Source organism: Micromonospora sp. NPDC001898 (assembly GCF_042891255.1).
GTDB lineage: Bacteria > Actinomycetota > Actinomycetes > Mycobacteriales > Micromonosporaceae > Micromonospora.
In genome coordinates, this window is sequence record NZ_JBIATC010000003.1 from 597697 (window position 1) to 654007 (window position 56311).

The window sequence follows — 56311 nt, forward strand, 5'->3', positions numbered from 1 at the left end:
CCCGGGGCCCCCCCGGGGCGCGCGCCCCCCCCCCCCCCCGCGGGGGGGGGGGGCGCCGGCCCCCCCCCCCCCCCCCGCCCCCCCCCCCCCCCCCCCCCCCCCCCCCCCGACCGGGGTGGGCGGTCCGGCGAGCACGTGCCCGAGTCGATCACCGTTCATCGCCCGTCCGCCCTCCGCGTCGACCGCCGGCAGATCGCTCATCGTGCCGGGCGCGGGCGGGCTCGACGTCGACCGCAGCCATCGGCCCGACCCATCATCGAAGGAAAATTTCGCGGCGGTGGTGCCAGGACGTAGACAATATTCTTGCCGCCGCTTATCGTCACCGCATCGCACATAGAGACCGATCTATTGAGGAGTGTGTCGATGGGACAGTTGCGGCGGTGGGCCGGCGTTCCGATGGCTCTGTTGGCGGCGGGGATCCTGATCGGCGGTGACCCGGTGAGCGCCGGGGCGGCGCCGAAGCCGGTGCCCCCGACCGTCACCGAGGCCGTGACCAACAAGCTGCTCGGTCAGGCCGAGCGTTCCAGCACGGGAGATGTCGCGACACCGGAAACCCGCGTCACGATCAGCCGGCAGGACGGGCGGTGGGCGTTCGGCACCGCCGTCGCGGTCGCCCCCCGCAAGGAGGACGCCCACCCGACCGGCTCGGTGTTCATCGCGCGGGCCGACGGCGGACGCTGGCGGGTCGCGTTCGACGGCGAGGCCGACTTCAGCGAACTGGCCGGCGAGTCACCCCTCGTGTCGGAGCGGGAGCGGCAGGTCTTCAAGACCACGCCGGCCCCCACGTACGCCGGCGGCGACTACCGGACCGGGATGGCCCTGCCGTTCGCGGTCGGCCAGACCTGGACGCTCACCAGCGGCCCGCACGGCTGGGGCGGCAGTGAGTCGCCGTACAGTTCCGTGGACCTCGCCGGCGGCGACCAGGTCGTCCGCGCCGCCCGGGGCGGCACGGCGTACACGATGTGCCAGGGCTGGATCCGGGTGATCCACGACCGGGGCTACTCGACCGACTACTATCACCTGTGGAGCAGCATCTCGGTCAACGGGGCGGCGGTCGGCGCGGGCGCCTACCTGGGCTACACCGGCACCGACGTCACCTGCGGTGGGGCCGCCTACGGCCGGCATGTCCACTTCGGGCTGCGGCAGAACAGCGCGTACGTCCCCATCGCCGGTCACGGCATCGGCAAGTGGGCGTTCGAGAACGGCGCCGCGGCCTACCAGGGTGGCGCGCGGCACGGATCGGCCTGGGCCGGGGCCGGCAGCGCCGTCTACAACTACGGCGCGCTCGGCTTCAACCAGGGAGTGGTCGACGCCAACGGCGGCGGGAGCCTCACCCGGCGTGCCGGGCCCGGCACCGGCTACGCCGCGCTCGGATCGGTCGGCGACGGGGCCACCGTCACCATCTCCTGCTCCGCGAACGGAACCTCACACGCCGGGCGGTACGGCACCACGTCGCTCTGGAACCGGCTCAGCGACGGTAGCTGGGTCTCCGACGCGTACCTCTGGACCGGGGTGAACACCACGATCAACGGCTGGTGCTGATCGCCTGCCCGGCGCGGGGGTTCGCCGCCGCGCCGGGCACGGCATGCCGGTCAGAACCTCCCGGTAGGGCAGACGGGGGTGGACGGACAGTCGCGGTTCTCGGGCAACCGGCTGCGACCGGGAGTCGTCCGCCGGTGCGAGAAGGCGCCCTGCCCGGTCCGTAACCGGGCAGGGGAAGGCGTGTTTCACTACGACGGTGCGCAGCGCCAGTGACCGAGGTCGCCGGTACGCGACCAGACATCCCGCGCGGCCTTGGTGCTCCAGTCCGGGTCCAGCGCGGTCCGCCGGTCGACGCCGAGCCGGGACAACTCCATGCCGCTGACCGGCAGGCCAGCCAGCACCTGGAAGGCCATCACCCGGCCGGCGGTATCCGGGCCGAACCAGCCGTCCACCGGTACGCGCAGCCCGCAGGCCACCAGCCGCTCCTGGAGATCCAGCACGAAGGGGCCGTACATGCCCTGCCGCAGGACAAGCGGGCAGCCATCGGTCGCCGGTAGGTCAGGCCGGAACGCCGTCGCACCCTTCCGAGCAGTACGACGTACTCCCCCGCCGTGGCGGCCTGTGGCACCGGGTCCCGGGCAGCGTGATCCATCAGATCTCTCCGCGTCGTTGATGTGGTCGGACGACGCGGTGTCCGGGCAGCTCAAAGCGGCTCGTCCGAGTCTTCGTCCGACCATCCCGGACAGCCGATCCGGCCGACGTACTCGTTGAGACCGCCGCCCTGGGTGCCTACGGTTGACGAATGATCCTCTCCGACTTCGCCGGGTCCTGGGTCGGCACCAACGGGTTCCGGCTCATGCCCAGTCACCCTCTAGCCGTGTTGCCCGCCGCCGGGACCGTGACGATGGCCGCCGGCGGTCACCTGACCTCGGTCACCTACTCCTGGGAACACCCGGACGACGGACCCCAGGACGGCCTGCTCGTCATCGGCCCTGCCGGCGAGGACGGCTCGCTCGTAGCCGTATGGGGCGATTCCTGGCATCAGAAGCCAGCGCCGATGTCGTTGTCCGGAGGACCGGGAGCAGGCGGGACGTTCGCGATCAAGGGCGACTACGGCGGCGGTTGGGGCTGGGGGATCGTGTTCGACGCCACCGACACCGAGGCCCTGCGAATGCGGATGGACAATCTGATCCCCGCCGACCAAGCCACGGCCGAGATGCCCGCCGGGCCGTATCCGGTGATGGTCATGGACGTACGCCGCGCCTGACTGTCCCGCCGCGGGAGCGGCCAACGACAGGCCAGGACGGACGCGCTGCGTCCAGGCCGAACGGCGGCGACAACGGTCGGACTGGGACAATGACGGCATGCAGAAGATCTCGCTCGCAGCCCTCGCCCGCCAACAGGTCGATCGCGCAGCCGACGCCGGTGGCCGGCACACCGCCGATACCGTCTACGGCGGCCATGAGAAGGTGCTACGCCAGACGGTCATCGGCATGAGCGGGGGCGCACGCCTCGCCGAGCACGAGAACCCGGGCGAGGCCACGGTGCAGGTGCTCCACGGCCGGGTCCGCATGATCGCTGGTGAGCAGTCGTGGGAGGCGCGCACCGGAGACCTGCTCATCGTGCCCGACGCACGGCACAGTCTCGAGGCGTTGGAGGATTCGGCGATCCTGCTGACCGTTGCCAAGTTGCCCTGATCCGATGGTGCCGGACAGACCACCGGCAGGCCGGGCCGACGCCCCGCCGCCGGTGGCTGCCGGCCATCCAACCGGGGCTTCGCTGGCGGGAATGGATACCCCGGGGGGGTATGTTGTGGCGGTCGGGCCGGCCAGAAGCACCCGGGCCTCGCCTTCGGCAAGGGTCGAGACCGAGGCCGACCGGATACCCCCCGGGGTAGGTGTACGGTAGGAGCGGAGGTGGTTGAGATGAAATTGCGTCCCGAGATGACCGGCGAGGCGCTGACCCGCCTGAAGCGAGCGCGAGGACAGCTCAACGCGGTCATCGAGATGATGGAGAGCGGTCAGGACTGCCGTGAGGCGCTGACCCAGCTCGCCGCGGTGTCGAAGGCGATCGACCGGGCGGGTTACAAGATCATCGCCTCCGGCATGCGGCACTGCTCCGGTGCCCGCGATCGCGGCGAGCAGCCGGAGATGACCGAGGAGGAGCTGGAGAAGCTGTTCCTGGCCCTGGCGTGATCCGCCGGGGCTGACGCCGGCGCCCCGGCGGCGTGTTCCCAGCCGGGGCGGGTAAGCGCATGTTCGAGTTCGGCCAAGGGTGACGACTGTCCCCTACATACCCCCGGGGGTATGTAGGGTGGCGAAAGGAGTAGACGGATGACGGTGCAGGTGTCGGTCATCGCGACCTCGTCCCTGGGGGACCGCAGCTACCTGGCGACGGACGGCCGGGTGGCGGTGGTGGTGGACCCGCAGCGGGACATCGACCGGATCGTGTATCTCGCGGGTGAGAAGGGTGTGCGGATCACCCACGTGGTGGAGACGCACATCCACAACGACTACGTCTCCGGTGGCCTGCAACTGGCCCGGCTGACCGGCGCGGAGTACCTGGTCTCCGCCGCCGACGAGATGGGCTTCGACCGGATGCCGGTCACCGACGGCGACGAGGTGGCCGTGTCCGACCTGCTGCGGCTGCGGGTGGTCGGCACTCCCGGGCACACCTTCCACCATCTGTCGTACGTGCTGGACGAGGCCGGCGACGGCGGCTGGTCCCCGGTGGGGGTGTTCACCGGTGGGTCGCTGCTGTTCGGCACGACCGGGCGTACCGACCTGCTCGGTCAGCAGCACGCCCACACCCTGGCCCACCACCAGCACGACTCGGCGCGGAAGCTGGCCGACCTGCTTCCCGACGGCGCCCAGGTGTGGCCCACCCACGGCTTCGGCAGCTTCTGCTCGGCCAGCCAGGCCGACGCCCCGGAGTCGACCATCGGCCGGGAGAAGCAGGCCAACCCGGCGCTGCGGCTGGCCGCCGACCAGTTCGTCACCGAGACCCTCGCGGGGCTGGACGCCTACCCCGCGTACTACGCCCACATGGGAGTGGCCAACGCCGCCGGGCCCGCCCCGGTCGACCTCAGCCCGGTCACCCGGGCCGACGCCACGCAGTTGCGGGAGCGGATCGCCGCCGGGGAGTGGGTGGTCGACCTGCGCCACCGCAAGGCGTACGCGGGCTCGCACCTCGCCGGCACGGTCGGCCTCGGCCTCGACGGGCCCATGTCGACGTGGCTCGGCTGGCTGATCGCCTGGGGAGCGCCGATCACCCTCCTGGCGGAGACGCCGGAGCAGGTCGCCGACGCCCAGCGGGAACTGGTCCGCATCGGCATCGACCGCCCGGCCGCCCAGTCCACCGGAACCCCCGATCAGTGGGCGACCGGCCCGGCCGACCTGCGGCAGCTGACCGTCGCCGACTTCCCCGCCCTCGCGTCCGCGCAGGCCGGGAACACCCCCGAGGGTCTGCCCGCCCCGCAGGTCGTGCTCGACGTGCGGATGACCAACGAGTGGAAGTCCGGCCACGTCGACGGCGCGGTGCACGTGCCGCTGCCCGACCTGCCCGAGCGGCTCGGCGACGTGCCGGCCGGCACCGTTTGGGTGCACTGCGGCTCCGGCTACCGGGCCACCGCCGCCGCGTCGCTGCTGGCCAACGCCGGCCGCGAGGTCGTCCTGATCGACGACATGTTCGGCCACGCCGAGCAGGCCGGCGTCCGGATGGCCGCCACCGCCTGATGATCGCCGCCTCGTGGCGGGCCGGCCGATGCCGGCCCGGCACGAGAGCGCCCCCATGACCACGCAGGCCCTACCAGCGGCCCGCGGCTCGTACCGAAGCGACTTTCGACGGAGGAAGAAACATGACCACGACCCCGGCCACCCCCTCGACACTCGACGCGGCCACCCTGCGTGAGCTGATCGCCGCCGGGCGGACGCCCCGGCTGCTCGACGTGCGCACGCCCGGCGAGTTCGAGACCTCGCACATCCCCGGTTCCTACAACGTGCCGCTGGACCTGCTCAAGGAGCACCGCGAGGAGCTACGCCGTCACCTCGACGAGGACGTCGTGCTGATCTGCCGCTCCGGGGCCCGCGCCGCCCAGGCCGAGCAGGCCCTCGCCGGGGCCGGCCTGCCCAACCTGAAGGTCCTCGACGGCGGCATCATGGCCTGGCAGGCCACCCACGCGCCGATCGCCCACGGCAGGCCCCGGTGGGACCTGGAGCGCCAGGTCCGCCTGGTCGCCGGGTCCATCGTCCTGGCCAGCGTCCTCGGCTCGGTGTTCGTGCCGCAGCTGAAGTGGGTCGCCGGTTTCATCGGCGCCGGCCTCACCTTCGCCGCGGTGACCAACACCTGTGCGATGGGCATGCTGCTCGGCAAGCTCCCCTACAACCGGGGCGCCAGCTGCGACCTGGACACCATCGTCGGCCAGCTCCGTGGGGGGTCGACCACCGGGCGGCGGGCATGACCGGCGGCCTCGCGCTGACCGTCGGGCTGGCCGTGCTGATCGGGGTCAGCCTCGGCCTGCTCGGCGGTGGCGGCTCGATCCTCGCCGTGCCGCTGCTGGTCTACGTCGCCGGTCTGCCGGCAAAGGAGGCCATCGCCACCTCGCTGCTCGTCGTCGGGGTCACCAGCGCGGTCGGCGTGCTGCCGCACGCGCGGGCCGGACGCATCCGGTGGCGCACCGGGCTGATCTTCGGCATGGCCGGCATGACCGGCGCGTACGCCGGCGGTCGCCTGGCCGCGTTCATCCCGGCCGGGGTGCTGCTCACCGGGTTCGCCCTGATGATGCTCGCCACCGCCGGCGCGATGATCCGCGGCCGGCGCGGTGCCGCGCGTCGGCCCGTGCCGCACGAGCTTCCCGTCGGGCGGGTCGTCCTCGACGGTGTCGTGGTCGGCCTGGTCACCGGTCTGGTCGGCGCCGGCGGCGGCTTCCTGGTGGTCCCCGCCCTCGCCCTGCTCGGCGGCCTGCCGATGCCAGTCGCCGTGGGCACCTCGCTGGTCGTCATCGCGATGAAGTCCTTCGCCGGCCTGGCCGGCTACCTGTCCAGCGTCAGCATCAACTGGGGCCTGGCCGCCGCGGTGACCGCCGCGGCCGTCGCCGGCAGCCTGCTCGGCGGCCGGGTCGCCGGCCGGATACCCGAGGACGTGCTGCGCAAGGCGTTCGGCTGGTTCGTCGTGGTGATGGGCGTCTTCGTCCTCACCCAGCAGCTTCCCGACTCGGTGCGGACCAACCCGCTGCTGTGGATCGCGCTCGGCCTGGCCGCCGTGGTGACGGTCGGCGTCACCGTCCGGCAGAACCGACGGCGGGGCCGGCACGCCGTCCGCGAGGTCGTGGCGGCCGGACGGCTGTGACGCGCAGGCAGCGTGCCCGGCGGCCGATCGCCCGGGGTCAGCGGGCGCGCGGCCGGCGGGCCGGGCGCGTGGACGCCTCGGGGCGGACGGCGGCCGAGCGGGGCACGCCGCCGTCGCGCAGCAGCCGGGCCATCGGCAGGGTGGCCGCGCCCATCGCGACCGCGTCGGGCCCGAGCTGGCACAGCTCGATCGAGGCCTGGGCGTACGGCTGGCGCAGCGCGTGCCGTGCGGTGGCCTCCCGGATCCGGGGCAGGAACCGCTCGCCGAGGGCCAGCCCGGCCCACCCGCCGAGCACCACCCGCTCGGGGTTGAACAGGTTGATCAGGGTCGCCACCCCGGCGCCGAGGTAGCCCACGGTCTCGTCGAGCACCGCCTCGGCGGTATTCGTCGAGGAGCGCAGCAGCTCGCCCAGCGCGCTCTCCTCGTCGCCGCCGGTCGCCGGTCGGCCCCGGTTGGCCTGCCGGTAGCGGTCGAGGATGCCCTCCGCCCCGACGTACGCCTCCAGGCAGCCCAGGTTGCCGCAGCGGCACTGGCGACCGCCGTACGCGATGGTGGTGTGCCCCCACTCGCCGGCGCTGCTGTGCGCGCCCCGGTAGCTCACCCCGTCGGTGATCACGGCGGCGCCCACCCCGGAGCCGACCAGTGCGACGACGGCGTGCCGGGTGCCCCGGCCGGCACCGAACCACATTTCGGCCTGGCCGAGCGTCTTCGCCCCGTTGTCGACGTGCACCGGGATGTCGGTGCCGGCGCGGAGCATGGCGCCCAGCGGCACGCCCTCCCAGCCGAGCGTCTGGGCGTGCACGACGGCGTCGGCGGTGCGCTCCACCGTCCCGGAGACCGCCACCCCGAGCCCGAGCACCGCGGCGGGGTCGACGCCGGCCTGCTCGGTCACGGCGGTCAGCCCGTGCAGCAGGTGGGCCACCACCGCGCCGGGGTCGGGCTCGGCGGCGGCGATCGGGTACTCCGCCTTGGCCAGCGCGGTCATCGTCAGGTCGAACAGCTCGACCTGGATCCGGGTCTCCCCGACGTCCGCGCCGACCAGGTAGCCGTAGCTGGGGGTCACCCGTAGCAGCACCCGGGGACGGCCGCCGTCGGACTCGACCGAGCCGGCCTCCTCGACCAGTCCCTCGTCGATCACCTCGCCGACCAGGTTGCTCACGCTGGCCAGGCTCAGCGCGGTGGCCTGCCCCAGCTCGTGCCGACTCAGCGGGCCGTCCAGCCAGATCCGGGTGAGCAGCACCGCGCGATTGGCGCGACGCATGTCGCGCACGGTGGTGCGTCTGGCGTCCATCGGTCCGGTCCTCCCCCTGGGGCGCCCAACGACCGGCACCCCCACCAGCATGCATCAGCGCTACGATTAACGCCATGAACTAAGGTTTGAAGTATGCGGCGGACCGGCCGGCGCGCCGGCTCTGCCCGGCCGGCGCCCCGCCCGAGGCGCGCCGCCGCCGCGACCACCCCGTCCCACCCCCTCCTGCCGTCCCGCGCCACCCCAACCGGAACCCAAGGAGCACGCCCGTGGCCGACCTGACCGCCCTGCCCGCCCACTTCCGCTGGGGCGTGGCGACCTCCGCGTACCAGATCGAGGGCGCCGTCGACGCCGACGGCCGCGCACCCTCCATCTGGGACACCTTCTGCCAAGTGCCCGGCGCGATCGACAACGGCGACACCGGCGACGTCGCCTGCGACCACTACCGGCGCTGGCCCGAGGACGTCGCCCTCATGCGCGGGCTCGGCGTCGACGCCTACCGGTTCTCGGTGGCCTGGCCCCGGGTGCTGCCCGAGGGCACCGGCCGGGTCAACCAGGCCGGGCTGGCCTTCTACGACCAACTGGTCGACGCCCTGCTGGAGGCCGGCATCCGGCCGTTCGTCACGCTCTACCACTGGGACCTGCCGCAGGCCCTGCAGGACCGGGGCGGCTGGCCGGCCCGGGACACCGCGTACGCCCTGGCCGACTACGCGGCCGTGGTGGCCGGCGCGCTCGGTGACCGGGTCCGCGACTGGACGACGATCAACGAGCCGCTCTGCTCGGCCTGGATCGGCCACCTGGAGGGCCGGATGGCCCCCGGCGACGCCGACCTGGCGCTGGCCGTCCCCGCCGCCCACCATTTGCTGCTCGGACACGGCCTGGCAACCGCGGCGATCCGCGCGAACGCCACCGAGCCCGCCTCCGTCGGCGTGGTGTGCAACCTCAGCCCGATCGAACCGGCCAGCGACCGCCCCGAGGACGTCGCCGCCGCCGCCCGCGCCGACGGGCACGTCAACCGGTGGTGGCTGGACCCGCTCTTCGGCCGCGGTTACCCCGCCGACATGCTGGAGGTGTACCGCACCGCGCCGCCGGTCCGCCCCGGCGACCTGGAGACGATCGCCACCCCGCTGGAGTTCTTCGGGCTCAACTACTACTTCCGGCAGCGGGTCGTCGCAGACCCCGACGGTCCCCCGCCGTACGCCCGCCAGGTGCCGGTGCCCGGGGCGGTCGAGACGGCGATGGGCTGGGAGACCCACGCGGCGGGCCTGGAGCAGTTGCTGGTGCGTCTCGCCGAGGAGTACGGCGCCGGCCCGGTGCACGTCACCGAGAGCGGCTCCGCCTGGCCGGACCGGGTGAACCCGGACGGCACGGTCGACGACCCGGAGCGCACCCGCTACCTGGAGGAGCACCTCGCGGCGTGCGCCGCGGCGGCCCGGCGGGGCGTGGACGTGGCCGGCTACTTCGCCTGGTCGCTGCTGGACAACTTCGAGTGGGCGTACGGCTACGACAAGCGGTTCGGCCTGGTCCACGTCGACTACGCCACCCAGCGGCGCACCGTCAAGGCCAGCGGCCGCCGGTACGCCGACCTGATCCGCGCCCACCGCAGCGTGCTGGCCTGACCGCCGAGCCGGCCGGGACAACGGTGGCCCGCGGAGCACATCGCTCCGCGGGCCACCGTCACGATCGGCACACCGTCGGGGTCAGAGCAGGCCGAGCCCCTGCACGGCCGTGCGCTCCTCCTGGAGCTCGGCCACGGACGCGTCGATGCGCTGCCGGGAGAACTCGTCGACGTCCAGGCCCTGCACGATCTCGAACCGGCCGTCGCGGGCGACCACCGGGAACGACGAGATCAGGCCCGCCGGCACCCCGTAGGAGCCGTCGGAGACGATCGCGGCCGAGGTCCAGTCGCCCTCCGGCGTGCCGTTGATCCAGTCGTGCACGTGGTCGATCGCGGCGGACGCGGCCGACGCGGCCGACGACGCCCCCCGTACCTCGATGATCTCGGCACCGCGCTTGGCGACGCGGGGGATGAACTCGTCGGCCAGCCAGGACCGGTCGTCGATCAGCTCGGCCACCGGGCGGCCGTCGACCTCGGCGTGGAAGACGTCCGGGTACTGGGTCGCCGAGTGGTTGCCCCAGATCGTCAGCTTCTTCACCTGCCCGACGGTGACCTGAAGCTTCCGCGCGAGCTGCGCGATCGCCCGGTTGTGGTCCAGCCGGGTCATCGCGGTGAAGCGGTCCGCGGGCACGTCGGGGGCGTGCGCCTGGGCGATGAGGGCGTTGGTGTTGGCCGGGTTGCCCACCACGAGCACCTTGATGTCCGGTGCGGCGCCGGCGTTGATCGCCTCACCCTGGGGCTTGAAGATGCCGCCGTTGGCCGCCAGCAGGTCCCCGCGCTCCATCCCCTTGGTACGGGGCCGCGCGCCGACGAGCAGCGCCACGTTGGCCCCCTCGAACGCCCGCTTCGGGTCGTCGAAGACGTCCACGCCGGCCAGCAGCGGGAACGCGCAGTCGTCCAGCTCCAGGGCGGTGCCCTCGGCCGCGCGCACCGCGGCCGGGATCTCCAGCAGCCGGAGCTTCACCCGCCTCCCGCCACCGAGCAGTTGCCCGGACGCGATCCGGAACAGCAGCGCGTAGCCGATCTGTCCGGCTGCGCCGGTGACGGTAACGGTAACGGGCGTCTCTGCCATCAAAGCTTCTCCTGCCGAAGGGGCGATCGGTGCCGATCAGGGGGCGCAGTCACCATATCGCGAGTCCCGAAACGCGGGCCTAGCAGCGCCTGGTGGCCCCGGTCACCTCCCCACCGACCGGTTCCGAACAGGACGCGCCGGGCGGGCGCCCGCGCCGTGGCCCGGCGCGGACGCCCACGACGGTCAGCGGTCGGCCGCCACCGGCAGGCCGCTCTGGCGCGGCAGCAGCGCCACGGCGGTGAGCAGCACGGCCGAGCCGACGACCAGGTTCACCGTGAGCCGCTCACCGAGCAGCGCGACCGCCAGCACGGCGGCGGCCAGCGGCTCCAGCAGCACGACCACCGCGGCGGTCCCGGCCGGGACGGTGGCCAGGCCGGCGAAGTACCACCGGTACGCCAGCAGGGTGGGCACCACGCCGAGGAACACCAGCCAGCCGAGCACCGGCAGCGCCGCGCCGGTACGCGGCCAGACGCCCTCGGCCAGGGCGAGCGGCAACAGGACCAGCAGGCCGGCGGCGAACGAGACGGCGTCGGCCTGCCCACCGCCGACGGCCCTGGTGTACACGGTGACCCCGCTGTAGCCGAGCGCGGACAGCAGCGCCGCGCCGACGCCCCACGCCTGCCCCGGCCCGGTGTTCACCGGCCCACCGACGAGCAGGGCCAGCCCGGCGAGGGCGACGACGATCACGAGCACGCCGCGCCGGCCGGGCCGCTCACCGAGCAGCACCCGGGCGCCGACGGTGACGAACACCGGCCCGGCCCCGAGCGTGACCAGAGTGCCGAGCGCCAGCCCGGCGTGGTCCACGGCGGCGAAGTACGCGCCCTGGTAGCCGGCCATGCCGACCCCGAGCACCACCGCCGTCCGCCGGGGCGTGGTGGACCGGGCTGTGCCCGGGCGGCAGGCGCAGGCCAGGGCGAGCACGAGCGCGGCGACGGTGACCCGCCAGAAGGACACGGCCAGCGGGCCCAGCCCGCTGGTCCGGAACAGCACCGCCGCCGCGGCGCCGCCCGCGCCCCAGGCGACGGCGGCGGACGAGATGAGGACGAGGTCGCGCCGGTACGGCGCGACGGTACGTGTGGTCATGGGGGGACAACTCCGTGATGGAAGCCGGAAAGAGACGGTCCGCGGCTACGCGGGCGGCGTCCATCGACCGGGCGGGTGGGCCGTCCGGTGCGGAGTGCGTCAGATGGTGCCGCCCGCTAGCGGACGGGCGGCGGCAGGATCGTCATCGGCCTCATGGCTTCGCACCCTAATCGATTCCCAACGACGCGACGACGGGCCGCTCCCGGGGGGAGCGGCCCGTCGTCGCGGGTCCGGGCGGGTGTACGCCCGTCAGGTCATCTCGTCGTAGCGGCGGTCGATCGGCGTCGGGGCGGCGACCGGTTCCGGCGTGCCGATCGAGTCGGTGGCCTCGACCCGCTGGCCGGGGGCGACCGGATCGTCGTCGAGCTCCAACGGCGACACCTCGTCGTCGTCGATCCCGGCGTAGACCTCCTTGCCCCGCCCGCGCCGCCGGTCGTTGAGGAACGCCACGCCGACCGCGCCGAAGTACAGCGCGGTCAGGCAGAGGGCCAGGGCCGTCATGCCGAACGGGTCCGGCGTCGGGGTGACCACGGCGGAGAAGGCGAAGAACACGAAGACCGCGATCCGCCACCAGCTGAGCAGCCGCTTCGCGCTGGCCAGCCCGACGAAGTTGAGCATCAGCACGATGAGCGGGAACTCGAACGCCACCCCGAAGAGCAGGATCAGGTTGGTGACGAACGAGATGTACCGGGTCACCTCGAGGGTCGTCGCGATGTCGTCGCCGGAGATGTTGAGCAGGAACTCCAGCCCCTTCGTGGTGACGAAGAAGGCCAGCACCGCGCCGGCGGCGAACAGCGGCGCCGCGAGCGACGTGAAGATGTACGCGTACCGGCGTTCGTGCCGGTGCAGGCCCGGGGCGATGAACGCCCACAGCTGGTAGAGCCAGACCGGGGCGGCGATGATCAACCCGACCCAGAGGCCGATCTTCAGGTTGAGCAGGAAGACGTCGGCGACGCCGAGCTGCACGAAGTTGCACTTGCCCGTGACCGGGTCGATCGACGCCGGAAGGTCGCAGTACGGCTTCGACAGCAGCTTCCGCACCGGCTCCGCCAGCCAGATGCCGAAGCCGAAGCCGACGAGCAGGGCCAGGGACGCCCGGAACAGCCGGTTGCGCAGCTCACGGACGTGCTCGATGAGGGTCATCGAGCCGTCGGAGGCCCGTTCGAAGGTGCTCGGACCACGTTTACGCAGGGCGAAGGCCACGGTGGTGGGCCCTTCGGTCAGTTGTCGCGGACGCGCTGCACCGGGTCGATGACCGGCTGCTGCGGTGCCTGCGGCGGGGCGTAGGGCTGCTGCTGCGGCTGGACATGGGGCTGCTGCGCGTACGGCTGCTGCCCGGCTGCCTGCGGCGGCAGCGGCTGGTAGGCGGCCTGGGCGTCGGCCTTCTCCGCCAGGTCACGGTCGTCGTCGTGCAGGCTCTTCGTCTCGGCCTTGATGATCCGCAGCGAGCGGCCCAGCGAACGGGCCGCGTCCGGGAGCCGCTTCGCACCGAACAGCAGGATCAGCACGACCACGAGTACGGCGATGTGCCACGGCTTGAGGGCACCCATGGGAAGCTCCAGTCGCTCTGTGTCGTCTCTGAGGGGTGTACCGGAGCCCATCGTACGTGCGTGAGGGCCCGTTGCCACCCGCCGGGCCGCTGGTGGTCACGGCCGGTCGGTGAAGTCTTGACCAACCCCGCTCGTCCCGTCAACCACCGGCGGCCGACCGTTTCTGCGCGCTATCGCCCCAAACGCGCGGCGATCGCGCACAGGACCGACCACGAACGATCAGTGGCCGCGCTTGGCCTTGATCACCGCGACCCGCTGCTGGGTGACGGTGACCTGGCCCTGGAGGGCCTCCGCGCGCTCCTGGAGCGCCTCCGCGCTGACCTGCAAAGCCTCCGCCTCGGCCTGGCGCCTCTGCAACGCCACCGCAGCCCGCCGCAGCCGGGGCAGCCGCGCCACCACCGGCCGCACGGCCAACGCCAGCACCACGAGCGCGAACAGCACCACCGTTACCACGATCCACGTCACCACGGCGGCCAGCCTACCGGGAGCCCACGGACCCCGCCGGGGTGGCGTCGGGAGTGGCGTACGCCTCCAGGGCGGCGACCGCCTGGGCACGGACCTGCTCGGCCAGCTCCCCCGGGGCCACCACGGTGACGTCCGGGCCCAGCCCCAGCACGAACCGCCGGGCCCAGCCGAGGTCGGTCACCCGCAGCGACACCAGCCACTGCTCGCCGTCGCCGGCCTCGACCCGCTCGCACGGGTAGTACTCGGTGATCCACCGCTCGCCCCGACCGATCCGCAGGGTGATCAGCGGCAGGTCCGGCGAGGGTCGGAACACTCCCTCGGAGAGGTCGTACGGGCGGGCCTGCGGCGGCGCCGCCGCCGGCTCGTCCAGCTCGGTCACCGCGTCGATCCGGTCGACCCGGAACAGCCGCACCGCCTCCGCGCGGCGGCACCACGCCTCCGCGTACGCCCGGCCGCCCACCATCAGCATGCGCAGTGGGTCGATCACCCGCTCGGTGGTCTCGTCCCGGGCTGCGGTGTAGTAGGTGATCCGCAGCGCCCGGCCCCGCGCCACGGCGGCGCGCAGTTCCTCGACCCGCCGGCTGTCGACGGGGAGACGCACCTCGACCGGGGCGGCGACCAGGTCACCGGCCGCGTCCTCGATCTTGGCGAGGGCCCGCTCCACGGCCTCCCGGTTGGTCACCCCCGGGGTCTCCGCCAGCATCCGCAGCGCCACCACCAGGGCGAGGGCCTCGTCCGGGGTCAGCCGCAGCGGCCGGTCGATCCCGGCGTCGTACGTGATGGTCACCCGGTCGCCGTCGAAGGCCATGTCGATCAGGTCCCCCGGGCCGTACCCGGGCAGGCCGCACACCCACAGCAGCTCCAGGTCCTCCCGCAGCTGCCGCTCGGTGACCCCCAGGTCCCCGGCCGCCTCGGCGATCTCGATCCCCGGGCGGGCCAGCAGGTAGGGCACCAGGTTCAGCAGCCGGGCCAGCCGGTCCGCCGAGGCCCGGTTGCCGCCGGGGCGCGCAGCCGCCGAGCGGGCGGCGGGACGGGTCATCGGGCACCTCCGGTCACGGTCAGCTCCTCGTGCCGGGCGGCGATCTCCTTGAGCCGCTGGATGACCGCCTCGCGCACCTCCGGCGGATCCACCACCCGCACGTCCGGGCCGTACCCCACCAGCTGGCGGGCCAGGGACTCCGGATCGGCGTACGGCAGGACGAGCCGGTCGCCGGTCGGCCCGGACGCGGCCTCCACCGCCCAGCGGCGCAGCCCCGCCGCGCGCCCCGACGCGACCAGCACGGTCGCCCGCCCGGTGCGTTCCACCGGCCCCGACCAGCGGGCCACGTGGCTGATCAGGTCCACCCCCGCCGGCGGCCGGTAGCCGCCGGGCGCGCCGGCCACCCGGACGGTGCCGACGACCCGGGAGAGCCGGAAGCAGCGGGTCGCCGCCCGGTCCAGGTCGTGGCCCACCACGTACCACCGGCCGCGCCAGCAGACCACCCCCCACGGCTGCAACCGGCGGCGGGTCGGGGCGTCCCGGTCGGGCACCCGGTAGTCGAAGCTCACCTCGCGGCGGTCCCGGGCGGCGGCGGTCAGCGGCGCGAACGCCGGGTCGACCGTGACCATCGGCTCCAGGCCCAGAGTGGCCTGCGGGTCCACGTCCACCCCGGCGGCACGCAGCTTCGCCAGCCCGGACGACGCCGCGGCGGCCAGCCCGGCGTGCTGCCACAGCCGCGCGGCGATGCCCACCGCGGCGGCCTCGTCGGGCTCCAGTGGGATGTCCGGCAGCGCGTACTCCCGGTGGGCGATCCGGTAGCCGGGCTCGGCGTCGAAGACGCTCGCCGTGCCGGTCTCCAGCGGCACCCCGAGCTCCCGCAGCTCGGCCTTGTCCCGCTCGAACTTGCGCTGGAACGCTTCGTGGTCCTTCGCGTCGTCCGGATCGTGCTCGTAGCCGGGCACGGTCGCGGCGATCTGCGCGGCGGTCAGGAACCGTCGCGTCGACAACAGGCAGATCACCAAGTTGACCAGGCGTTCGGTGCGGGTCCGCGACACAGGGTGAACGCTAGCAGCCCGCGCGGCAGGCCCGTGCACCCGCGCGGGCGCGTCGCGCCTACGCCTCCGACGGTGACCCTCCGTATCCGGGCGGGGACCTCGACGCGGTCATATGGTGACCCCATGTCGGAAGCGGACGTCAGGGCCGAGAGCGTCGGCACCGTGGTGGTGGCGGGCGCGGCGAACCTCGCCATCGCCGTGGCGAAACTGGCGGCCGGCCTGATCTCCGGCTCCGCGGCCATGCTCTCCGAGGCCGCCCACTCGGTCGCCGACACCACCACCGAGGCGCTGCTCTACCTGGCGCTGCGCCGGGGAGCGCGCCCCGCCGACGTCCGGCACCCCTTCGGGTACGGCAAGGAGAGCTACGTCTGGGCCTTCCTCGCCGCGCTGTTCACCTTCGTCGCCGGCGCGGGCTTCGCCGTCACCCACGGCGTCACCACCATCCTGGTGCACGAGCACAGCGGCAACTACCTCGTCTCGTACGTCGTGCTGGCGGTCTCGTTCGCCATCGAGTCGGTCTCCCTGGCCCGGGCGGTGCGGCAGATCCGCCGCGAGTCCCGGCGCTGGCGCACCACCCCCCGGCGGTTCCTGCGGCTCACCGCCGACACCACCGTCAAGGCCGTCTTCCTGGAGGACAGCGCCGCCCTCGTCGGCCTGCTGCTGGCCGCGGCCGGCCTGACCCTGTCGCACTGGACCGGCGACGAGCTCTACGACGGCCTCGCCTCCATCGCCATCGGCGTGCTCCTGCTGGTCGTGGCCGGCACCCTCGCCAAGGCCAACATCTCCCTGCTGGTCGGCCGGGCCATCCCCGAACGGCTGCGCCTGGAGATCGAGCAGGAGCTCAACGGGCTGCCCGCCGTCGAGCGCATCGACACCCTGCTCACCATGCAGCTCGGCCCGGACGAGATCCTGGTCGCCGCTAAGGTCGACTTCCGGAACGAGGCCACCGGCGCCGTCATCGAGGCCGCCGCCGACGAGGCCGAGCGGCGCCTCACCGAGCGCTACCCCGAGATCGGCTACGTCTTCCTCGACCCCACCCCCTCCCGCCCCGAGGCCCGGCACCGCCGCGCCCGGCACACCCAGGAGGGCCCCTCCCACTGACCCCGCCGTGGCGGCACACACCCGGGGGTCGCTAGCGTGCCGGGCATGGTGCGATGGCGGGCGGGAGCGGTGACGGCGCTGCGGCGGGAGTGGACCGGCGCGGTGGAGCTGGACGTCGAGCTGGCCGACGGCGGCACCATGCGGGCCCTGGCCTACCCGGAGCTGGTCGGCCGGCCCGTACCCGGCGACCGGGTGCTGCTCAACGCGGGCGCGCTGCTGATGGGCCTCGGCACCGGCGGGTACGCGCTGGTCGTGGCGCTGCCGGACCGGCTGCCGGCGGATCCGGTCGAGGCGGGCGACACCCGCGACGCCGGGCACCTGGTCAAGGCCCGCTACACCCCGCTGCAACCGATCCTGCTCGGCGTCGACGAGGAGGCCAGCCCGCACCGGGCGGCGCTGGAGGCCGCCGAGGACGTCACCGGGCTGCCGGTGGTCACCGCCGACCTGCACTCCGCCCTGCCGGCGATCCTCGCCGGGGTCCGCGCCGACGCCCCCGACGCCCGGGTCGCGTACGTGCTCACCGACGGCGGGGCGCTGCCGGCGTGGTTCTCCCGGACCCTCGACGGGCTGCGCGACCAACTCGTCGGCACGGTCAGCGTCGGGCAGGCGTTCGGCGGCGACCTGGAGGCCACCACCGTGCACAGCGGCCTGCTCGCCGCCCGGCACGTGCTCGCCGCCGACGTGGTCATCCTCGCCCAGGGCCCCGGCAACCTCGGCACCGGCACCCGGTGGGGGTACTCGGGGGTGGCCGTCGGCGAGGCGGTCAACGCGATCGCCGCCCTCGGCGGGCGGCCGGTCGGCTCGCTGCGGATCTCCGACGCCGATCCCCGTCCCCGGCACCAGGGCGTGTCCCACCACAGCCTCACCGCGTACGGCAGGGTGGCGCTCGCCCCGGCGGACCTGGTCGTGCCCGACGGCCTGGCCCCGGACCTGGCCCGGGACGTGGATGCCGCGCTGGCCCCGCTCGCCGGTCGGCACCGGATCGTCCGGGTGCCCACCGACGGACTCGACGCCGCGCTGCGCGCCAGCGCCGTGCCACTGTCCACGATGGGCCGCGGCCTGGACGCCGACCACGCCTACTTCCTGGCCGCCGCCGCCGCCGGACGGCACGCCGCCGCGCTCGCCCGCTGAGCCCGTCAGGGCTGCGGCCGGTCAGGGCTGCGGCCTGTCAGGTTAGGAAGATCAGCGCCAGCCAGCCGCCGACGATCACCGCCAGCGCGACCGCCAGCACCCAGGTCGGCACCTTGTAATCGCCGCGCCGGTTGCGCTCGACCTCGGCCCGGATCTTCTCGCGCCGGCGCTCGACCCAGTTCAGCTTCTCGGCGCCGCGATCGCGCTCGGGAGGTTCAGACATCGTCATGGCCGGGCCAGCCTACCCGGCGGGTCTCCGCCCGCCACGGCCAGCGCCGCGGACGGAGGCCCGGCCGGTCACATGCTGGCGATCAGGCGTTCCACCCGCTCGTCGTACGCCCGGAACGGGTCCTTGCACAGCACGGTGCGTTGCGCCTGGTCGTTGAGCTTCAGGTGCACCCAGTCGACGGTGAAGTCCCGCCGCTTCTCCTGCGCGTGCCGGATGAACTCGCCCCGCAGCCGGGCCCGGGTGGTCTGCGGAGGCGTCTCCTTGGCCTCGAAGATCTCCGGGTCCGTGGCCACTCGGTCCACCTCCCCGCGCCGTTCCAGCAGCCCGTACAGGCCCCGCCCGCGCCGCACGTCGTGGTACGCGAGATCCATCTGCGCCACCCGGGCGTGCGACAGCGGCAGGTCGTGCTTGCGCTGGTACCGCTCGATCAGCCGCAGCTTCGACACCCAGTCGATCTCCCGGGACACCGGCTCCAGGTCACCGGTCTCCACCGCGCTCAGCACCCGGCCCCACAGCTCCACCACCCGCTTGGCCGTCTGGTCCCCGCCGCGTCGCTCCACGAACTCGGTCGCCTTCGCCAGGTACTCCTGCTGGATCTCCAGGGCGCTGACCTCCTTGCCGGAGGACAGCCGCACCTTACGCCGGCCGGTGATGTCGTGCGACACCTCGCGGATCGCCCGGATCGGGTTCTCCAGCGTCAGGTCCCGCATCACCACCCCCGCCTCGATCATCCGCAGCACGATGTCCGCGGAGCCGACCTTCAGCAGGGTGGTGACCTCGTTCATGTTCGAGTCGCCGACGATGACGTGCAGCCGCCGGTACCGCTCCGCGTCCGCGTGCGGCTCGTCGCGGGTGTTGATGATCGGCCGGCTCCGGGTGGTCGCCGACGACACGCCCTCCCAGATGTGCTCGGCGCGCTGGGACAGGCAGTACACCGCGCCGCGGGGCGTCTGTAGCACCTTGCCCGCGCCGCAGATCAACTGCCGGGTGACCAGGAACGGGATCAGCACGTCCGCCAGCCGGCCGAACTCGCCGTGCCGGGAGACCAGGTAGTTCTCGTGGCAGCCGTAGGAGTTCCCGGCCGAGTCGGTGTTGTTCTTGAACAGGTAGATCTCGCCGGCGATGCCCTCGTCGTGCAGCCGCTTCTCCGCGTCGATGAGCAACCCCTCCAGGATCCGCTCCCCCGCCCGGTCGTGGGCCACCAGGTCCACCACCGAGTCGCACTCCGGGGTCGCGTACTCCGGGTGGGAGCCGACGTCCAGGTAGAGGCGGGCGCCGTTGCGCAGGAACACGTTGCTCGACCTGCCCCACGACACCACCCGACGGAACAGGTATCGCGCGACCTCGTCAGGGGACAGCCGCCGCTGCCCGCGGTAGGTACAGGTGACGCCGTACTCGGTCTCGAGGCCGAAGATTCGCCGCTCCATGATGTGACATTAGCCCTCTCAGGCCCCGAATGGGCAGGGCTGACCGCCCCGGAGCCCGACCGACCGGCGGGTACGGCGCCGGCCCGCCCGCCACCCGCCGGGGCGTCGGTGGGGGCGGCCCGGTCCCCGCCGACACGTCCGGGCCGCTGGGGTGGTGTCCGGACACACGCGACCGGCCGCCCCCTGAGGGGACGGCCGGTCGCGTGACGGTGCCGTCGGCCGGAACGGGCGGGCTACGCCTCGGGCGTGTCGTCCGCCCGCTGACCCTCCAGGTCCGCCGAGCCGGCCGAGGTGGTCGGCTTCTTCGCCTCCTCGGTCGGCGTGGCCGGATGCTCCGGGCGCTCCTCGGTCGACACCGAGTCGTTCGCCGCGTCGGCGTCCGCGTCCAGCAGGGTGGTCAGGGCCGCCCCGGTTATCCGCCGGAACGTCCGACCCACCCGGCCCCGGTCCAGGACCGCCACCTCGAGCTGGTTGGCCGCGATCGTGCGGGCCGCGCCGCCCTCCCCGCCGACGCTGCTCAGCGCCGCCAGGGCCAGCCGGACCGCCTCGCCGAGCGACATGTCCGGACGGTGCTTCGACTTCAGCGAACCGGAAATCGCGTCGGCCTGGCCGCCCATCGCCATCCGGCCCGGCTCGTCGTTGACCGAACCGTCGTAGGTCAGCCGGTAGAGCGCGTCGTCCTGCGGCGTCGCGCCCACCTCGGCCACGCAGATCTCCACCTCGAACGGCTTCGACTGCTCGGTGAAGATGGCGCCGAGGGTCTGCGCGTACGCGTTGGCCAGCGCCAGGCCGGTGACGTCGCGCCGGTCGTAGCTCAGGCCGTTGAGGTCGGCCATCCGGACCCCGGCACGGCGCAGGTTCTCGAACTCGTTGTACCGGCCGACGGCGGCGAAGCCGATCCGGTCGTAGATCTCGCTGACCTTGTGCAGGGTGCTGGAGAGGTTCTCCGCGACGAAGAGCACCCCGCCGGAGTAGCTCAGCACGACCGCGCTGCGGCCCCTGGCGATGCCCTTGCGGGCCAGCTCGGAGCGGTCGCGCATGATCTGCTCGGGCGAGGCGTAGAACTGCATGGCCACGGCGGCGGTTCTCCTTCTGGGCGCTGTGCTGACGACTGCTGACTGGGCGGGGGCGGGCTCAGCCGCCCGGGTTCTCCATCCGGCCGGCGACCACGGCCTCGGCGACGGCGGCCGTCTCGGCGTCGGTGAGCCGGTGGGTGCCCTCCGCCGTCGCGGTCATCACCACCGGGTAGATCCGACGGGTCAGGTCCGGCCCGCCGGTCGCCGTGTCGTCGTCGGCCGCGTCGTAGAGCGCCTCGACCGCGAGCCGCGCCGCGTCGTCGATCGACAGGCCGGCGCGGAAGCGCTTCTTCAGCGCGGACCGGGCGAAGATCGAGCCGGAGCCGATCGCGTCGTAGCCGGTCTCCTCGTAGGGGCCACCGGTGACGTCGAAGCTGAAGATCCGGCCGGCCCGCGCCGGGTCGCTCGCGGCCAGGTCGAAGCCGGCGAACAACGGGATGACCGCGAGTCCTTGCATGGCCGCGCCCAGGTTGCCGCGGATCATGGAGGCCAGCCGGTTGGCCTTGCCATCGAGCGAGAGCATCGCGCCCTCGATCTTCTCGTAGTGCTCGAGCTCCACCTGGAACAATCGCATCAGCTCGATGCCGATGCCCGCGGTGCCCGCGATGCCGACCAGCGAGTAGGCGTCGGCCGGGTGCACCTTCTCGATGTCGCGCTGGGCGATCAGGTTGCCCATGGTGGCCCGGCGGTCGCCCGCCAGCACCACGCCGCCGGCGGCCGAGATGGCCACGATGGTGGTCGCGTGCGGCGCCAGGTCGGCGGCCATGCCCGGGGGCAGCGGCCGGCGGCCGGGCAGCATCTCGGGAGCGGCCCTGCTCAGGAATGTGGTGAAGGAGGACGTCCCCGCGTTGGTGAACACATCTGGTAGACGCCCGGATGGATCAAAGCCCGCTGCCACGTGGTTCCTCTCAGGTACGTGATCGCCCTGGCCAGCCTCGTGGGACTGTCACGGAACTGGCCAAGACCACCGTTGCAGTTGAAGCAGAGTATCCCGCGCGATGATCCCGCGCGATGATCGTGGTCCAGATGTTCCGTATCGGGATCGCCACGCAGGGGCACGGCCGCCGCCGCTCATCGACCGCTCGGGTGGGTGCCCCCGCCCGACGCTGCCGACCGCCGCCCGGACGCCCCGCGCGCGGTCAGCGGTCGGCGCCCACGACCCTCGCGCGACGCGACCAGTTCAGGCGAAGCGGACATCAATCCTATTGCCCGCCCTTCTGGACATATCCCCTCACGAACTCCTCGGCGTTCTCCTCCAGGACGGAGTCGATCTCGTCGAGCAGGTCGTCGACGTCCTCGGTGATCTCGGCGTGCCGCTCGGCGACCTCCGGGTTCGCCTCGGTGGTGACGTCCTCGATCTCCTCGCCCTGCCGGGCCTTGCCCGACTGCGACTGCCCGCCGCTGTCATGAGTGGCCATTGCCGCCTCCTCCACGATCGTCTCCGATGAACTTACCTCGCGGGAATGACGAAAAGCCCGTCGCGCGCCGGCTTCTCCGGCGTGCGACGGGCTTTTGTCCCGGCGGGTCAGCCGCCGGTCAGCGTCTCCAGCAGGTCCTTGGCGCTGACGCACCGGTCGAACAACGCGCCCACGTGCGCGCGGGTGCCCCGCTCCGGCTCCATCATCGGCACCCGCACCAGCGACTCCCGGCCCACGTCGAAGATGACCGAGTCCCAGCTCGCGGCCACCACCTCCGAGGCGTACTGCGCCAGGCACCGCCCCCGGAAGTAGGCCCGGGTGTCCTCCGGCGGCTCGGTCATCGCGGTACGGGTCTGCTCGTCGGTCAGCAGCGTCTTCATCGAGCCGCGCTGCACCAGCCGGTGGTAGAGCCCCTTCTCCGGCCGCACGTCGGAGTACTGCAGATCGACCAGCTGAAGCTTGTGCGCACCCCAGCCGAGCTTCTCCCGCTCCCGGTAGCCCTCCAGCAGCCGCAGCTTCGCCACCCAGTCCAGCTCGTCGGCGCACAGGAACGCGTCGCGGCCGAGCCGGTCCAACACGCTCTCCCAACGGTCGAGCATGTCGTTGGTCTGCGCGTCGGCGTCCGCGCCGTACCGGTCGTCCACGAAGGACCGCGCCCGCTCGAAGTACGCCCACTGCACGTCCAGGGCGGTCAGCCGACGCCCGTCGCGCAGCCGCATCCGGTGATTCAGCGACGGGTCGTGGCTGACCGCGCGCAGCTCCGAGACCGGGTCGGCGATGCCCAGGTCCGGCCCGAGCGCCTTCTCCTCGATCATGGTGAGGATCAGGGCCGTGGTGCCGACCTTCAGGTACGTGGAGATCTCCGACAGGTTCGCGTCGCCGATGATGACGTGCAGCCGGCGGTACTTGTCGGCGTCGGCGTGCGGCTCGTCCCGGGTGTTGATGATCGGCCGCTTGAGGGTGGTCTCCAGCCCGACCTCGACCTCGAAGAAGTCGGCGCGCTGGGAGATCTGGAAGCCACTGGCGCCGCCGTCCTGGCCGATGCCGACCCGCCCCGCACCGCAGACGATCTGCCGGGTGACGAAGAACGGCGTCAGGTACGCCACGATGTCGGAGAACGGCGTCTGCCGGCGCATCAGGTAGTTCTCGTGGGTGCCGTAGCTGGCGCCCTTGTTGTCGGTGTTGTTCTTGTACAGGTGGATGGGCTGGGTGCCCGGGATGGTGGCCGCCCGGCGGGACGCCTCGGCCATCACCCGCTCCCCGGCCTTGTCCCACCGCACCACGTCCAGGGGGTTGGTCACCTCCGGAGTGGAGTACTCCGGGTGGGCGTGGTCGACGTAGAGCCGGGCGCCGTTGGTCAGTATCACGTTGGCCAGTCCCAGGTCCTCGTCGGCGAGGGCCTCGGCGGGGTCGTACGCGGTGCCGGAGTAGGTGAAGCCCCGGGCGTCGCGCAGCGGCGACTCCTCCTCGTAGTCCCAGCGCGCCCGGCCACCACGGTTGAGTTCGGGGCGTGCCCCGTAGGCGTTGACCACCTGGGACGAGGTGATCATCGGGTTGGCGCCTGCCTGGCCGGGCACGGAGATGCCGTACTCGACCTCGGTGCCCATGATCCGTCTTACGCTCATCGACCTACCCGCTCCACTCGCCGACCCGGTCCCCCGTCATGTCGAGCGTAGTCCGCGCCACGCGGTACGGGGGTGTGGCGGGCGGGCCACGTCGGGTGTCGCCCGAGGACGGTCCCGGGCGGTGGGACGCGACAGGGCCCGCGACAGAGCTGTCGCGGGCCCCGCAGCGTGCTGGTCGGCCTACAGGTACTGACCGGTGTTGCTGGCGGTCTCGATCGCCCGGCCGGCCTCCGTGCCCTTGCCGCCGGAGACGAGCGTGCGGATGTAGACGATCCGCTCGCCCTTCTTGCCGGAGATCCGGGCCCAGTCGTCCGGGTTGGTGGTGTTGGGCAGGTCCTCGTTCTCCCGGAACTCGTCGACGCAGGCGTCGAGGAGGTGCTGCAGGCGCAGGCCCTTGCGACCGGAGCTGAGGAACTCCTTGATGGCCATCTTCTTGCCCCGGTCGACGATGTTCTGGATCATCGCGCCGGAGTTGAAGTCCTTGAAGTAGAGGACTTCCTTGTCACCGTTGGCGTAGGTCACCTCGAGGAAGCGGTTGTCCTCGGTTTCGGAGTACATCCGCAGCACGACCGCGTCGATCATCGCCGCGACGGTGGCCTGGGGGTCGCCGCCGTGCTCGGCCAGGTCGTCGCCGTGCAGCGGCAGCCCGGTGAGGATGTACTTCGAGAAGATGTCCTTGGCCGCCTCGGCGTCCGGCCGCTCGATCTTGATCTTCACGTCGAGCCGGCCGGGGCGCAGGATGGCCGGGTCGATCATGTCCTCCCGGTTGGAGGCGCCGATGACGATGACGTTCTCCAGGCCCTCCACGCCGTCGATCTCGCTGAGCAGCTGGGGGACGATGGTGTTCTCCACGTCCGAGGAGACGCCGGAGCCACGGGTCCGGAAGATCGAGTCCATCTCGTCGAAGAACACGATCACCGGGGTGCCCTCGCCGGCCTTCTCCCGGGCGCGCTGGAAGATCAGCCGGATGTGCCGCTCGGTCTCGCCGACGTACTTGTTGAGCAGCTCCGGGCCCTTGATGTTCAGGAAGAAGCTGGTGTGCCTCTCCTTACCCAGTCGCTCGGCGATCTTCTTGGCCAGGGAGTTCGCCACCGCCTTGGCGATGAGCGTCTTGCCGCAGCCTGGCGGCCCGTAGAGCAGGATCCCCTTGGGCGGGCGGAGCTGGTGCTCGCGGAACAGGTCGGCGTGCAGGAAGGGCAGCTCCACCGCGTCGCGGATCTGCTCGATCTGTGACTGGAGGCCGCCGATGTCGGTGTAGTCGACGTCGGGCACCTCCTCCAGGACCAGCTCCTCGACCTCGCTCTTCGGGATCCGCTCGTACGCGTACGCCGAGCGGGGCTCGATCATGAGCGAGTCACCGGCCCGGATCGGCGAACCGATCAGGGTGTCGGCGAGGTGCACGATCCGCTCCTCGTCGGAGTGGGACACCACCAGCGCCCGGTCGCCCGGTGCGCCGTCGGGACCCACGAGGATCTCCTTGAGCATCACCACCTCGCCGACCCGCTCGAAGCCGAACGCGTCGACGATGTTGAGCGCGTCGTTGAGCAGGACCTCCTGGCCACGCCGCAATTCCGCGACGTCCAGCGAGGGTGAGACGGCGACCCGGAGCTTGCGCCCCCCGGTGAACACGTCCACCGTGCCGTCCTCGTGCGCCGCCAGGAAGACACCGTAGCCACTCGGCGGTTGCGCGAGGCGGTCGATCTCCTCCTTGAGCGTCACGATCTGCGCCCGGGCCTCCTTGAGAGTGCCGACGAGCCGTTCGTTGTTCTCGGTCAGCCGCGCCAACTGTGCCTGGGTGGCCGCCAGCCGCTCTTCGAGCTGCCGGACGTGTCGGGGGCTTTCGGTCAACTTGCGCCGCACCAGAGCGAGTTCCTCTTGAAGGAACGCGACCTGCGTGGAGAGATCGTGGGCCTCCTTCTCCCACCGTGCGGCGCGCGAGTCCGCGTCGTCGCTGCGTGCCACGTCCCACCTCCCCGGGGGCTTGAACGTTCTGCTCTAACACTAGCCGCTATGAGGCCGATTCGGTCCCACGCAACGCCCTCGTCACCGAACCTTGATCGCCAGGGTGGCCGCCGGGACAGGTCCGGGCGTTCGGGTACCGTCGTGACGTGGGACGGGAGAACATGGGGGGTGCACCGATGGCCGAGGTCTCGACCGACACGTTGCAGGTCTGGGTGGATCAGGACCTCTGCACGGGTGACGGGCTGTGCGTGCAGTACGCGCCGGAGGTCTTCGAGTTCGACGTCGACGGCCTGGCGTACGTCAAGGGCCCCGACGGCGAGCTCCAGCTGGCCCCGGCCAGCCGGGTGGACGTGCCCGCACACCTGCGCCTGGAAGTGATCGACTCGGCGAAGGAGTGCCCGGGCGAGTGCATCCATGTGGTGCGCGGCAGCGACGGCGTCGAGGTCGCCGGCCCGGAGGCCGAGGACGACTGACCGCGCCGGGTCGCCCCGGCCGGGGCGACCCGGGTCTTCAGAGCACCGGGCGGCCGACCACAGAGGCGACCAGCCGGGAGAACTCCTCCAACCGGGCGATCTGCCCCGCCCCGCCGTCGTCGAGAGTCTTGCCGAACCGCAGCGCGTCGTGCCGGGGCGCCCCGGCTACCTCGTCGCCCGGCGGTGCCTCGTCCAGCGAGGTGAGCAGCAGGTAGACGTCGATGCTGTCGACCCGGATCCCGCCGTCGTCGGCCCGGGTGAGCCGCCGCCGGCAGCCCACCTCGGTGACGGTGGACACCGGCACCACCCGCAGCGACGAGGTCATCGCCCCGGGCGGCCCCTCGCCCGGCGGCACGTCCTCGCCGTGCCACAGCACGAGGCGGCTGCCGTCGCAGACCACCACCTCCTGCCACACCCCGTTGACCTCGTTGACGAAGCGTTCCAGGGTGAAGCCGAGCACGGACGCGCCGCGCAGCACCCCGCCGAGGGCCTCCAGGGCGACGTCCGGATCCCGCAGGTAGGCCCGGGCCGCCGATTCCAGGTCGGTGTAGGGCGACCAGTCGGGGAAGACCGCCGGCACGTCCTGACCGCCGAAGCCGGGCTGACTCACGACGCCTCCCCCCGTTCGCCGCCGTCGCCGCACCGGCCCGCGCCGGGCCGGACCGTCCGCTCGCCCATGCCACCTCCCGCCGGCCGGGCCGGGCCGGCGGATCGCGCCCCGCCCGGCCCGGTCGCCCGTCCGCTCACGCCCGACCGTTTCGCTGGCTGGTCACGGCGTGTCCCGCTCCTCCGTGGCCTCGGGAGACGCCCCGACGGCCGCCTCCGTGGCCTCGGGAGGTGCTTCGGCGGCCGAGGCCACGGCGGCCTGCCGGGCCGTTTCGGCCTCCCGCAGCACCTGCCGCCGCTCGGCGTACGCCTCGGCTCCCTTGCTGGGTTTGCGCCGTCGGGGCGGGGCGGTCACCCCCGGGGCGAGCTTGCGGGCGGAGACCAGGAACGCGGTGTGCGCGATCATCCGGTGGTCTGGGCGCACGGCCAGGCCCTCGGCGTGCCAGTCGCGCACCAGCGACTCCCAGGCCCGCGGCTCGGTCCAGCCGCCGCGCTCGCGCAGCGCCTCCACCAGCTCGGACAGCTGCGGGGTGGTGGCCACGTACCCGATGAACACGCCGCCGGGCAGCAGCGCCCGCTCGACCATGTCGAGGTTCTCCCACGGCGTCAGCATGTCCAGGATGATCCGGTCGAAGCCCGTCTCGGCGCAGCCGGCCACCTCGCCGACGTGCAGGTGCCACGCCGGGTGCGGGCCGTCGAAGAACGCCTCGACGTTGCGCCGGGCGATCTGGGCGAAGTCGTCGCGTACCTCATAGGAGTGCAGCTCGCCGGTGGTGCCGACGGCCCGCAGCAGCGAGCAGCTCAGCGCCCCGGAGCCGGCGCCGGCCTCCAGCACCTTCGCGCCGGGGAAGACGTCGCCCATAGCGACGATCTGCGCCGAGTCCTTCGGGTAGATCACCTGGGCGCCGCGCGGCATGGACAACACGTAGTCCGACAGCAGCGGGCGTAGGGCGAGGAACGCGGTCCCGCCGCCGGAGGTGGTCACGACGCTGCCGTCGGGCAGCCCGATCAGGGTGTCGTGGTCCAGGATGCCCCGGTGGGTGTGGAACGCCTTGCCGTGCTCCAGGGTGACCGTGTGCATCCGCCCCTTCGGGTCGGTCAGCTGCACCCGGTCGCCGGGGCGGAACGGCCCCCTGCGATGGCCCCTGTCCGGCACGTCTGATGCCGCGCCGCGATCTGGGGTCGTCGGCACGGGCGGCGGCGCCGGGGGGTCGGCGGGCACCGGTGCGCCGGGGTCGGCCGGCAGGGCGGAGGGATGTGCGGTCACGTGTTCATCTTCCGTTTGGGTTCCAGGAGCTGCGCCAGATCCGCGATGTGCAGAACGCCGACGACATCTTCGCCTGCCGTCACGACGTACTGCGCGCCCGGGTGGGTCTGCACGATCTCCATCACCGCTTCGCCGTCCAGGCCGACCGGCAGGACGGGCAGGGCGGCCAGGGAGCGGGACACCTCGTCGACGGTGATCCACGGCCGCCGCTCCGGCGGCACCGCGGCGGTGGCGACCGGGTCGAGCAGGGCCACCGGCCGGCCGGTGGTGTCGGTGACGACGAGGGCCGCGTCCGGCCGGGGGCCCTCGGCGCAGCGGCGCTGCGCCTCGGCCAGCGGGGTGCCGGTGGACACCGGGAAGACCGGGCGGGCCAGCCGGCGCAGGTCGATCAGCGAGAACCGGCGGCTGATCCGGGCCAGTCGCACGGACTGCCCCGCGCCGCGCCACAGGGTGAACGCGACCAGCAGCATCAGCGGCAGCGCGAGCGGCACCAGCAGCCGGTTCACCGCGAGGACGACGACCAGCGCGGCGGTGCCGACGGCGACGGCCCGGCCGACCCAGCCGGCGACCTCGGTGCCGGTGTGCCGGTCCCGGGTCAGCGCCCACACGGCGGCGCGCAGCGCCCGGCCGCCGTCCAGCGGCAGCCCGGGCAGCAGGTTGAACACGGCGACGATGACGTTGCTCACCGCGAGTTGGAAGGCGAGCTGGTCGGCCAGGGTGCCGTCGGGCAGGGCCAGGGTGGCGACCACGGCGACGGCGCCGAGCACCGCGGAGACCGCCGGGCCGGCCAGCGACACCAGCAGGTCCACCCGGGGGCTGGGGGCGTCGCGGTCCATCTCGGTGTACCCGCCGAGCAGCTCCAGGGTGATCCCCCGCACACCGATGCCGTGACGGCGGGCGGTCAGGGCGTGGCCCAGCTCGTGCAGCAGCACCGAGCCGAGCAGCGACACGACGAACCCGAAGCCGATCAGGTAGCCGCCGAGCTGGGACAGGTCGAGCTGGCTGCGGGCGAACTCGGCGTACATGACGGTGACGAGCAGGGTCAGCAGCAGCATCGACCCGTTGAGGTGCAGCGGCACCCCGAACACCCGGCCGACGGTGAATCCGGCGGACCGCTGTGGCCGCCGCCGCGGCCGGGTCGTCTGCTGCTCCATCGTCCCGATGCTACGTACCCGCCGCCGACGCCCACCGCTCGGAGCGGCGGGGACGGGCTTGTCGGACCGGTGGCCTAACCTTCCGGGCATGACGGCGGAACCGGTGATCGAGCAGCAGCAGGCGCGGGCCACGGCGGGGATGCCGGCCACGGCGGAGGTGCCGGCCACGGTCCGGGCGTCGCTGTCGCCGTCGCGGGCGGCCGACTTCAAGACCTGCCCGCTGCTCTACCGGTTCCGCAGCATCGACCGGCTGCCCGAACGGCCCAGCGTGGAGCAGGCCCGGGGCACGCTGGTGCACGCGGTGCTGGAGCGGCTGTTCGACCTGCCGGCGGCCGGGCGCACGCCGGAGGCGGCCGGCGACCTGGTGGGCCCGCAGTGGGACCGGCTGGTCACCGAGCAGCCGGAGCTGGCCGGCCTGTTCGACGCCGACGACCCGGCCGGCACGGCCGAGTTCCTGCGCGCGGCGGCGGGGCTGCTGGAGGGCTACTTCGCGGTGGAGGACCCGCGCCGGTTGGAGCCGGCTGAGCGGGAGGCGCTGATCTCCGCGGTGGTCGACGACGAGCTGCTGATCCGGGGCTACCTCGACCGGCTGGACGTGGCCCCGGACGGGGCGCTGCGGGTGGTCGACTACAAGACCGGCGGTGCCCCCCGGGAGGCGTTCGAGGCCCGGGCGCTGTTCCAGCTCAAGTTCTACGCGCTGGTGCTGTGGCGCACCCGCGGCGTGGTCCCCCGGGTGCTGCGGCTGCTCTACCTCAAGGACGCCGAGGTCTGCGACTACGCCCCCGACGCCGACGAGTTGCTGCGCTTCGAGCGGACCGTGGTGGCGCTGTGGCAGGCGATCGAGGCGGCCACCGCCCGGCAGGACTTCCGGCCCCGCCCGAGCCGGCTCTGCGACTGGTGCAACCACCAGGCGCTGTGCCCGAGCTTCGGCGGCACCCCACCGCCGTTCCCGACCGCCGCCGGCAGCGCGAATCCGCTGGTCGACGCCCGGTCCCGGCCTGCCCCGCCCGGGGCGGACGAGTGAGCCTCCTCCCTGAGGAGGAGACGGGGTTCACCGCTGGCGACGATCGATCGCGCGTGGTGGCGGCTAGCGTTCCGGTATGACCGGAGGGCCGAGGGCGTTGCTGCGCCGCCACCCGCTCGCCGCCGACGCGCTGTCCGCCGTCGCCGTGGTGCTGGTGGACGTCGTGTTCGTCCTGCTCTCCCCGCAGGAGTTCCAGCTCGGCCCGTTGCCCGTCGCGGCCGGCTGGAGTGTGCTGTGCGCCGCTCCGGTGGCGCTGCGCCGGGTCGCCCCGTGGCCGGCGGTGGTCGCCGCCATGGCCACCCTCGCCCTGCCGGTGCTGCTCGGGCCCGCCCCCACCGCGCAGAGCCTCACCTTCGTGGTGCTCACCTACACGATGGCGGCGCACCGGCCGGTGCGGACCGCCGCGGCGGCCACGGTCGTGCTGTGGCTGCCGGTGGCGGCGGTCAACGTCCTCACCCCCGCCGACGACACGGTGCTCGGGGTCGGCCCGGCGTACCTGGTGCTCAACAACCTGCTCACCGCCGTGGTGGCGTACGCGGTGGGGCGGGCGGTGCGCGCCCGGCGCACCTCGACGGAGGCGCTGCGGGAGCGGGCCCGCTCCGCCGAGCAGAACCAGCGGTCCCTGGCCGAGCAGGCCGTCGCCGACGAGCGGCGCCGCATCGCCCGGGAACTGCACGACGTGGTGGCGCACCACGTGAGCGTGATGGGCGTGCTGGCCACCGGCGCCCGGCGGGTGCTGCGCCGGGACCCGGACGCCGCCGACGAGGCGATCGCCACGATCGAGGACACCAGCCGGGCGACCCTGCGGGAGATGCGCCGGCTGCTCGACGTGCTGCGCACCGACGCCGAACCGGCCGCCGACCTGGCCCCGCAGCCCAGCCTGGCCGGCATCGCGGCCCTGGTGGAGCAGGTGCGCGAGGCCGGCCTGCCGGTGACGCTGCGCATCGAGGGCACCCCCGGGCCCCTGGAGGAGGGGGTGGCGCTGACCGTCTACCGGATCGTGCAGGAGGCGCTGACCAACGCGCTCAAGCATGCCGGGAACGCCACCGCAGTGGTCCGGCTGACCTTCGGCGCGGCGTTCCTGGCCGTCGAGGTGACCGACACCGGCCGAGGTCCGGGGCCGGCCCCGGACCGGATCGGGCACGGCGTGGTGGGCATGCGGGAGCGGGTCGGCCTCTACGGTGGGACGCTGCGCACCGGGGCCCGCCCGGGCGGTGGCTACCGGGTGTACGCGAGGATTCCCGTGGAGCGGTTCGGGGCGGTGCCGGCGTGACCGGGGCCGTGCCACGATCAGCGGGGCCGCGACGGGCCCGGCGCGACGGGAGGACAGGCCATGAGTGACGGCGTGACGGCGGCGCGGCCGGTGCGGATCCTGCTCGCCGACGACCAGCCGCTGCTGCGCACCGGCTTCCGGATGGTGCTGGGCACCGAGGACGACCTGGACATCGTTGCCGAGGCCGGCGACGGCCTGGAGGCGGTGGAGCTGTCCCGCCGGCTGCTGCCCGACGTGGTGCTGATGGACATCCGGATGCCCCGGATGGACGGGGTCGCCGCGACCCGGGCCATCGTCGACGCCCGGCTGCCGGTGCGGGTGCTGATCCTGACCACGTTCGACCTCGACGAGTACGTGGTGGGGGCGCTGCGCGCCGGGGCCAGCGGGTTCCTCGCCAAGGACGTGCCGGCGGAGGACCTGGTGACGGCGATCCGCACGGTCGCCGCTGGGGAGGCGGTGGTGGCGCCGCGGATCCTCAAGCGGCTGCTGGACCTCTTCGCGGACGTGTTGCCCGATCCGGCCGCCGCCCCGCCGAAGGCGCTCAACGCCCTCACCGAGCGCGAACGGGAGGTCCTCGTGCAGGTGGCCCGGGGGCTGTCCAACGCGGAGATCGCCCGGGCGTTGTCGGTCAGCGAGACCACCATCAAGACGCACGTCGGGCACGTGCTGACCAAGCTGGGGCTGCGCGACCGGGTGCAGGCCGTGGTGCTGGCGTACGAGTCGGGTCTGGTGCGCCCCCGGGCGTAGCCGTGGCGGCACCGGGCCCGCCGACACCCGTACCGAAGTGTTGCGATCGTCACCTATCGTGACCGACGGTGAGCTGGTGGGGTTGACCCTGGGTGGTGCCAGGTCCTGGCGTCCGAGTCCGGGGAACACCGCCAACGTGGTCGGAAACGGTCAGGGTGAACCCTGAGTCGCTCTCCGGGCCGACCCGCAGCGGGAAATCCGCCACCGCTCCCCCCGGAGTCGGACGGATCGGCGGCACCGGTCGCCGAGGATGGGGACATGCCGCACCGGCCAGCGGGGGCGGTGCGGAAGCAGCCAGACGGAAGAGGTAGATGACGTGACCGCCACGGTAGGCCGCCAGGCGCGGGCCGCAGCCCGGGCAAGCGACGTGTGGAAGGTGTACGGCAGCGGCGAGGCGCAAGTCTCCGCGCTGCGGGGGGTGAGCGCCGAGTTCGAGCGGGGCCGGTTCACCGCGATCATGGGCCCGTCCGGGTCGGGCAAGTCGACGCTGATGCACTGCCTGGCCGGCCTCGACTCGGTCACCCGGGGCACGGTGTCGATCGGCGAGACCACGGTGACCGGCCTCGGCGACGCCGGGCTGACGAAGCTGCGCCGGGACAAGGTGGGCTTCATCTTCCAGCAGTTCAACCTGCTGCCCACGCTGACGGCGAAGGAGAACATCCTGCTGCCGATGTCGATCGCCGGCCGCCGGCCGGACCCGGCCTGGTACGACACCGTGATCGACACGGTCGGGCTGCGCGACCGGCTCGACCACCGCCCGGCGCAGCTCTCCGGTGGTCAGCAGCAGCGGGTGGCGTGCGCCCGGGCGCTGGTGGCCCGCCCCGAGGTGATCTTCGCCGACGAGCCGACCGGCAACCTCGACTCCCGCTCCGGCGCGGAGGTGCTGAACTTCCTGCGCAACTCGGTGCGCGAGCACGGCCAGACCATCGTCATGGTGACCCACGACCCGACCGCCGCCGCGTACGCCGACCGGGTGGTGTTCCTCGCCGACGGGGAGATCGTCTCGGAGCTGATCGAGCCGACCGCCGACACGGTGCTGGACACCATGAAGAAGCTCGACGCCCCCGTCATCACCGAGGTGGGGAACGCGTGAGCGCGAGGAATGAGCGCAGCGAGTCCCGCAGTCGCGAACAGAGGGAGCACTGATGTTTCGGGCCACCCTCAAGAGCCTGCTGGCGCGCAAGGTGCGGCTGATCCTCTCCGGCCTGGCCGTGGTGCTCGGCGTCATGTTCGTCTCCGGCGCCTTCGTGCTCACCGACACCCTCGGCCGGTCCTTCGACGCGGTCTTCGCCGACGCGTACGCCGGCGTCGACGTCAACGTCGCCGCCAAGCCGAAGATCGCGGTGGGCGAGGCGGAGGGCGAGCAGGTCTCCCCCGCGTTCCCGGCCGACGTGGTGGGCCGGGTCCGGGCGGTGCCCGGCGTGGCCGAGGCCACCGGCATGGTCAACGCCGACGGCGCGCGGCTGATCGGCAGCAACGGCAAGGTGGTCACCTCGTTCGGGCCGCCCCAGCTCGGGCAGAACTGGATCGGCGAGAGCGACCTGGTGAAGCTGCGGGAGGGGCGCGCGCCGCAGGCCGACGACGAGATCGTGGTCAACGTGGCCCTCGCGACGGCCGCGAAGGTCAAGGTGGGCGACCGGGTCGGCGCGCTGACCGCGTTCGAATCCAAGCGCCGCGACTTCACCCTGGTCGGCGTGTTCGGCTACAGCGGCGGCCGGGACTCCATCGGCGGGGCGAACGAGATCGCGTTCACCACCCCGGCCGCGCAGCGGCTGATGCTCGGCAAGCCCGACACGTTCAACAGCGTGACGGTGCGGGCCGCCGGCGGGGTGACCCCGGAGGCGCTGCGCGACGACCTGACCCGGGCGCTCGGCGCGCAGTACGAGGTCAAGACCGGCGAGCAGCTCTCCGCCGACGCCGCGGCCGGCCTCAAGGAGGGGCTGTCCTTCTTCAACAAGGTGCTGCTCGGCTTCGCCGCGGTGGCGCTGCTGGTCGGCACGTTCCTGATCCTCAACACGTTCTCGATCATCGTGGCGCAGCGGACCCGGGAGCTGGCCCTGATGCGGGCCATCGGGGCCAGCGGGCGGCAGATCATCGGCTCGGTGGTGCTGGAGGCCCTCGCGGTCGGGCTGATCGCCTCGATCCTCGGCCTCGGCGCGGGCATCGGGGTGGGCGCGCTGCTGGCCTGGGCGTTCGGCACGTTCGCCGGCGGGCTGACCCTGGCCGGGCTGGGCGTGCCGCCGGCCGCCGTGGTCAGCGCCTTCGCGGTCGGCATGCTGATCACCGTGGTGGCGGCGCTGCTGCCGGCGTTGCGGGCCGCCCGCATCCCGCCGATCGCGGCGATGCAGGACGTGGCCACCCCGGACCGGCCGCTGACCCGGATCACCGTCTCCGGCGCGGTGGTCACCGCCGTCGGCGGCGCGCTGCTGGCGGTGGGGCTGACCGGCAACGCCGGCGGCGCCACGCTGCAGGTGATCCTGGCCGGGGTGCTGTTCACGTTCATCGGGGTGGCGCTGCTGACCCCGCTGCTCAGCCGGCCGGTGGTGTCCCTGCTCGGCGGGCTGTTCGCCTGGTCGGTGCCGGGCCGGCTGGGGCGGCTCAACTCGGGGCGCAACCCGCGCCGAACGGCGATCACCGCCGCCGCCCTGATGGTCGGCATCGCCCTGGTCACCGGGGTGACGGTGATCCTCGACTCGGCCAAGTCCAGCATCGCCGGTACGGCGGAGAGCACCATCGACGCGCAGTTGGTGATCGCCGGGGCGCAGTCGGGGCCCCGGCCGCCGGTGTTCGACCCCGCGGTGGTCGACCGGGCCGCCGCGGTGCCGGGGGTGAACGCGGTGGTGGGCATCTACAACGACAACGCGGTCGTCGACGGCGACCGGACGTACGTGGTCGCGCTGACCGACCTGGCCGCGATGGGGCAGATCTACCACACCACCGCGCAGGCGGGCACGATCGCCACGCTACGGCCCGACCAGGTGGCGCTGAGCGTCTCCGGCGCGAAGGAGCTGGGCAAGTCTGTGGGTGACGGGCTGACCGCCCAGTTCGCCCGGGGCGAGGGCCCGCACACGTACACGGTGACGGCGGTCCTGCCCGACGACCGGGCCATCGGGTCGATCATGCTGCCGAGGGAGGCCGGGGCGGAGTTCACCAGCCCGCAGCCGTTCACGGCGCTGGTGCAGCTCACCCCGGGCACGGCCGTGTCGCAGGTGCAGCCGCAGTTGGAGGCGCTGGTCGCGGACAGCCCCGAGGTGTCGGTGGCCGACCGGGCCAGCTTCATCGAGCAGCAGACCAGCGGCTTCGACACGTTGCTCACGATGATCCAGATCCTGCTGGCGCTGGCCATCGTGATCGCCGTGTTGGGCATCATCAACACCCTGGCCCTGTCGGTGCTGGAGCGGACCCGGGAGTTGGGCCTGCTGCGGGCGATCGGGCTGCGTCGGGCGCAGACCATGCGGATGATCACCGTGGAGGCGGTGGTGATCTCCGTCTTCGGCGCGCTGCTCGGCGTCGTCGTCGGCAGCGGCCTCGGCGCGGCGGTGGTCCGGGCGCTCCAGGACGAGGGGATCACCGACCTGGTGCTGCCCTGGTCCCAGATCGGGATCTTCCTCGGCCTGGCCGCGCTGATCGGGGTGGTCGCGGCGGCGCTGCCGGCGATCCGCGCCGCCCGGCTCAACATCCTGGGAGCGATCGCCCACGAATGAACCGCGGGCGCCCCTGCCACTGTGGATGGTGGCAGGGGCCCCGGCCCCCTGACAGCCCCGGCCGGGGGTCAGGCCGGCGGGTCGCCGAGCAGGGCGGCCAGCAGCTCCAGGTCCGCCCCGGTCAGGCTCTCCAACTGGTGTACGCCGTCGGCCGGCGCGATCGGCACCTCCGCCGGCACGGCCAGCACCGCCGCGCCGGCGGCCAGGGCGCTGGCCACCCCGGTCGGGGAATCCTCGATCGCCACACACCGGGCGATCGGCACGCCGAGCAGCCGGGCGGCGGTCAGGTACGGCTCCGGGTGCGGCTTGGTCGCGTCCACCTCGTCGCCGCAGACCACCACGTCGAAGCTGTCCCGCCCCAGGGTGTCCAGCGCCACCTCCACCAGGGGCCGGACGCTGGAGGTGACCAGGGCCGTCGGAACGCCCGCCGCGCGGACCGCGCCCAGCAGCGCCAGCGCGCCGGGCCGCCAGCGCAGCCCGGTGCGGAACAGCTCCAGGATCCGCACGTCGATCCACGCCGCGCTGACCAGCGCGTCCCGGTGCGGCTGACCGAGGTCCTCGTGCAGGATGCGCATCGAGTCGGCCATGCTGGTGCCGACCATCGACCTGCGGGCGGCGGCGGACAGGACGCCCCCGTACTCGGCCGCCAGTTCGCGCAGTGCGACGTCCCACAGCTTCTCACTGTCGACCAGGGTGCCGTCCATGTCGAAGAGCACGGCGGCGGGATGATGGCTGCTCAGCGGGTCCTCCAGTAGTCGCACGGTTCACGCGATCCTCTCAGCCGGCCCGGCCCTCCGACGCCGGACCCGCTCGGGGGTGACCTCGGCGACCCTTCCGGTGGCGGCGTCAGCCCAGGTTGCAGGTCGAAAGGCCGGACTCGTAGCCGCGGAAGAAGGAGTCGGTGCGCTGCTCGGCGGTGCCGTGCGCACCCTCGGCGAACCATGGCTGGTCGGGGTCGTCGCCGACGGCGAGCAGCCCCTCCCGGAACTCCTCCAGGTCGCCCTCCTCCAGCGTCAGCTGCTTGGCCCGGATCGAGCCGCCGACGTACGCCCCGGCCATGCAGTCGGCCTGCAACTCCTGCTGGATCGTGAAGTCGTAGCGGATGCCCAGCCGTACCTGCACGCCGTGGGCGTACTCGTGGCCGAGCAGGTAGTACAGGAACGCGTCGCCGACCTGCCGAAACGCCGAGACCGACCAGTTGACGTCGTAGGCGATGAAGTCGCCCGCCGAGCAGTACACGGCGTTGTTGCGCGGCAGCGCCTGCCCGCCGCAGGACACCTCGCCCTCCCGCTGGTACGCCACCACCCGCCGGATCGGCTCGAACCGCCGGCCGGACTCCCGGAACTGCGCGGTCCAGTACACCTCGGCCTGGTCCACCGCGGCGGCGAGGTCCTCCTTGAACTCGGCGACGCTGGTGGTGCCGTCGGCGCGGGTGCGCTCCGCGCCCGGTGCCGCGGACTGCCGGGGCCGCTCCGGGCCGGGCTGCTGCGGCGTACCCTCGTCCACCCCGCCGACCGCGCAGCCGCCGGCCACCACCAACGCGACCAGCAGACCTGCCAGCGACCCTCGCGGCCGACGTCCCGCGCGTGCTGTCACAGCGCCTCCCCGGTTCGCTCTCACCGGTGCAGTACCCCGGCCCCCCTTCGATCATGCCGTCGACCAGGGCTCCCGGTGACCCTCCGATCGGCTCGCGTCAGGGGCTGGCGGCGAGGAAGACGAACGCGGCCAGCAGGACCAGGTGCACGCCGCCCTGGAGCATGGTCGCCCGGCCCGGCACCACGGTGAGCACGCCGGTGACGACGGTCAACGCCAGCAGGGCCAGCTGAGTGCCGCCCAGCCCGAGCAGCAGCGGCCCGTCGAGCCAGATCGAGGCGATGGCGATCGCCGGGATGGTCAGGCCGATGCTGGCCATGGCCGAGCCGAGGGCCAGATTGAGGCTGATCTGCACCCGATCGCGGCGGGCGGCGCGGGCCGCGGCCAGGGTCTCCGGCGCCAGCACCAGCAGCGCGATGACCACGCCGACGAACGCCTGCGGCAGGTTGGCGGCGGACACCCCGGCCTCGATGGCCGGTGACACCATCTTCGCCAGTCCCACCACGGCGATCAGCGCCACCACCAGCAGGGCGAGGCTGGCCAGCGCGGCCCGAGGCGACGGCGGGTCGGCGTGTCCGTCCCCGTCGGCGTCGACCACGGCCCCGTCGGCGCCCACCGGCAGGAAGTAGTCGCGGTGCCGGCCGGTCTGCACCAGCACGAACAGCCCGTACAGGGCCAGCGAGGCCACGGCGGCGAAGGCGAGCTGGGCCGGGGAGAACTCCGGGCCGGGCCGGCTCGTGGTGAAGGTCGGCACCACCAGGCTCAGGGTCGCCAGGGTGGCCACGGTGGCCAGCGCCCCACCGGTGCCCTCGGGGTTGAACACCGCCACCCGGCGGCGCAGCGCGCCGAGCAGCAGGGACAGGCCCAGTATGCCGTTGCAGGTGATCATGACAGCGGCGAAGACGGTGTCCCGGGCCAGCGCCTGCGTCTTGTCTCCACCGCTGATCATCAGGGTGACGATGAGGGCCACCTCGATGACCGTGACCGCGACGGCGAGCACCAGCGAGCCGAAGGGCTCACCCACCCGGTGGGCGACCACCTCCGCGTGGTGCACGGCCGCCAGCACCGCCCCGGCCAGGAACACCGCCACGATCACCACGACCGCCGGAGGTAACTCCCTGCCCCAGGTCAGGACCAGGACCACGACGGCGAGCAGAGGAACGACGACGGTCCAGTCGGTGACACGGGAACGCAGGTGGGCGGGCATGGCGCCAACCCTGCCAGAAATCGTGATCATCGCCCACCCGAACTACGGCACGCCCCCGCAGGTGGGAGGGGTCCGACCGCGACGACGCCGGGGGGTTGTCTCAGTCACGCCCGACGATGCCGGGATCGGGAACCCGCCAGAGCACCAGCTCCGTGTCCGGCACCCGCTCCGCGAACCACCCGTCCCGGGCCGCCGCCGCGAGCAGGCCCCGCAGGTCGTCGTCGAACTCCGCAAGCCGCGGCCCGAACAGGGGCGGCACCCCGTCCGACCGCGAGTGCACCCACGCCACCACGTCGTCGACCGACCGCCGCACCACCGCCCCGGACGGCACCCGCAACCGCTGCGGGCCGACAAAACCCGCCGCGGCCAGCACCGCGGCCTCTCCGCCCGGCGTCCCGTGCGGCAGGAACCCCCGGCCGGCCCGCCGTACCGGGCCCAGATAGCCCCGCACCAGCTCGGCCACCGCCGCGTACGGGGGCACCGGACAGGGCAGCCCGATCGTCGACAATGGCTCCTTGGCGTCGCTGATGTGCACGAACGCCCCGCCCGGCAGCAGCATCCGGCGCACCGTCGCCGCGACCCGGTCCTGCTCCATCCAGTGGAAGGACTGCCCGAACACCGCCACCCGGAAGACGCCCAGCCCGGCCGGCAGATCCTCCGCCCGCGCCCGCACCCACCGGACGTCGCCCACGCCCGCAGCGGCGGCCCGCTGCCGCGCCCGCGCCAACATCCCGGGGTCCGGGTCGATCCCCACCGCCTCCGCGAACCACCCGGCCAGCGGCAGCGTCACCGTCCCCGGGCCGCAACCCACGTCCAGCAACCGACCCGACCCGTCCAGGCCGAGGGCCTGCGCCAGCGCCGCCACGAAACCCTCCGCGTACGGCAGCCGCCCCCGCTCGTAGTGCACGGCGGCACCCTCGAACAGGGACTCGTCCCAGACCCAGCCCTCCGGCACGCCCCACTCCCCTCACCCGACGCGGTCGGCACCGACCCGCCGCCCAGAGCTGCGTGCACGGCAAGCATCGCCGGAGCTGCCACGATAGTCTGCCGATCATGCACGGGTTCACGGATGTCGACCGGCATCCAGACCCGAACTCGTGGGTGGCGGTCCTGGACCGTCTCACGGAGGAGCCGTTCTACCAGGCATACCAGCAGCGGGTACGCGAGCTGCTCCATCCGGCACCTGGTCGTCGCTACCTCGAAGTCGGCGCTGGCACAGGGGCAAGCGCGGCCAAGCTGAACGATGACCACGATGTCAGCGTGGCAACCCTCGACCACGCGCAGACCATGTCCGCCGCAATGCGAGCGCGCGGCTTAACTCAGTGCGCGGTCGCCGACGCCCATCACCTGCCATTCCTCAGCTCCTCCTTCGACGGGGTGTGGGCCGATCGCACCGTGCGACACCTCGCCGACCCCCACGCCGCGATCAAAGAGATCATCACCGCCAACGGCGTCCTCCTGCGCAGCCTGCCCAAGGTCCGCAAGCCCGAGCCCGCACGCGGGGACCGCACAAGCAGCGCAGGGGGTGAAGCATGAAGGGAGCATCTCTACTGCCTGACCTCGCCGATCGCGGGCAGCAGGCACCCCTTGGACCGGGTCCGCTGTCCTTGACGCCTTACGGCGCGATTCCTAGCTTTGTCGCTCATGAGCTGGAGCAAGGAAACTGGCAGATCAGACCATGGATAGCCTCAGGTTGACGGAAGCGCTCGGCTACACCCTCGGTGACCTGCTCATGATCTCAGCCGAGGCGTTCGACGCCCGGGTCGTCAGGACCACACCCCAGCGCCTGCTCATTGACTGGCCATGGTGGGAGGCCGACCCCGACTCAGCCAACTCATGGGACGGCACCGTGGGCTTCCCTCGTGACCCTGACGCTCACGGCTGGCAAAACACACCCTGGCGACTGGAACCCGACCCCTCCGAACTCCGAGCCGGTGACCCCTGCTTCGTGGGCATCCCACCAACGGAAGTGCGGGTTACCTCCATCGAAAGATTCGACCCTCCCGCCGACTTCGGATTCCTACCCCGCCCGGACTACATGCTTGGGGTAGTTCCTGTCGATGCGATCGAGGACCAAGAAGCGGGGTATGTCCTCTACCTCAACAGCCAAGAGCCGATCGACATCGAAGTTCTTGCAAACCCCGACCAACCAGGGGACGCACAAGCACTACTCTGAAACCAAAGATCGTCTAGCCGGACGTGTCACCCACGTCCCGAGACTGATCTGTCACGGACGTCCTGAGACCCGACATCGCCGGCAGCCGGCCTGTCCTCCGTCACTGATGTACGACAGGCGTCCGCCAACTGACCTGCGACACCTCGGCGCTGATCGCGGCATGAGCGAGCATGCCGCCGTTGACCGGGATTGCCGTCCCCTGCCTGCAGTGCAGGGTCTGGTCACCGTACCGGCGTGGTGGGCATCGGCGTCGGGCCCCAGCCGGTCAGGAGAGGGTGGACGCCCGGCCGTCAGACGTCGGATTCGAGGGCGAAGGTGTTGCCGTCCGGATCCTGGAACCACGCGATACGTCCACCGCCGGCCCGAGCGGTGATTCCCTTCGCGTCATGTTCGAACTGGTCGTATCGGATGAACTCGACGCCGGACGAGACGAGCTCGTCAACGATCTGGTCGATGTCGTCGACGTACCATGTCGCCAGTGTCGCCGGGCTCTTTCCAGCAGTAACCGACTGGTACACGTTCAGTGCCGCCACACCGCCAGAACCATAGACGCGGCTGCCATCGGCGATGTTGGCGCTGGGGCCCGACTGCAGCGCCTGTAGGCCCAATTGGCCTTCATAGAACGCGACCGCCCGTTGTATGTCGGACACGGCGACCGAAGTCCTGAGGTGATACGTGCTCAACGGCATGAACCACTGTCGCACACGCAGCGCACTGGAGCGCCGCGCTCGGCGACCAGCCGGACCAGCCTGCGGAACTGGGCGGGTTGCAACCCCGTGAACGGGAACATCCACTCCGGGCGAGCCCGCCGAAATCACCTGTATCCCGCAATGATCCGCCATGGACCCGCTACCGAGTTACGAGGCGTCCCTTATTGAGGGCGCCTCTCGAAGGCCCCGGCGAGTCCCCTGGGACCACCCCAAACTTCGGGTTCTGGAGGTCGACCCTCACGGCAGGCAGGCTAAAGGCGTGATGGCACCGCCTGGGGCGGCGCACGGACGGCGGCAGATGCGGACGCGCGGCGGCATCTCGCGCTGTACGTGGCGGGTTGTGCCGCTCGTGCTCGGCACCACCCCGCGCACCGTTGACAGCAACCTCATCGAGGGTGTGGTACGCAAAATGGGCCGGCACGGTCCTCGACGTCGACGTCGAGGCTCTGCGCCAGGAGGTGGCCGTCTCTCATGACTGAATCATGGCTGCGGCGGACACTGCGGCGGGCCGGGCTTGGCCCTCCCAACGGGGTCGCTTCAAAAGCGGAAACTCCGGTATAACGAGCATGCTGTTTCCGCTGGCCGGCATCGTCCCCCTCGGAGTGCCCATGACGACGCGGTTGCGTGACCGTCTCGACGAGATACTTCGAGCTGGCCAGGTCGGCGGTCTGCACACCGTCGCGGCGGCTCGCGGCGGTCAACCCGTGCTTGAGTACTACGGGGCCGGTGAGGACTTCGCCTGGGGCGACTCGCTGGGCGTCGTCGAGTTCGGGCCCGGGGTCCTACACGACATCCGGTCCGTCACCAAGAGCGTGACCGTCCTGTTGTACGGCATCGCGCTCGGCGAAGGGCTGGTCCCGCCGCCGGCGGAGCCGCTCCTGCAGCGGTTCCCGCAGTACCCCGACCTGGCGGCCGACCCCTGGCGTGCCCGGCTCACCGTCGAGCACGCACTGACGATGTCGTTGGGCGTGGAATGGTGCGAAGATCTCCCGTACACCAGCCCGGCCAACGCCGAGATCGCGATGGAGCTGGCGCCGGACCGGTACCGGTACATCCTGGAGCGGCCGATCCTCGAGCCGCCCGGCACCCGGTGGACCTACTGCGGCGGTGCCACGGCTCTGCTCGGCCGACTGATCGCCGACGGCACCGGGCAGTCGCTGCCGCAGTACGCGCAGGCCGTGCTGTTCGCGCCGCTGGGCATCGGCAGCTTCGAGTGGATGACCGGCGCGGACGCAGTGGCCTCCGCCGCGTCCGGGCTGCGACTCGCGCCCCGCGACCTGGCCCGGCTCGGCGAGCTGGTGCTGGCCGAGGGAACCTGGGACGGTCAGCGGATCGTCCCCGCCGACTGGATCCACACGATGCTCCAGCCACGCCTGCAGACCAGCTGGGGCGCGCAGTACGGTTACCAGTGGTACATCGAATCCATCGAGGGCCATCGGCTGGTGGCCGGCATGGGCAACGGCGGCCAACGCCTGTTCGTCCTGCCCGACCTGGACCTCACCGTGGCCATCACCGCCGGCAACTACGACGACCCCGACCAGTGGCGGACCCCGCTCACGGTGCTGGAACGGGTCATCCTTCCCGCAATGGCTTGACGGCACCGCGCCCGCCGGTCAGCCCATCGGCAGGGCACACATCTGGGCCGGACGTCATCAGCTGTCGGAGTGCCGCCGTCGAAGACGAAGAGCATCTTGTCGCCCTCGTCTGGCCTCGGAGCCCACTGCCCGGAAGCCGCTGACGGCCTGGCGACGGCATGATCATGGTCCAGCGACCCTCCGGACAACCTAAACCGCAGCTCAGGGCACCTATGCCCGTCACTTGGCGTTGAAGTAGTTCGCCTCCGGGTGGTGCACCACGATCGCGTCGGTCGCCTGCTCCGGCACCAGCTGGAACTCCTCCGAGAGCTGCACCCCGATCCGATCCGCACCCAGCAGGTCCACGATCTTCGCGCGGTCCTCCAGGTCCGGGCAGGCCGGGTAGCCGAACGCGTACCGGCAGCCCCGGTAGTCGTTGCCCAGCAGGCCCGCCAGGTCCGCCGGGTCGTCGTCGGCCACCGTACGACCGCCCGGCAGCGTCAGCTCGGCCCGGACCCGCCGGTGCCAGTACTCCGCCAGCGCCTCCGTGAGCTGCACCGACAGTCCGTGCACCTCCAGGTAGTCGCGGTACTCGTTGCCGGCGAACATCTTCGCCGTGTACTCGCTGACCGGCTGCCCCACGGTCACCAGCTGCAACGCCACCACGTCGAGCTGGTCGCACTTGGGCCGGAAGAAGTCCGCCAGGCACAGCCGCCGCTCCTGGCGCTGCCTCGGGAACGAGAACCGGGCCCGCTCGGCGTGCCCGTTCTCGTCCAGCACCACCAGGTCGTTGCCCTCCGAGTACGCCGGGAAGTACCCGTACACCACCGCCGCCTCAAGGACCTTGTCGGCGGTCAGCCGGTCCAGCCAGTACCGCAGCCTGGGCCGGCCCTCGGTCTCCACCAGTTCCTCGTACGACGGGCCCTTGCCGCCCCGGGCGCCCTTCAGCCCCCACTGCCCCAGGAACGTCGCCCGCTCGTCCAGCAGCGCCGAGTACTCCGCCAGCGGCAGGCCCTTCACCACCCGGGTGCCCAGGAACGGCGGGGTCGGCACCTCCGCGTCGCGGGCCACGTCGGAACGCACCGACGCGTCGTCCAACTCCGGCAGCGCCTCGGTCACCATCGCCCGCTGCCGCTCCCGACGCGCCCGACGCGCCGCCAGGGTCGCCTCCCGCTCCGGGTCCACCACCGGCGCCCCGCCCCGCTTCGCCGTCATCACCCGGTCCATCAGGGACAATCCCTCGAACGCGTCCCGGGCGTAGTGCACCTGGCCCGGGAACAACGCCTGCAGGTCGTCCTCCACGTACGCCCGGGTCAGCGCCGCACCGCCGAGCAGCACCGGCCACCGCTCGGCGACCCCGCGCGTGGCCATCTCGGCCAGGTTCTCCTTCATGATCACCGTGCTCTTCACCAGCAGCCCGGACATCCCGATCGCGTCGGCCCGGTGCTGCTCCGCCGCGTCCAAGATCGCGGTGATCGGCTGCTTGATCCCGATGTTGACGACCTCGTAGCCGTTGTTGGACAGGATGATGTCGACCAGGTTCTTGCCGATGTCGTGCACGTCGCCCTTGACCGTGGCCAGCACGATCCGGCCCTTGCCGCCGTCGTCGGCCTTCTCCATGTGCGGCTCCAGGTACGCCACCGCGGTCTTCATCACCTCGGCCGACTGGAGCACGAACGGCAGCTGCATCTGGCCCGAGCCGAACAGCTCGCCGACCACCTTCATCCCGTCCAGCAACAGCTCGTTGATGATCGACAACGGGGACCGGCCCTTGGCCATCGCCGTGTCGAGGTCGGCCTCCAGGCCGTTGCGCTCGCCGTCGATGATCCGCCGCTTGAGCCGCTCCTCCAGCGGCAGCGCCGCCAGTTCCTCCGCCCGGGTGGCCCGTGCCGAGGAGGCGTCCACCCCCTCGAAGATCTCGATGAAACGATGAACCGGGTCGTGCCCCTCCCGACGCCGGTCGTAGATAAGGTCCAGCGCGATCTCGCGCTGCTCGTCCACGATCTTCGACATCGGCAGGATCTTGCTGGCGTGCACGATCGCCGAGGTCAACCCGGCCTGCACGCACTCGTTCAGGAACACGGAGTTGAGCACCTGCCGGGCCGCCGGGTTCAGCCCGAACGACACGTTGGAGATGCCCAGGGTGAAGTTCACCCCCGGCCAGCGGCGGGCGATCTCCCGGATCGCCTCGATGGTCTCGATGCCGTCGCGCCGGGTCTCCTCCTGGCCGGTGGCGATCGGGAAGGTCAGCGCGTCGATCAGGATGTCGGCCCGGCGCAGCCCCCACCGTCCGGTCAGGTCCTCGATCAGCCGCCCCGCGACCCGCACCTTCCACTCGGCGGTGCGGGCCTGCCCCTCCTCGTCGATGAGCAGCGCCACCACCGCCGCGCCGTGCTCGGCGATGATGGGCATCACCCGGGCGTACCGGGAGCCCGGCCCGTCGCCGTCCTCGAAGTTGACCGAGTTGACCACGCACCGGCCGCCGAGCATCTCCAGCCCGGCCTCGATCACCTGCGGCTCCGTCGAGTCGAGCATGATCGGCAGCGTGGACGCGGTCGCGAACCGGCCGGCCAGCTCCCGCATGTCCGCCGTGCCGTCGCGGCCCACGTAGTCCACGCACAGGTCGAGCAGGTGCGAACCGTCCCGGGCCTGGCTGCGGGCGATCTCCACACACGCCTGCCAGTCGGCGGCGAGCATCGCCTCCCGGAACGCCTTCGACCCGTTGGCGTTGGTCCGCTCCCCCACCATCAGCACGCTGGCGTCCTGGGCGAACGGCACGTGGTGGTAGATCGAGGAGACGCCGGCGTCGGCCTGCGGCCGCCGCGGGCCCGGCCGCGTGTCGCGCAGCCGCTCGGCGACCACCCGGATGTGCTCCGGGGTCGTCCCGCAGCAGCCGCCGATCAGCGAGACTCCGTACTCGGCGACGAACCGTTCCAGCGCGTCGGCCAACTCCACCGGGGTCAGCGGGTAGACCGCCCCGTCGGCGGTGAGCTGCGGCAGCCCGGCGTTCGGCATCACCGACAGCGGCACCCGGGCGTGCTGGGAAAGGTAGCGCAGGTGCTCACTCATCTCCGCCGGCCCGGTGGCGCAGTTCAGCCCGATCAGGTCGATGCCGAGCGGCTCCAGCGCGGTCAGCGCCGCGCCGATCTCACTGCCCAGCAGCATCGTGCCGGTGGTCTCCACCGTCACGTGGCAGATCAGCGGCACCGTCCGCCCCGCCGCGGCCATCGCCCGGCGCGACCCGACCACCACCGCCTTCACCTGGAGCAGATCCTGGCAGGTCTCCACGATCAACGCGTCCACGCCGCCGTCGATCAGCCCGGCCGCGTTCTCCTGGTACGCGTCGCGCAGCGTCGCGTACGCGGTGTGCCCGAGCGTGGGCAGCTTCGTGCCCGGGCCGATCGAGCCGAGCACGAACCGGGGTCGATCCGGGGTGCTCCACGCGTCGGCGGCCTCCCGGGCGATCCGCGCGCCGGCCTCGGCCAGCTCCCAGATCCGGTGCGAGATGTCGTACTCGCCCAGGTTGCTGAGGTTGGCGCCGAAGGTGTTCGTCTCGACGCAGTCCGCCCCGGCAGCCAGGTACGCCTCGTGCACCCCCCGGATCACGTCCGGGCGGGTCACGTTGAGGATCTCGTTGCAGCCCTCGTGGCCCTCGAAGTCGTCCAGGGTCAGGTCGGCCGCTTGGAGCATCGTCCCCATCGCGCCGTCGGCGACGAGGATCCGGTCTGACAGCACATCCAGCAACGAAGTCCGCACGGTTTCAGGGTAATGCGAGGACGCGTGAATGGGTTGCCGCCCGCGCGCGCTCCCACATTCTGTCGGCCGGATCACCCTGGGCGGCGGGGCGGGAAGCACCTGCCTCGTTCCGGCTCGGCTCGGGCGGGGTGACCCGGCCGCCCGGCGGCCGGAACGGCGCGGCCGACGGGCCGCATCCCGCGCCGACCCGTAGGCTGACAGACGTGAAGGACAACAGGGACGCCACCGTGCACGGCGGGCGGGCGACAGGGCCGTCGCCCGTGGCCGCCCCCGACGAGCAGGGTGAGGTGACGGCGTGACCGAGTTCGACGGACTGCCGGTACTGCGGTCCCCCGTGGCCATCGCCGCCTTCGAGGGCTGGAACGACGCCGCCGACGCGTCGACCGCCGCGGTCGAGCACCTGGAGCAGGTCTGGGAGTCGCGGCAGATCACCGAACTGGACCCGGAGGACTTCTACGACTTCCAGGTCAGCCGGCCGACGGTCACGATGGCCGACGGCGAGACCCGCCGCGTCGAGTGGCCCACCACCCGATTCATGGTGGCCAGCCCCGAGGGCACCGAACGGGACGTGGTGCTGATCCGGGGCATCGAGCCGAGCATGCGCTGGCGCACGTTCTGCGAGCAGGTGCTGGAGATCTGCCACAGCCTTGAGGTCGAGCGGGTGGTGCTGCTCGGCGCACTGCTGGCCGACGTGCCGTACACCCGGCCGCTGCCGATCACCGGCAGCGCCTCCGACGCGGAGGCCGCCCAGCGCTACCAGCTCACCCCCACCCGCTACGACGGCCCGACCGGGATCGTCGGCGTGTTGCAGGACGCCTGCACCCGGGCCGAGGTGGACGCGGTCTCGTTCTGGGTGCACGTGCCGCACTACGCCAACAACCCGCCCTGCCCGAAGGCCACCCTGGCCCTGCTGCACCGGGTCGAGGAGGTGCTCGACCTGCCGGTGCCGATGGCCGACCTGGCCGAGGAGGCCGCCGAGTGGGAGCAGCGGGTGCGCGGTGCCGCCGAGCAGGACGCCGAGCTCGGCGAGTACGTGCGCGAGCTGGAGGAACGCGTCGGCGACGCGGGCATCACCCCGTTGACCGGTGACGAGATCGCCCAGGAGTTCGAGAAGTACCTGCGCCGGAGAGGCGGCTCGGCCGGCCCCACCGCCGGCTCCTGGTAGCCGCCCCCACCGCGCATCAAGGGCCCCGGATCGCCATGATCCGGGGCCCTTGCGCGTGTCCGGGGTGGCGAGGTCACGTCCCGTACGGCATCCTAGGAACCTAGCTGTCATTCGAGGAGGCGGGCATGCAGATCAACCCCGGCGCGGCCGAGTTCCCGCACCGGCAGATCGCCGCGCAGCTCAAGGCCCAGGTGCGTCGCGGCGACTGGGGGCCCGGCGAGCGGCTGCCGTCCATCCCGGCCATCGCCGAGATGTTCGGGGTCGCCAAGCAGACCGTGCAGCGCGCCGTCGACCAGCTGCGGGTCGAGGGCATCCTGATCACCAAGCCCGGCTCCGGTACGTACGTCCGGGGCACCCGGCGCCGGCTCAACCGCCTCGCCCGGGGCCGGTACGGCGGCTTCCGCGGCTACCACACCGACCTGGCCGCCCGGTACCGCCAGCAGCTCGTCTCGGTCGGCCGGACGCCCGCCCCACCCGAGGTGGCCGACGCGTTCGGCGTCGCCGACGGCACCGAACTGCTGTGCCGCCGGCACCTCGTCCGCACCGAGGACTCCCCCGTCGAGGTGGGCGCCTCCTGGTTCCTACCGGCGGACACCGCCGGCACCTCCCTGGAGCGGGGCGAGGCGTTCGGCCGCCCCCTCTACCAGGAGGCGGAGGAGGCCACCGGCCGGCGGTACGTCACCGCCACCGACACCATCACCGCCCGCCAGCCCAGCCGGGAGGAGTCGGAGACACTCCAGATCCGCCCCGACACCCCCGTGCTGCACCTGCTGCACGTCGCCTACGACGACCGGCGCAAGCCCATCGAGGTCGCCCAGGCCACCTGGCCGGGACCGATGACCACGCTCACCGAGGAGTACCGGATCCCCGCCCCCGCGCCGGATCCCGACCCGGACCCCGGTCTCGTCCTGGGCTGAGCCGCCAAGGGGCGGGTCAGTCAGAGGCGGAGACCCAGGAGGGCGTCGAGGGTGTCGGCGAACAGGGGCGGGGCGGCCCGGTCGGCGCCCTCACCGGCGAGGGTCCGCTCGGCCCAGGCGTCGGCGACCGCGATCGCGCCGGGGGTGTCGAGGTCGTCGGCGAGCCGGTCGCGCACCGCGGCCAGCAGCTCGACCCCGGACGGGCCGGCGGTGGCGGCGGCGGCCCGGCGCCACCGGGCCAGGCGCTCGTGGGCGGCGGTGAGCACGTCGTCGGTCCAGGTGCGGTCGGCGCGGTAGTGCTCGGCCATCAGCCCGAGCCGGACCGCCACCGGGTCCACCCGGTCGGCGCGCAGCCGGGAGACGAAGACCAGGTTCCCCTTGGACTTCGACATCTTCTCGCCGTTCAGGCCGATCATGCCGGCGTGCACGTAGTGGGTGGCGAACGGCGACCGCCCGGTCAGCCGCTCCGCGTGCGCGGCGGAACACTCGTGGTGCGGGAAGATCAGGTCATTCCCGCCGCCCTGCACGTCGATGGTCTCGCCCAACAGGTTCAGGGCGATCACCGCGCACTCGATGTGCCAGCCCGGCCGGCCCGGGCCGAGGTCGCCACCGGGCCAGGACGGCTCGCCCTCGCGAGCCCCCCGCCACAACAACGGGTCCAGCGGGTCCCGCTTGCCCGCCCGGTCCGGATCGCCACCGCGCTCGGGGAAGAGTTCCAGCATCTCCGGCCGGGACAGGTTCGACTCGTAGCCGAACGCCGGTACGGCGGTGATGTCGAAGTAGACGTCGCCGGTGCCGTCGTCGAGCCGGTACGCCGCGCCGTCCGTGAGCAGGAGCAGGACCTTGTCGGCGATGTCCGGGATCGACTCCACCGCGCCGACGTAGTGCGCCGGCGGGATGATCCGCAGCGCCTCCATGTCCTCCCGGAACAACGCGGTCTCCCGCATCGCCAGGACCTTCCAGTCCTCGCCGTCGCGCTCGGCCCGCTCCAGCAGCGGGTCGTCGATGTCGGTGACGTTCTGCACGTACCGCACCGTCAGACCGGAGTCCCGCCACACCCGCTGCACCAGATCGAAGGTGATCATGGTGGCGGCGTGGCCGAGGTGGGTGGCGTCGTACGGGGTGATGCCGCAGACGTACATGGTGGCGGTGCCGTCGGGCCGACTGGGTTCGACCCCGCGCCGCGCCGAGTCGAACAACGTCAGCGGGCCACCTCTGCCGGGCAGCCGTGGCACCTCATGCCCCACCCAAGACTCCATGCCCGTCAGCCTAACGAGCCACCCGGCGCACCGAAGCCACCCCATGGGTGATCAACACGACAAACTCTCGCGTCGGAACGGCTTGCCCGCCCACCGTCACATGGGTGGCCAGGGCATCGCCGGCCAGTCCTCCGGCGGCTGCGGGAAGCGGCCGGCGTCACGCAGCCGGCCCACCCGCGCGGCGACCTCCGCGACCTCGCGGATCGTCAGGTGCTCGCCGAGCTCCTCGCCGAGCGCGCCGGCGAGCTGGCCGGCGAGGTCGGCGAGCATCTCCAGCGCGTCCGGCGGCAACTCCCGACCGGCCCAGCCCCACAGCACGGTGCGCAGCTTCTCCTCGACGTGGAAGCTCACCCCGTGGTCGACGCCGTAGATCCGGTCGTCCGGGGCGACCAGCACGTGACCGCCCTTGCGGTCGGCATTGTTGATCACCGCGTCGAGCACGGCCAGCCGGGCCAGGCGCGGGTCGTCGGCGTGCGCCAGGGCGTACGGGGTGCCGTCGTCGTCCCGGGCCGCCGCGATCGGGAGCCAGCGCGGCGGCACCGTTTCGGCGGGCACGAACCCGACCAGCGGCTCGGCGTCGGACGGCTCGTCGATCCACAGCTGGCAGGAACCCGGGCCGAACGGGCCGTCCCGCAGCACCGTCGGCGGCACCAGGTCCCAGCCGCTGGCCCGGGAGACCAGGTACGCCGAGACCTCCCGCCCGGCGAGGGTGCCGTCGGGGAAGTCCCACAACGGTCGCTCGCCCCGCACCGGCTTGTAGACGCAGCGTGCGCTCAGCCCGTCAAGGGTGAGCGCGCCGAGCAGCGTGGCGTTCGACGCGTCGACCAGCCGACCTTCGACGGTCAGCTCACCGTCGCGCAGCAACCGCAGCGTCGCCGCGCCGTCCTGGCAGGGTTGGAGTTCGGACGACGTCACCGGTGGTAACCGTTGTGCCGCGGGCACAGGTGCCCGGCGGGGTCCAGCGGCTGCCCGCAGAGCGGACAGGGCGGGCGACCGGCGTTGACCACCCGGCGGGCCCGCTCGATGAACTCACGGGTCGCCTCGGGGGTCAACCGGACGCGCAGCCGGTCGAGGGTCTCGTCCGGCTCCTCGTCGTCGGGATCCTCGTCGTCGTCCTCGGAGTCGTCGGGTTCGACCTCGGCCTCCCCCTCACCGGTGGCGATCGCCTCGATCACCACCGTGGCGGTGTCGACGTCGAAGGCCAACCCGAGGGTGCCGACCCGGAACTCCTCGTCGACCGGCGTGTCCAGCGGCTCGTTGTCACCCACGGAGACCGTCGGCTCGGGCAGCTGCACACCGAAGCGACGCTGCGCCTCGGTCAGCAGCTCCTCCAGCTTCTCGGCGAGCAGCGACACCTGGACCTTCTCCAGCGCGACGCTGACCAGCCGACCACCGCCGCGCGCCTGCAGGAAGAACGTGCGCTCCCCGGGCGCCCCGACCGTCCCGGCGACGAACCGCTCCGGCGGCTCGAAGGCGTGCACCTGGTGGCTCATACCCACGACCCTATCCGGCCCGCCACGGCGTCGCGCACCCCACCGACCGCGAATCGCGCACCCGCGTACCCGTGGGGCCCGCCCCGGCCCGGCGGGCCCGGCGAGCGCCTCACCGCACGGCCCCGGCGCCTCCGCCCACGGCGGCGTCGGAGTCCGTCGGCCTCGTCGCCCGCCGCCGCCGCTTGCGCGGCGGCGGCACCAGCGCGGCCAGGTCACCGCCGGTGTCGTTGAGCCGCACCACGAACGGCCGCAGCGGCGTGTAGCGGATCGCCGTCACCGACGCCGGGTCGGCGACGATGCGCTGGAAGAGATCCAGGTGTACGCCCAACGCGTCCGCCACGATGGCCTTGATCACATCTCCGTGGCTACAGGCCAGCCAGACCGCCTCGGGGCCGTGTTCGGCGGTGATCCGCGCGTCCCAGGTACGCACCGCCGCGACCGCCCGCGCCGCCATCGCGGCCATCGGCTCCCCTTCGGGGAAGACCGCGGCGCTCGGGTGCTGCTGGACCACCGGCCAGAGCGGCTCCTTGGCCAGCTTCTTCAACGGCTGCCCTTCCCAGCTGCCGTACCCGCACTCGATCAGCCCCTCGTCCACGGTCGGGCCGGCCTGCGGGAGGGCGAGTTCCAGGGTCTGCCGGCAGCGGATCAACGGACTGGTCACCACCGCGGCGAGGGGCAACCCGCGCAGCCGCTCGCCCACCGCCGTGGCCTGGGCCCGCCCGGTGTCGTCCAGCTCGACGGGCTGCCGGCCGGCGAGGCCGCCGTCGGCGTTGGCGGTGGTGCGGCCGTGCCGCAGAAGGAGAAGAGTCGCCACGCCACCCACCCTATGGGGTACCGCAGGACGGCGACCGCCCACGGCGCTGCCCAACCCCACCCCCACCTGTGCGGTGAGCAGGAGTGGGGGTGGGTGGGGTGGGTTTTCGTCAGGTGGCGGAGATGGTGCCGGTCATGAGCAGGGCGAGAACCAGGGTGCCCAGGGCCACCCGGTACAGCACGAAGACGTACAGGGTGTGGTGGGCGACGTAGCGCAGCAGCCAGGCGATGGCGGCGTAGCCGATGACGAAGGCGATGAGCGTGGCGACCACCAACTGCGCCCCGCTCGGCGCGGCGGTGCCGGGCGCGGACGGTTCGAACACGTCGCCGAGGCTGAACACCCCGGACATCACCACGGCGGGGATGGCCAGCAGGAACGAGTATCGCGCCGCCGTCTCCCGGGTGAGGTTGAGCAGCAGGCCGGCGGTGAGCGTGCCGCCCGAGCGGGACACCCCGGGAATCAGCGCCATGGCCTGGGCGAAGCCCATCACGATGCCGTCGCGCATCCGGAAGTTCGCCAGGGTGCGGGTCTGCCGGCCCCAGTACTCGGCGAAGGCGAGCACGAAGGCGAAGACGATCAGGGTGGTGGCGACCAGCCAGAGGTTCCGGCCGGCGGTCTTGATCTGGTCCTTGAAGAGGAACCCGAACAAACCGATCGGGATGGAGCCGACGATCACGTACCAGCCCATCCGGTAGTCGAGGCTGCTGCGCACCGAGCGGTCGAACAGGCCGACCAGCCAGGTCCGGGTGATCCGCCAGATGTCCTTGGCGAAGTAGATCAGCACGGCCGCCTCGGTGCCGAGCTGGGTGACGGCGGTGAACGAGGCTCCGGCGTCGCGGTCGAAGAAGATCGCCGAGGTGATCCGCAGGTGCCCCGACGAGCTGACCGGCAGGAACTCGGTAAGGCCCTGGACGACGCCCAGGACGATGGCCTCGATCCAGGTCACTCGCCGACTCCGGCCAGGTCCAGCGCCTCGGCGACGGTGCGCAGGGTCTGCACGCCGCTGTCCCGGTCGGCCACGAAGAGGGTCACCGACAGGGTGGTGACGCCGGCGGCCGCGTACTCGCCCAGCCGCTCGGCGATGCGCTCCTTCGGCCCGAGCAGCGAGGTGCGGTCGATGAACTCCATCGGCACCGCCGCGGCGGCGTCGCGCTGCCGCTTGGCCAGGTAGAGGTCCTGCACCTCGCGGGCAGCGTCGCCGTAGCCCATCCGGGTGGCGAGCTGGTTGTAGAAGTTCTGCTGCCGGCTGCCCATGCCGCCGACGTAGAGGGCGGCGTAGAAGCGGACCAGCTCGGCGCAGGAGGCCACGTCGTCGCCGATGACCACCGGTACCGACGGCACGACGTCGAAGCCGGCCAGCTCCTTGCCGGCCTTCGCCCGGCCGGCCCGCACGGCGGCGAGCTGCTCCTCGGCGAACTCCGGGGAGTAGAAGACGGCCAGCCAGCCGTCGGCGATCTCGCCGGCCAGCTCCAGGTTCTTCGGGCCGACGGCGGCGAGGTAGATCGGGACCTGCTCCCGGGGTGGGTGGAAGCCGAGCCGCAGCGCCTTGCCCGGGCCGTCGGGCAGCGGCAGCGTGTAGAACTCGCCGTCGTACTCGACCGGCTTGCGGGCGATGGCGAGCTTGACGATGTCGACGTACTCCCGGGTGCGGGCGAGCGGCTTGGCGAAGCGCACCCCGTGCCAGCCCTCGGAGACCTGCGGCCCGGAGACGCCCAGACCGAGCCGGAACCGGCCGCCGGAGAGCGCGTCGATGGTCGCCGCCGTCATGGCGGTCATCGCCGGGGTGCGGGCGGGGATCTGCATCACCGCGCTGCCCACGTCGATCCGTTCGGTCTGCCCGGCGATCCAGGCCAGCATGCTCGGCGAGTCGGAGCCGTATGCCTCCGCGGCCCACACCACCGAGTAGCCGAGCCGGTCCGCCTCCTGGGCGAGCGCCAGGTGGTCGGCGGGTGTGCTCCACGCCGTCTGGTATCCGAGGCTGAGCCCGAGTCGCACTGGTCCTCCCCCATCCGCAGCACAGGTCGCATCAGGTTACGCAACACCGGCGGCGGAGCCGATCACCGGCTCACCCCGAACGCGTCACGTCGGGGCGGACCGGCCGGACGGATGGGAATCCCGCCGACCGGAGGGGCGAGCAGGAACTTGACGGGAGCGAGGATGTCGGTGACGGCAGGTTGGAAATAAGGTTCACCCATGCAACAGCGACCGCTCGGCCGAAGCGGGCTGGCGGTTTCCCGGCTCGCGCTCGGCACCATGACCTGGGGCCGGGACACCGACGCCGACGACGGGGCCGCCCAGCTGAAGAGCTTCCTCGATGCGGGCGGCAACCTGGTGGACACCGCCGACGTGTACGGCGACGGGGACGCGGAGGCGGTGATCGGGTCCCTGCTGGGCAGCCTGGTCCCCCGCGACGATCTGCTGATCGCGACGAAGGCGGGGCTGCGGCCGGGCAACGGTCGGCGCCGGGACACCTCCCGGGGCCACCTGCTGCGCACGCTGGACGCCTCGCTGCGCCGGCTCGGCACGGACCACGTGGACCTGTGGCAGGTGCACGGGTACGACCCGGACACGCCGTTGGAGGAGACCCTGGCCGCCCTGGATCACGCGGTGACCAGCGGCCGGGTCCGCTACGTCGGGGTGTCGAACTTCTCCGGCTGGCAGACCGCGCGGGCGGCGGCGTGGCAGGCGGCGTGGCCGGGGCGGGCCCCGGTGGTGGCCGCCCAGGTGGAGTACTCGCTCCTGGAACGGGGGGTGGAGCGGGAGGTGCTGCCGGCCTGCGCGGCGCTGGGCCTGGGGATGCTGCCCTGGTCGCCGCTGGGCAGGGGGGTGCTCACCGGCAAGTACCGGCACGGCCGGCCGGCGGACTCGCGGGCCGCGTCGGCGCACTTCGAGCCGTTCGTGGCGACGTACCTGGAGCCGCGCTGCTCCAGCATCGTGGAGGCGGTGGCCACGGCGGCCGGGGGGCTGGGGGTGTCGCCGCTGGAGGTGGCGCTGGCCTGGATCCGGGACCGGCCCGGGGTGACGGCCCCGATCCTCGGCGCCCGGACGGTAGGGCAGCTCCTCGGGGCGCTCCAGGTGGAGCGGGTGACCCTGCCCGACGAGATCGTCGTCGCGCTCGACGACGTGTCGGCGGTGCCGATGGGCTATCCCGAGCGGGACGGCTGACGGGGCCCGTCGCGCAGGTAGGGCGGAGGCGGCGGTCACCTCGGGAGGGGTGGCGGACGACCGGCGGGCTGGGCAGCATGGAAGCCATGGACTACGAATACGCGCCGCTGCGGTTGCCCTCGAACGTCGACCGGTTGACCGCCGCGGCGCAGCTGGCGATCCAGGCGGAGTTCTCGGGCTGGGAGCTGGCCCGGGTGCGGCTGTACCGGGACGGCACGCGGCAGGTCGTGCTGCGCCGCCGCCGGGTCGACCAACTCCAGCCGGGCCTGTCGTACTGAGTGCCGGGTCGCCTCCGGGGCGACCTCGGTGCGACGCCGCCCCGGGCCCGAGCATCCGCTCGGGCCCGGGGCGGCCACGGCCTAGTGG

At 72.7% G+C, this 56311-nt stretch carries 56 protein-coding genes and 1 pseudogene (1 of these 57 cut by a window edge); 23 read left to right on the plus strand and 34 right to left on the minus strand.

Features of this window, described 5'->3' with window-relative positions; translation table 11 throughout:
• Positions 1 to 363 precede the first annotated feature (363 nt).
• On the plus strand, positions 364 to 1542 hold the full coding sequence (locus tag ACFYZF_RS10535; protein WP_387018046.1) for a peptidase M23: 1179 nt from the start codon (positions 364 to 366) through the stop codon (positions 1540 to 1542).
• 188 nt (positions 1543 to 1730) lie between these two features.
• Here the strand turns inward: ACFYZF_RS10535 and ACFYZF_RS10540 are convergent, their stop codons facing one another.
• Positions 1731 to 1982: a peptidoglycan-binding domain-containing protein gene (locus ACFYZF_RS10540; RefSeq protein ID WP_387018049.1), complete on the minus strand. Its 252-nt coding sequence runs from the start codon at positions 1980 to 1982 to the stop codon at positions 1731 to 1733.
• Positions 1983 to 2284: 302 nt separating this feature from the next.
• On the opposite strand from ACFYZF_RS10540, the gene ACFYZF_RS10545 reads away from it, so the two are divergent.
• The 6 genes from ACFYZF_RS10545 to ACFYZF_RS10570 all read left to right on the plus strand — a co-directional run bounded on the left by ACFYZF_RS10545 (position 2285) and on the right by ACFYZF_RS10570 (position 6828).
• A complete protein-coding gene (locus ACFYZF_RS10545) occupies positions 2285 to 2749 on the plus strand; it encodes a hypothetical protein (protein ID WP_387018052.1) in 465 nt (154 codons plus the stop codon).
• A gap of 97 nt (positions 2750 to 2846) precedes the next feature.
• Entirely contained in the window at positions 2847 to 3179 is a 333-nt protein-coding gene (locus tag ACFYZF_RS10550) for a cupin domain-containing protein (protein ID WP_387018055.1), read from the plus strand.
• Between the two features lie 228 nt (positions 3180 to 3407).
• Positions 3408 to 3677: a metal-sensitive transcriptional regulator gene (locus ACFYZF_RS10555; protein WP_091089764.1), complete on the plus strand. Its 270-nt coding sequence runs from the start codon at positions 3408 to 3410 to the stop codon at positions 3675 to 3677.
• A gap of 138 nt (positions 3678 to 3815) precedes the next feature.
• Positions 3816 to 5216, plus strand: coding sequence for a rhodanese-like domain-containing protein (locus ACFYZF_RS10560; RefSeq protein WP_387018057.1), 1401 nt, complete (start codon positions 3816 to 3818; stop codon positions 5214 to 5216).
• A 122-nt stretch (positions 5217 to 5338) separates the two neighbouring features.
• Positions 5339 to 5941: a rhodanese-like domain-containing protein gene (locus tag ACFYZF_RS10565; RefSeq protein WP_387018060.1), complete on the plus strand. Its 603-nt coding sequence runs from the start codon at positions 5339 to 5341 to the stop codon at positions 5939 to 5941.
• The gene (locus ACFYZF_RS10570) at positions 5938 to 6828 is read left to right on the plus strand and encodes a sulfite exporter TauE/SafE family protein (protein ID WP_387018063.1); all 891 of its coding nucleotides are present in this window, start codon (positions 5938 to 5940) and stop codon (positions 6826 to 6828) included. Before ACFYZF_RS10565 ends, ACFYZF_RS10570 begins: the two co-directional genes overlap by 4 nt.
• 37 nt (positions 6829 to 6865) lie before the next feature.
• Here the strand turns inward: ACFYZF_RS10570 and ACFYZF_RS10575 are convergent, their stop codons facing one another.
• Positions 6866 to 8119: an ROK family protein gene (locus ACFYZF_RS10575; RefSeq protein WP_387018066.1), complete on the minus strand. Its 1254-nt coding sequence runs from the start codon at positions 8117 to 8119 to the stop codon at positions 6866 to 6868.
• A gap of 227 nt (positions 8120 to 8346) precedes the next feature.
• On the opposite strand from ACFYZF_RS10575, the gene ACFYZF_RS10580 reads away from it, so the two are divergent.
• The gene (locus ACFYZF_RS10580) at positions 8347 to 9696 is read left to right on the plus strand and encodes a GH1 family beta-glucosidase (RefSeq protein WP_387018068.1); all 1350 of its coding nucleotides are present in this window, start codon (positions 8347 to 8349) and stop codon (positions 9694 to 9696) included.
• 81 nt (positions 9697 to 9777) lie between these two features.
• On the opposite strand, the gene ACFYZF_RS10585 is transcribed toward ACFYZF_RS10580, so the two are convergent.
• The 7 genes from ACFYZF_RS10585 to ACFYZF_RS10615 all read right to left on the minus strand — a co-directional run bounded on the left by ACFYZF_RS10585 (position 9778) and on the right by ACFYZF_RS10615 (position 15899).
• Positions 9778 to 10767, minus strand: a complete 990-nt coding sequence (locus ACFYZF_RS10585) for a malate dehydrogenase (RefSeq protein WP_387018071.1) — start codon at positions 10765 to 10767, stop codon at positions 9778 to 9780.
• Between the two features lie 183 nt (positions 10768 to 10950).
• On the minus strand, positions 10951 to 11850 hold the full coding sequence (locus ACFYZF_RS10590) for a DMT family transporter (RefSeq protein WP_387018074.1): 900 nt from the start codon (positions 11848 to 11850) through the stop codon (positions 10951 to 10953).
• Between the two features lie 249 nt (positions 11851 to 12099).
• The gene (gene tatC, locus ACFYZF_RS10595) at positions 12100 to 13053 is read right to left on the minus strand and encodes a twin-arginine translocase subunit TatC (RefSeq protein WP_387018077.1); all 954 of its coding nucleotides are present in this window, start codon (positions 13051 to 13053) and stop codon (positions 12100 to 12102) included.
• A 17-nt stretch (positions 13054 to 13070) separates the two neighbouring features.
• The gene (gene tatA / locus ACFYZF_RS10600; RefSeq protein ID WP_387018079.1) at positions 13071 to 13400 is read right to left on the minus strand and encodes a Sec-independent protein translocase subunit TatA; all 330 of its coding nucleotides are present in this window, start codon (positions 13398 to 13400) and stop codon (positions 13071 to 13073) included.
• A gap of 219 nt (positions 13401 to 13619) precedes the next feature.
• Positions 13620 to 13868, minus strand: coding sequence for a hypothetical protein (locus ACFYZF_RS10605; RefSeq protein WP_387018081.1), 249 nt, complete (start codon positions 13866 to 13868; stop codon positions 13620 to 13622).
• A gap of 10 nt (positions 13869 to 13878) precedes the next feature.
• Complete coding sequence (locus ACFYZF_RS10610; RefSeq protein ID WP_387018084.1) at positions 13879 to 14904, minus strand: helix-turn-helix transcriptional regulator; 1026 nt, start codon at positions 14902 to 14904, stop codon at positions 13879 to 13881.
• Positions 14901 to 15899 carry a helix-turn-helix transcriptional regulator gene (locus ACFYZF_RS10615; RefSeq protein ID WP_387018087.1) on the minus strand — a complete coding sequence of 333 codons (999 nt, stop codon included), beginning with the start codon at positions 15897 to 15899 and terminating at the stop codon, positions 14901 to 14903. The genes ACFYZF_RS10610 and ACFYZF_RS10615 overlap by 4 nt, the downstream gene beginning before the upstream one ends.
• A 123-nt stretch (positions 15900 to 16022) precedes the next feature.
• Between ACFYZF_RS10615 and ACFYZF_RS10620 the strand changes: the two genes are divergently transcribed.
• Both ACFYZF_RS10620 and ACFYZF_RS10625 read left to right on the plus strand, forming a co-directional pair.
• Positions 16023 to 17000: a cation diffusion facilitator family transporter gene (locus ACFYZF_RS10620; protein WP_387018089.1), complete on the plus strand. Its 978-nt coding sequence runs from the start codon at positions 16023 to 16025 to the stop codon at positions 16998 to 17000.
• A gap of 45 nt (positions 17001 to 17045) precedes the next feature.
• Positions 17046 to 18131, plus strand: a complete 1086-nt coding sequence (locus ACFYZF_RS10625) for a DUF3866 family protein (protein ID WP_387018092.1) — start codon at positions 17046 to 17048, stop codon at positions 18129 to 18131.
• A 37-nt stretch (positions 18132 to 18168) separates the two neighbouring features.
• On the opposite strand, the gene ACFYZF_RS10630 is transcribed toward ACFYZF_RS10625, so the two are convergent.
• From ACFYZF_RS10630 to arc, 8 genes are all read right to left on the minus strand, one after another.
• A complete protein-coding gene (locus tag ACFYZF_RS10630) occupies positions 18169 to 18360 on the minus strand; it encodes a hypothetical protein (protein WP_387018093.1) in 192 nt (63 codons plus the stop codon).
• 68 nt (positions 18361 to 18428) lie between these two features.
• Positions 18429 to 19787, minus strand: coding sequence for a Pup--protein ligase (gene pafA, locus ACFYZF_RS10635; RefSeq protein ID WP_387018096.1), 1359 nt, complete (start codon positions 19785 to 19787; stop codon positions 18429 to 18431).
• Between the two features lie 233 nt (positions 19788 to 20020).
• The gene (gene prcA / locus ACFYZF_RS10640; RefSeq protein WP_387018098.1) at positions 20021 to 20863 is read right to left on the minus strand and encodes a proteasome subunit alpha; all 843 of its coding nucleotides are present in this window, start codon (positions 20861 to 20863) and stop codon (positions 20021 to 20023) included.
• A 58-nt stretch (positions 20864 to 20921) separates the two neighbouring features.
• On the minus strand, positions 20922 to 21761 hold the full coding sequence (gene prcB, locus ACFYZF_RS10645; protein ID WP_387018101.1) for a proteasome subunit beta: 840 nt from the start codon (positions 21759 to 21761) through the stop codon (positions 20922 to 20924).
• Entirely contained in the window at positions 21680 to 21922 is a 243-nt protein-coding gene (locus ACFYZF_RS10650) for an endonuclease domain-containing protein (RefSeq protein ID WP_243639353.1), read from the minus strand. Before ACFYZF_RS10650 ends, prcB begins: the two co-directional genes overlap by 82 nt.
• Positions 21923 to 22065: 143 nt before the next feature.
• The gene (locus tag ACFYZF_RS10655; protein ID WP_387018105.1) at positions 22066 to 22281 is read right to left on the minus strand and encodes a ubiquitin-like protein Pup; all 216 of its coding nucleotides are present in this window, start codon (positions 22279 to 22281) and stop codon (positions 22066 to 22068) included.
• 107 nt (positions 22282 to 22388) lie between these two features.
• Positions 22389 to 23906: a depupylase/deamidase Dop gene (dop, locus tag ACFYZF_RS10660; protein WP_387018108.1), complete on the minus strand. Its 1518-nt coding sequence runs from the start codon at positions 23904 to 23906 to the stop codon at positions 22389 to 22391.
• A gap of 180 nt (positions 23907 to 24086) precedes the next feature.
• Positions 24087 to 25868, minus strand: a complete 1782-nt coding sequence (arc, locus tag ACFYZF_RS10665; protein ID WP_387018111.1) for a proteasome ATPase — start codon at positions 25866 to 25868, stop codon at positions 24087 to 24089.
• A 176-nt stretch (positions 25869 to 26044) separates the two neighbouring features.
• Here arc and ACFYZF_RS10670 point away from each other — a divergent pair, with 176 nt between their 5' ends.
• Complete coding sequence (locus ACFYZF_RS10670; RefSeq protein WP_387018113.1) at positions 26045 to 26341, plus strand: ferredoxin; 297 nt, start codon at positions 26045 to 26047, stop codon at positions 26339 to 26341.
• A gap of 37 nt (positions 26342 to 26378) precedes the next feature.
• Here ACFYZF_RS10670 and ACFYZF_RS10675 read toward each other — a convergent pair whose 3' ends face one another.
• The 3 genes from ACFYZF_RS10675 to ACFYZF_RS10685 all read right to left on the minus strand — a co-directional run bounded on the left by ACFYZF_RS10675 (position 26379) and on the right by ACFYZF_RS10685 (position 29302).
• A complete protein-coding gene (locus ACFYZF_RS10675) occupies positions 26379 to 26951 on the minus strand; it encodes a hypothetical protein (RefSeq protein ID WP_387018116.1) in 573 nt (190 codons plus the stop codon).
• Between the two features lie 159 nt (positions 26952 to 27110).
• On the minus strand, positions 27111 to 28139 hold the full coding sequence (locus tag ACFYZF_RS10680) for a tRNA (adenine-N1)-methyltransferase (RefSeq protein ID WP_387018421.1): 1029 nt from the start codon (positions 28137 to 28139) through the stop codon (positions 27111 to 27113).
• Between the two features lie 71 nt (positions 28140 to 28210).
• Positions 28211 to 29302, minus strand: coding sequence for a M50 family metallopeptidase (locus ACFYZF_RS10685; protein ID WP_387018423.1), 1092 nt, complete (start codon positions 29300 to 29302; stop codon positions 28211 to 28213).
• A gap of 154 nt (positions 29303 to 29456) precedes the next feature.
• Here ACFYZF_RS10685 and ACFYZF_RS10690 point away from each other — a divergent pair, with 154 nt between their 5' ends.
• From ACFYZF_RS10690 to ACFYZF_RS10710, 5 genes are all read left to right on the plus strand, one after another.
• Complete coding sequence (locus ACFYZF_RS10690) at positions 29457 to 30392, plus strand: RecB family exonuclease (protein ID WP_387018119.1); 936 nt, start codon at positions 29457 to 29459, stop codon at positions 30390 to 30392.
• Between the two features lie 76 nt (positions 30393 to 30468).
• Positions 30469 to 31665: a sensor histidine kinase gene (locus ACFYZF_RS10695; protein ID WP_387018122.1), complete on the plus strand. Its 1197-nt coding sequence runs from the start codon at positions 30469 to 30471 to the stop codon at positions 31663 to 31665.
• A 60-nt stretch (positions 31666 to 31725) separates the two neighbouring features.
• Positions 31726 to 32412 (plus strand): response regulator, encoded by a 687-nt coding sequence (locus ACFYZF_RS10700; RefSeq protein ID WP_387018125.1) that lies wholly within the window; start codon positions 31726 to 31728, stop codon positions 32410 to 32412.
• Between the two features lie 316 nt (positions 32413 to 32728).
• Positions 32729 to 33505: an ABC transporter ATP-binding protein gene (locus ACFYZF_RS10705; RefSeq protein WP_387018128.1), complete on the plus strand. Its 777-nt coding sequence runs from the start codon at positions 32729 to 32731 to the stop codon at positions 33503 to 33505.
• A gap of 52 nt (positions 33506 to 33557) precedes the next feature.
• Positions 33558 to 36116 carry an ABC transporter permease gene (locus ACFYZF_RS10710; RefSeq protein ID WP_387018130.1) on the plus strand — a complete coding sequence of 853 codons (2559 nt, stop codon included), beginning with the start codon at positions 33558 to 33560 and terminating at the stop codon, positions 36114 to 36116.
• Positions 36117 to 36184: 68 nt separating this feature from the next.
• Here the strand turns inward: ACFYZF_RS10710 and ACFYZF_RS10715 are convergent, their stop codons facing one another.
• From ACFYZF_RS10715 to ACFYZF_RS10730, 4 genes are all read right to left on the minus strand, one after another.
• Entirely contained in the window at positions 36185 to 36832 is a 648-nt protein-coding gene (locus ACFYZF_RS10715; RefSeq protein WP_387018425.1) for an HAD family hydrolase, read from the minus strand.
• A 130-nt stretch (positions 36833 to 36962) separates the two neighbouring features.
• Positions 36963 to 37712: a neutral zinc metallopeptidase gene (locus ACFYZF_RS10720; protein ID WP_387018133.1), complete on the minus strand. Its 750-nt coding sequence runs from the start codon at positions 37710 to 37712 to the stop codon at positions 36963 to 36965.
• Between the two features lie 97 nt (positions 37713 to 37809).
• Positions 37810 to 38916, minus strand: a complete 1107-nt coding sequence (locus ACFYZF_RS10725; protein WP_387018136.1) for a calcium:proton antiporter — start codon at positions 38914 to 38916, stop codon at positions 37810 to 37812.
• Positions 38917 to 39016: 100 nt separating this feature from the next.
• Positions 39017 to 39871 (minus strand): class I SAM-dependent methyltransferase, encoded by an 855-nt coding sequence (locus ACFYZF_RS10730; RefSeq protein WP_387018139.1) that lies wholly within the window; start codon positions 39869 to 39871, stop codon positions 39017 to 39019.
• 98 nt (positions 39872 to 39969) lie between these two features.
• Between ACFYZF_RS10730 and ACFYZF_RS10735 the strand changes: the two genes are divergently transcribed.
• Both ACFYZF_RS10735 and ACFYZF_RS10740 read left to right on the plus strand, forming a co-directional pair.
• Positions 39970 to 40452 carry a methyltransferase domain-containing protein gene (locus ACFYZF_RS10735; RefSeq protein WP_387018142.1) on the plus strand — a complete coding sequence of 161 codons (483 nt, stop codon included), beginning with the start codon at positions 39970 to 39972 and terminating at the stop codon, positions 40450 to 40452.
• Between the two features lie 157 nt (positions 40453 to 40609).
• Positions 40610 to 41092, plus strand: a complete 483-nt coding sequence (locus ACFYZF_RS10740) for a hypothetical protein (protein ID WP_387018144.1) — start codon at positions 40610 to 40612, stop codon at positions 41090 to 41092.
• 290 nt (positions 41093 to 41382) lie between these two features.
• On the opposite strand, the gene ACFYZF_RS10745 is transcribed toward ACFYZF_RS10740, so the two are convergent.
• Both ACFYZF_RS10745 and ACFYZF_RS10750 read right to left on the minus strand, forming a co-directional pair.
• The gene (locus tag ACFYZF_RS10745) at positions 41383 to 41796 is read right to left on the minus strand and encodes a VOC family protein (protein ID WP_387018146.1); all 414 of its coding nucleotides are present in this window, start codon (positions 41794 to 41796) and stop codon (positions 41383 to 41385) included.
• A 17-nt stretch (positions 41797 to 41813) separates the two neighbouring features.
• Positions 41814 to 41916, minus strand: a pseudogene (locus ACFYZF_RS10750) (IS5/IS1182 family transposase); the annotation flags it as partial.
• A gap of 494 nt (positions 41917 to 42410) precedes the next feature.
• On the opposite strand from ACFYZF_RS10750, the gene ACFYZF_RS10755 reads away from it, so the two are divergent.
• Positions 42411 to 43397 (plus strand): serine hydrolase domain-containing protein, encoded by a 987-nt coding sequence (locus ACFYZF_RS10755; RefSeq protein WP_387018149.1) that lies wholly within the window; start codon positions 42411 to 42413, stop codon positions 43395 to 43397.
• Between the two features lie 219 nt (positions 43398 to 43616).
• On the opposite strand, the gene metH is transcribed toward ACFYZF_RS10755, so the two are convergent.
• Positions 43617 to 47132, minus strand: a complete 3516-nt coding sequence (gene metH / locus ACFYZF_RS10760; RefSeq protein WP_387018151.1) for a methionine synthase — start codon at positions 47130 to 47132, stop codon at positions 43617 to 43619.
• Between the two features lie 295 nt (positions 47133 to 47427).
• Between metH and ACFYZF_RS10765 the strand changes: the two genes are divergently transcribed.
• Both ACFYZF_RS10765 and ACFYZF_RS10770 read left to right on the plus strand, forming a co-directional pair.
• Entirely contained in the window at positions 47428 to 48297 is an 870-nt protein-coding gene (locus tag ACFYZF_RS10765) for a PAC2 family protein (protein WP_387018153.1), read from the plus strand.
• A gap of 125 nt (positions 48298 to 48422) precedes the next feature.
• Positions 48423 to 49214, plus strand: coding sequence for a GntR family transcriptional regulator (locus ACFYZF_RS10770; protein ID WP_387018156.1), 792 nt, complete (start codon positions 48423 to 48425; stop codon positions 49212 to 49214).
• Between the two features lie 20 nt (positions 49215 to 49234).
• Here the strand turns inward: ACFYZF_RS10770 and mshC are convergent, their stop codons facing one another.
• The 6 genes from mshC to ACFYZF_RS10800 form a co-directional block, all read right to left on the minus strand.
• Positions 49235 to 50473: a cysteine--1-D-myo-inosityl 2-amino-2-deoxy-alpha-D-glucopyranoside ligase gene (gene mshC, locus ACFYZF_RS10775; RefSeq protein ID WP_387018159.1), complete on the minus strand. Its 1239-nt coding sequence runs from the start codon at positions 50471 to 50473 to the stop codon at positions 49235 to 49237.
• Positions 50474 to 50569: 96 nt separating this feature from the next.
• Positions 50570 to 51388: an SCO1664 family protein gene (locus ACFYZF_RS10780; protein ID WP_387018161.1), complete on the minus strand. Its 819-nt coding sequence runs from the start codon at positions 51386 to 51388 to the stop codon at positions 50570 to 50572.
• Positions 51385 to 51966, minus strand: coding sequence for a DUF3090 domain-containing protein (locus ACFYZF_RS10785; RefSeq protein WP_387018164.1), 582 nt, complete (start codon positions 51964 to 51966; stop codon positions 51385 to 51387). The genes ACFYZF_RS10780 and ACFYZF_RS10785 overlap by 4 nt, the downstream gene beginning before the upstream one ends.
• 109 nt (positions 51967 to 52075) lie before the next feature.
• Positions 52076 to 52789 (minus strand): histidine phosphatase family protein, encoded by a 714-nt coding sequence (locus tag ACFYZF_RS10790; RefSeq protein WP_387018166.1) that lies wholly within the window; start codon positions 52787 to 52789, stop codon positions 52076 to 52078.
• 100 nt (positions 52790 to 52889) lie between these two features.
• On the minus strand, positions 52890 to 53726 hold the full coding sequence (locus ACFYZF_RS10795) for an undecaprenyl-diphosphate phosphatase (protein WP_387018169.1): 837 nt from the start codon (positions 53724 to 53726) through the stop codon (positions 52890 to 52892).
• Positions 53723 to 54775: an LLM class F420-dependent oxidoreductase gene (locus tag ACFYZF_RS10800; protein ID WP_387018172.1), complete on the minus strand. Its 1053-nt coding sequence runs from the start codon at positions 54773 to 54775 to the stop codon at positions 53723 to 53725. The genes ACFYZF_RS10795 and ACFYZF_RS10800 overlap by 4 nt, the downstream gene beginning before the upstream one ends.
• 198 nt (positions 54776 to 54973) lie before the next feature.
• Here ACFYZF_RS10800 and ACFYZF_RS10805 point away from each other — a divergent pair, with 198 nt between their 5' ends.
• Both ACFYZF_RS10805 and ACFYZF_RS10810 read left to right on the plus strand, forming a co-directional pair.
• Entirely contained in the window at positions 54974 to 55945 is a 972-nt protein-coding gene (locus ACFYZF_RS10805) for an aldo/keto reductase (RefSeq protein WP_387018175.1), read from the plus strand.
• An 86-nt stretch (positions 55946 to 56031) separates the two neighbouring features.
• Positions 56032 to 56223, plus strand: a complete 192-nt coding sequence (locus ACFYZF_RS10810; RefSeq protein WP_350883090.1) for a DUF5703 family protein — start codon at positions 56032 to 56034, stop codon at positions 56221 to 56223.
• An 81-nt stretch (positions 56224 to 56304) separates the two neighbouring features.
• Here the strand turns inward: ACFYZF_RS10810 and ACFYZF_RS10815 are convergent, their stop codons facing one another.
• A protein-coding gene (locus tag ACFYZF_RS10815) for a hypothetical protein (protein WP_387018178.1) crosses the window boundary here: on the minus strand, positions 56305 to 56311 show its final stretch. The gene runs 659 nt beyond the window's last position; 7 of the gene's 666 nt are visible here — the last part of the coding sequence; its start codon lies off the right edge, out of view — the gene reads right to left on this strand; the stop codon is at positions 56305 to 56307.

Coding starts and splice junctions, on each gene's coding strand:
- ACFYZF_RS10535 (WP_387018046.1), top strand. CDS start 364: ATGGGACAGTTGCGGCGGTGGGCCGGCGTTCCGATGGCTCTGTTGGCG.
- ACFYZF_RS10545 (WP_387018052.1), top strand. CDS start 2,285: ATGATCCTCTCCGACTTCGCCGGGTCCTGGGTCGGCACCAACGGGTTC.
- ACFYZF_RS10550 (WP_387018055.1), top strand. CDS start 2,847: ATGCAGAAGATCTCGCTCGCAGCCCTCGCCCGCCAACAGGTCGATCGC.
- ACFYZF_RS10555 (WP_091089764.1), top strand. CDS start 3,408: ATGAAATTGCGTCCCGAGATGACCGGCGAGGCGCTGACCCGCCTGAAG.
- ACFYZF_RS10560 (WP_387018057.1), top strand. CDS start 3,816: ATGACGGTGCAGGTGTCGGTCATCGCGACCTCGTCCCTGGGGGACCGC.
- ACFYZF_RS10565 (WP_387018060.1), top strand. CDS start 5,339: ATGACCACGACCCCGGCCACCCCCTCGACACTCGACGCGGCCACCCTG.
- ACFYZF_RS10570 (WP_387018063.1), top strand. CDS start 5,938: ATGACCGGCGGCCTCGCGCTGACCGTCGGGCTGGCCGTGCTGATCGGG.
- ACFYZF_RS10575 (WP_387018066.1), bottom strand. CDS start 8,119: ATGGACGCCAGACGCACCACCGTGCGCGACATGCGTCGCGCCAATCGC.
- ACFYZF_RS10585 (WP_387018071.1), bottom strand. CDS start 10,767: ATGGCAGAGACGCCCGTTACCGTTACCGTCACCGGCGCAGCCGGACAG.
- ACFYZF_RS10590 (WP_387018074.1), bottom strand. CDS start 11,850: ATGACCACACGTACCGTCGCGCCGTACCGGCGCGACCTCGTCCTCATC.
- tatA (WP_387018079.1), bottom strand. CDS start 13,400: ATGGGTGCCCTCAAGCCGTGGCACATCGCCGTACTCGTGGTCGTGCTG.
- ACFYZF_RS10610 (WP_387018084.1), bottom strand. CDS start 14,904: ATGACCCGTCCCGCCGCCCGCTCGGCGGCTGCGCGCCCCGGCGGCAAC.
- ACFYZF_RS10620 (WP_387018089.1), top strand. CDS start 16,023: ATGTCGGAAGCGGACGTCAGGGCCGAGAGCGTCGGCACCGTGGTGGTG.
- ACFYZF_RS10625 (WP_387018092.1), top strand. CDS start 17,046: ATGGTGCGATGGCGGGCGGGAGCGGTGACGGCGCTGCGGCGGGAGTGG.
- ACFYZF_RS10630 (WP_387018093.1), bottom strand. CDS start 18,360: ATGACGATGTCTGAACCTCCCGAGCGCGATCGCGGCGCCGAGAAGCTG.
- pafA (WP_387018096.1), bottom strand. CDS start 19,787: ATGGAGCGGCGAATCTTCGGCCTCGAGACCGAGTACGGCGTCACCTGT.
- ACFYZF_RS10655 (WP_387018105.1), bottom strand. CDS start 22,281: ATGGCCACTCATGACAGCGGCGGGCAGTCGCAGTCGGGCAAGGCCCGG.
- dop (WP_387018108.1), bottom strand. CDS start 23,906: ATGAGCGTAAGACGGATCATGGGCACCGAGGTCGAGTACGGCATCTCC.
- ACFYZF_RS10670 (WP_387018113.1), top strand. CDS start 26,045: ATGGCCGAGGTCTCGACCGACACGTTGCAGGTCTGGGTGGATCAGGAC.
- ACFYZF_RS10690 (WP_387018119.1), top strand. CDS start 29,457: ATGACGGCGGAACCGGTGATCGAGCAGCAGCAGGCGCGGGCCACGGCG.
- ACFYZF_RS10695 (WP_387018122.1), top strand. CDS start 30,469: ATGACCGGAGGGCCGAGGGCGTTGCTGCGCCGCCACCCGCTCGCCGCC.
- ACFYZF_RS10700 (WP_387018125.1), top strand. CDS start 31,726: ATGAGTGACGGCGTGACGGCGGCGCGGCCGGTGCGGATCCTGCTCGCC.
- ACFYZF_RS10710 (WP_387018130.1), top strand. CDS start 33,558: ATGTTTCGGGCCACCCTCAAGAGCCTGCTGGCGCGCAAGGTGCGGCTG.
- ACFYZF_RS10725 (WP_387018136.1), bottom strand. CDS start 38,916: ATGCCCGCCCACCTGCGTTCCCGTGTCACCGACTGGACCGTCGTCGTT.
- ACFYZF_RS10735 (WP_387018142.1), top strand. CDS start 39,970: ATGCACGGGTTCACGGATGTCGACCGGCATCCAGACCCGAACTCGTGG.
- ACFYZF_RS10755 (WP_387018149.1), top strand. CDS start 42,411: ATGACGACGCGGTTGCGTGACCGTCTCGACGAGATACTTCGAGCTGGC.
- ACFYZF_RS10770 (WP_387018156.1), top strand. CDS start 48,423: ATGCAGATCAACCCCGGCGCGGCCGAGTTCCCGCACCGGCAGATCGCC.
- mshC (WP_387018159.1), bottom strand. CDS start 50,473: ATGGAGTCTTGGGTGGGGCATGAGGTGCCACGGCTGCCCGGCAGAGGT.
- ACFYZF_RS10785 (WP_387018164.1), bottom strand. CDS start 51,966: ATGAGCCACCAGGTGCACGCCTTCGAGCCGCCGGAGCGGTTCGTCGCC.
- ACFYZF_RS10805 (WP_387018175.1), top strand. CDS start 54,974: ATGCAACAGCGACCGCTCGGCCGAAGCGGGCTGGCGGTTTCCCGGCTC.
- ACFYZF_RS10810 (WP_350883090.1), top strand. CDS start 56,032: ATGGACTACGAATACGCGCCGCTGCGGTTGCCCTCGAACGTCGACCGG.